The sequence below is a fragment of the Parashewanella hymeniacidonis genome, from assembly GCF_016900895.1.
GTDB classification, from domain to species: domain Bacteria; phylum Pseudomonadota; class Gammaproteobacteria; order Enterobacterales; family Shewanellaceae; genus Parashewanella; species Parashewanella hymeniacidonis.
Genome location: NZ_JAFEUN010000012.1, coordinates 1 through 57,671, shown reverse-complemented (window position 1 = coordinate 57,671; position 57,671 = coordinate 1). Strand labels below are relative to the sequence as shown.

Annotated in this window: 36 protein-coding genes and 3 pseudogenes (1 of these 39 running past the window's edge); 17 read left to right on the top strand and 22 right to left on the bottom strand. The window is 39.5% G+C overall.

Going from position 1 to position 57,671, the window contains the following annotated elements:
• From JQC92_RS04375 to dinG, 6 genes are all read right to left on the bottom strand, one after another.
• A protein-coding gene (locus JQC92_RS04375; RefSeq protein WP_204998504.1) for a DUF885 domain-containing protein crosses the window boundary here: on the bottom strand, positions 1-568 show its 5' portion. 1,265 nt of this gene lie to the left of the window's left edge; the window shows 568 of its 1,833 coding nt (coding positions 1-568); its start codon is at positions 566-568; the stop codon falls past the left edge of the window.
• Positions 569-667: 99 nt separating this feature from the next.
• On the bottom strand, positions 668-1,573 hold the full coding sequence (locus tag JQC92_RS04370) for a histone deacetylase family protein (protein WP_204998503.1): 906 nt from the start codon (positions 1,571-1,573) through the stop codon (positions 668-670).
• A complete protein-coding gene (locus JQC92_RS04365) occupies positions 1,570-2,238 on the bottom strand; it encodes a DUF2057 domain-containing protein (RefSeq protein ID WP_204998502.1) in 669 nt (222 codons plus the stop codon). Before JQC92_RS04365 ends, JQC92_RS04370 begins: the two co-directional genes overlap by 4 nt.
• A gap of 11 nt (positions 2,239-2,249) precedes the next feature.
• Positions 2,250-2,912 (bottom strand): primosomal replication protein PriC, encoded by a 663-nt coding sequence (locus JQC92_RS04360; protein WP_204998510.1) that lies wholly within the window; start codon positions 2,910-2,912, stop codon positions 2,250-2,252.
• Positions 2,913-2,917: 5 nt separating this feature from the next.
• On the bottom strand, positions 2,918-3,685 hold the full coding sequence (locus tag JQC92_RS04355; RefSeq protein ID WP_204998501.1) for a sulfite exporter TauE/SafE family protein: 768 nt from the start codon (positions 3,683-3,685) through the stop codon (positions 2,918-2,920).
• 7 nt (positions 3,686-3,692) lie between these two features.
• Entirely contained in the window at positions 3,693-5,765 is a 2,073-nt protein-coding gene (gene dinG / locus JQC92_RS04350) for an ATP-dependent DNA helicase DinG (RefSeq protein ID WP_204998500.1), read from the bottom strand.
• A 255-nt stretch (positions 5,766-6,020) separates the two neighbouring features.
• Between dinG and JQC92_RS04345 the strand changes: the two genes are divergently transcribed.
• From JQC92_RS04345 to JQC92_RS04290, 12 genes are all read left to right on the top strand, one after another.
• Positions 6,021-8,372: a DNA polymerase II gene (locus tag JQC92_RS04345; RefSeq protein ID WP_204998499.1), complete on the top strand. Its 2,352-nt coding sequence runs from the start codon at positions 6,021-6,023 to the stop codon at positions 8,370-8,372.
• 124 nt (positions 8,373-8,496) lie between these two features.
• Positions 8,497-9,675: a porin gene (locus JQC92_RS04340; protein ID WP_204998498.1), complete on the top strand. Its 1,179-nt coding sequence runs from the start codon at positions 8,497-8,499 to the stop codon at positions 9,673-9,675.
• A 405-nt stretch (positions 9,676-10,080) separates the two neighbouring features.
• Positions 10,081-12,930: a TonB-dependent receptor domain-containing protein gene (locus JQC92_RS04335; protein ID WP_204998497.1), complete on the top strand. Its 2,850-nt coding sequence runs from the start codon at positions 10,081-10,083 to the stop codon at positions 12,928-12,930.
• Positions 12,931-13,163: 233 nt separating this feature from the next.
• Positions 13,164-16,031 (top strand): TonB-dependent receptor plug domain-containing protein, encoded by a 2,868-nt coding sequence (locus JQC92_RS04330; protein WP_204998496.1) that lies wholly within the window; start codon positions 13,164-13,166, stop codon positions 16,029-16,031.
• 59 nt (positions 16,032-16,090) lie between these two features.
• On the top strand, positions 16,091-16,357 hold the full coding sequence (locus tag JQC92_RS04325; protein WP_204998495.1) for a hypothetical protein: 267 nt from the start codon (positions 16,091-16,093) through the stop codon (positions 16,355-16,357).
• Positions 16,358-16,645: 288 nt separating this feature from the next.
• Complete coding sequence (locus JQC92_RS04320; protein WP_204998494.1) at positions 16,646-17,428, top strand: DUF3450 domain-containing protein; 783 nt, start codon at positions 16,646-16,648, stop codon at positions 17,426-17,428.
• Positions 17,428-18,783 (top strand): MotA/TolQ/ExbB proton channel family protein, encoded by a 1,356-nt coding sequence (locus JQC92_RS04315; protein ID WP_204998493.1) that lies wholly within the window; start codon positions 17,428-17,430, stop codon positions 18,781-18,783. The genes JQC92_RS04320 and JQC92_RS04315 overlap by 1 nt, the downstream gene beginning before the upstream one ends.
• Positions 18,783-19,310 carry a MotA/TolQ/ExbB proton channel family protein gene (locus tag JQC92_RS04310; protein WP_204998492.1) on the top strand — a complete coding sequence of 176 codons (528 nt, stop codon included), beginning with the start codon at positions 18,783-18,785 and terminating at the stop codon, positions 19,308-19,310. The genes JQC92_RS04315 and JQC92_RS04310 overlap by 1 nt, the downstream gene beginning before the upstream one ends.
• 13 nt (positions 19,311-19,323) lie before the next feature.
• Positions 19,324-19,728 carry an ExbD/TolR family protein gene (locus JQC92_RS04305; RefSeq protein ID WP_204998491.1) on the top strand — a complete coding sequence of 135 codons (405 nt, stop codon included), beginning with the start codon at positions 19,324-19,326 and terminating at the stop codon, positions 19,726-19,728.
• 3 nt (positions 19,729-19,731) lie between these two features.
• Positions 19,732-20,349: an energy transducer TonB gene (locus JQC92_RS04300; protein WP_204998490.1), complete on the top strand. Its 618-nt coding sequence runs from the start codon at positions 19,732-19,734 to the stop codon at positions 20,347-20,349.
• A 5-nt stretch (positions 20,350-20,354) separates the two neighbouring features.
• A complete protein-coding gene (locus JQC92_RS04295; protein ID WP_204998489.1) occupies positions 20,355-21,596 on the top strand; it encodes a tetratricopeptide repeat protein in 1,242 nt (413 codons plus the stop codon).
• Positions 21,597-21,854: 258 nt separating this feature from the next.
• On the top strand, positions 21,855-23,252 hold the full coding sequence (locus tag JQC92_RS04290) for a hypothetical protein (protein WP_204998488.1): 1,398 nt from the start codon (positions 21,855-21,857) through the stop codon (positions 23,250-23,252).
• A 310-nt stretch (positions 23,253-23,562) separates the two neighbouring features.
• Here JQC92_RS04290 and JQC92_RS04285 read toward each other — a convergent pair whose 3' ends face one another.
• Complete coding sequence (locus JQC92_RS04285) at positions 23,563-23,853, bottom strand: hypothetical protein (protein ID WP_204998487.1); 291 nt, start codon at positions 23,851-23,853, stop codon at positions 23,563-23,565.
• Positions 23,850-24,347: a hypothetical protein gene (locus JQC92_RS04280; RefSeq protein ID WP_204998486.1), complete on the bottom strand. Its 498-nt coding sequence runs from the start codon at positions 24,345-24,347 to the stop codon at positions 23,850-23,852. The genes JQC92_RS04285 and JQC92_RS04280 overlap by 4 nt, the downstream gene beginning before the upstream one ends.
• 337 nt (positions 24,348-24,684) lie before the next feature.
• On the opposite strand from JQC92_RS04280, the gene JQC92_RS04275 reads away from it, so the two are divergent.
• Complete coding sequence (locus JQC92_RS04275) at positions 24,685-25,827, top strand: hypothetical protein (protein ID WP_204998485.1); 1,143 nt, start codon at positions 24,685-24,687, stop codon at positions 25,825-25,827.
• 5 nt (positions 25,828-25,832) lie between these two features.
• Here JQC92_RS04275 and JQC92_RS04270 read toward each other — a convergent pair whose 3' ends face one another.
• The 5 genes and pseudogenes from JQC92_RS04270 to JQC92_RS04250 form a co-directional block, all read right to left on the bottom strand.
• On the bottom strand, positions 25,833-27,458 hold the full coding sequence (locus JQC92_RS04270) for a PfaD family polyunsaturated fatty acid/polyketide biosynthesis protein (RefSeq protein WP_204998484.1): 1,626 nt from the start codon (positions 27,456-27,458) through the stop codon (positions 25,833-25,835).
• Between the two features lie 10 nt (positions 27,459-27,468).
• Positions 27,469-32,991 (bottom strand): annotated as a pseudogene (locus JQC92_RS04265) (hotdog fold thioesterase); the annotation flags it as partial.
• Positions 32,972-34,453 carry a PfaB family protein gene (locus JQC92_RS04260; RefSeq protein ID WP_239480360.1) on the bottom strand — a complete coding sequence of 494 codons (1,482 nt, stop codon included), beginning with the start codon at positions 34,451-34,453 and terminating at the stop codon, positions 32,972-32,974. The gene JQC92_RS04260 and the pseudogene JQC92_RS04265, both read right to left, overlap by 20 nt.
• 461 nt (positions 34,454-34,914) lie before the next feature.
• Complete coding sequence (locus JQC92_RS04255) at positions 34,915-42,060, bottom strand: type I polyketide synthase (protein WP_204998481.1); 7,146 nt, start codon at positions 42,058-42,060, stop codon at positions 34,915-34,917.
• Positions 42,057-42,902: a transcriptional regulator gene (locus JQC92_RS04250; RefSeq protein WP_239480354.1), complete on the bottom strand. Its 846-nt coding sequence runs from the start codon at positions 42,900-42,902 to the stop codon at positions 42,057-42,059. Before JQC92_RS04250 ends, JQC92_RS04255 begins: the two co-directional genes overlap by 4 nt.
• 156 nt (positions 42,903-43,058) lie before the next feature.
• Here JQC92_RS04250 and JQC92_RS04245 point away from each other — a divergent pair, with 156 nt between their 5' ends.
• Together JQC92_RS04245 and JQC92_RS04240 are read left to right on the top strand one after the other, a co-directional pair.
• Positions 43,059-43,814 (top strand): 4'-phosphopantetheinyl transferase family protein, encoded by a 756-nt coding sequence (locus JQC92_RS04245; protein WP_239480352.1) that lies wholly within the window; start codon positions 43,059-43,061, stop codon positions 43,812-43,814.
• A gap of 226 nt (positions 43,815-44,040) precedes the next feature.
• Positions 44,041-44,637: pseudogene (locus JQC92_RS04240) on the top strand (efflux RND transporter permease subunit); the annotation flags it as partial.
• A gap of 516 nt (positions 44,638-45,153) precedes the next feature.
• On the opposite strand, the gene JQC92_RS04235 reads toward JQC92_RS04240, so the two are convergent.
• From JQC92_RS04235 to JQC92_RS04220, 4 genes are all read right to left on the bottom strand, one after another.
• On the bottom strand, positions 45,154-46,017 hold the full coding sequence (locus JQC92_RS04235; protein WP_239480350.1) for a collagenase: 864 nt from the start codon (positions 46,015-46,017) through the stop codon (positions 45,154-45,156).
• 79 nt (positions 46,018-46,096) lie between these two features.
• The gene (locus JQC92_RS04230; RefSeq protein WP_204998479.1) at positions 46,097-46,582 is read right to left on the bottom strand and encodes a glutathione peroxidase; all 486 of its coding nucleotides are present in this window, start codon (positions 46,580-46,582) and stop codon (positions 46,097-46,099) included.
• Between the two features lie 59 nt (positions 46,583-46,641).
• Positions 46,642-47,979: an RsmB/NOP family class I SAM-dependent RNA methyltransferase gene (locus JQC92_RS04225; protein ID WP_204998478.1), complete on the bottom strand. Its 1,338-nt coding sequence runs from the start codon at positions 47,977-47,979 to the stop codon at positions 46,642-46,644.
• An 89-nt stretch (positions 47,980-48,068) separates the two neighbouring features.
• Entirely contained in the window at positions 48,069-48,737 is a 669-nt protein-coding gene (locus JQC92_RS04220; RefSeq protein WP_204998477.1) for a glutathione S-transferase family protein, read from the bottom strand.
• Between the two features lie 161 nt (positions 48,738-48,898).
• Here JQC92_RS04220 and dbpA point away from each other — a divergent pair, with 161 nt between their 5' ends.
• Complete coding sequence (gene dbpA / locus JQC92_RS04215) at positions 48,899-50,293, top strand: ATP-dependent RNA helicase DbpA (protein WP_204998508.1); 1,395 nt, start codon at positions 48,899-48,901, stop codon at positions 50,291-50,293.
• 177 nt (positions 50,294-50,470) lie between these two features.
• Here dbpA and JQC92_RS04210 read toward each other — a convergent pair whose 3' ends face one another.
• Together JQC92_RS04210 and JQC92_RS04205 are read right to left on the bottom strand one after the other, a co-directional pair.
• On the bottom strand, positions 50,471-50,767 hold the full coding sequence (locus JQC92_RS04210; RefSeq protein WP_204998476.1) for a hypothetical protein: 297 nt from the start codon (positions 50,765-50,767) through the stop codon (positions 50,471-50,473).
• Between the two features lie 249 nt (positions 50,768-51,016).
• Positions 51,017-51,196: pseudogene (locus JQC92_RS04205) on the bottom strand (IS110 family transposase); the annotation flags it as partial.
• A 73-nt stretch (positions 51,197-51,269) separates the two neighbouring features.
• Here JQC92_RS04205 and tnpA point away from each other — a divergent pair.
• A complete protein-coding gene (gene tnpA / locus JQC92_RS04200) occupies positions 51,270-51,713 on the top strand; it encodes an IS200/IS605 family transposase (RefSeq protein ID WP_204998475.1) in 444 nt (147 codons plus the stop codon).
• 118 nt (positions 51,714-51,831) lie between these two features.
• Here the strand turns inward: tnpA and JQC92_RS04195 are convergent, their stop codons facing one another.
• The 3 genes from JQC92_RS04195 to JQC92_RS04185 form a co-directional block, all read right to left on the bottom strand.
• Entirely contained in the window at positions 51,832-52,119 is a 288-nt protein-coding gene (locus JQC92_RS04195) for a hypothetical protein (RefSeq protein WP_204998474.1), read from the bottom strand.
• Positions 52,120-53,836: 1,717 nt separating this feature from the next.
• Complete coding sequence (locus JQC92_RS04190; RefSeq protein WP_204998473.1) at positions 53,837-56,410, bottom strand: PKD domain-containing protein; 2,574 nt, start codon at positions 56,408-56,410, stop codon at positions 53,837-53,839.
• Between the two features lie 161 nt (positions 56,411-56,571).
• Positions 56,572-57,225, bottom strand: a complete 654-nt coding sequence (locus JQC92_RS04185; protein ID WP_204998472.1) for an RluA family pseudouridine synthase — start codon at positions 57,223-57,225, stop codon at positions 56,572-56,574.
• Between the last annotated feature and the right edge of the window lie 446 nt (positions 57,226-57,671).

Below are 57,671 nucleotides of genomic sequence, written 5' to 3'. Positions count from 1 at the left end.
AAATTCCTTTGTCCTCTCGGATTTTTAACCCTTCGATATTTTGAGAAAACTTGACAGGTAACTTATTCAAACGAGAGATATAGTTTTCTGCATCTTCGATGCTGTTAACTTGATGTTGAGCTTGCATGAAGCTTGGGAAACCGTTTTGCAGACCGAAGAGTTGATTTACTGGATAATTATGATGACGGTATTCATATGAAGAATTCACAAAATCTAGAAGATAAAGTGAGATCTCTTTACTCAATTTATCTGATTCATTGAGATCGTTATTATCATAATTGTTGAGCAATGTTTGAATGCGGTTCGCAGTAACAAACATTTTTTCTAGCTGTTGAGGTCTGTCGTCATCAAGTTCTGCGTTATGATTTGTAATGCCAACTGACTCTAGAAAACCTAAAGAAGTCAGTGTTTCTGGGCTATCAAAAGCGATTTTCATCATCTCTCTGTCAAGCAGAGAGCGCATCATGAATGGTTTATCTGCGTACCATTCATGAGCAGCAAAGCTGCCACCCAGTGCAATTGTTACTGCAACTGCAATACCGGTACCTTTTAGAATTTTTTTAATCATTGTTATCTCCAATCATGTTAAGTAAAAGTTAACACTTGTTGGTTTGGAGAATCAATATTGAAAAAGTAACAGATAATTACAGCGGTACGTTATGACCAACTAGCTAAAAACGTGGTTAGCAGCTTTAAATAATTGATAGTGTCGATTTACTAACTCAGGTCGATTTCTACTGTAGCCGCCACCTATAACGGCAGCAACTGGGATATCATTGTGTTTTGCTATTGAAAAAATATTTGTATCGCGTTGATAAATGCCATCATCACAGATATTTAAATATCCAAGATCGTCATCTTTATGGACATCAACACCAGCGTCGTAAATAATGAGGTCAGGCTGGTGAAGTCGAATTAGATACTCAAAGGTTTGAGAAACTGTTTCTAAATAGGGGAGGTTAGGCGTCTCTTTTTCAAGTTCAATATCGTAGTCAGAGTGCATTTTTCGAGCTGGGAAGTTCTTACCACAATGCAGAGAACAGGTAACAATACCTTCATGGTTTTGACCTAATGATGCCGTACCGTCACCTTGATGAACATCGCAATCAAAAATGAGAACGGTTGCCAAACCATATTTTTTTTGCATCTCCGTAGCGGCAAAGATTAAATCGTTGAATAAACAAAACCCGCTACCGAAGTCGTAGTGAGAGTGGTGATAACCGCCACTCAAATGTAATGCACAACCGTGCTCAAGAGCAAGTGATGCCGTTAGTCGAGTACCTGCAATAGAATGTAGTGTTCGCCTAATTAATCCTTTCGACCATGGAAAACCAATATGCCTCATCATTTTTGAATCGAGCGTGCCATTAATAAGTTCTTTAACATAATTTGGATCGTGAATGGCAAATAACTCTTCAGAGCAAATGGGGTCTGGAAAATGAAACTGCTCAGCTTTGGCGAATTTGCTTTCGAGCAGGTATTCATAAAGATCTTGATACTTGGTTGTTGGAAAACGATGATTGGGGGGTAACGCAAGCTCTGAATAACTTGCGTGATAGACATATGGGATCATTTTTTATTTTGTGTTTGCAGCCAGATTAAAAAATTTTGCCTTGATTCGGTATCGGCTTTGTTCCACCAATATTTCAGCATTGCTTCATTATCAACCGTTGTTTCGTCTTGTGCTGCGTTTGCTGCTGTATCCTCATTTGTAATCGCTTGAGTTGAAGCTTGAACTTTATGAACCGTTGTTTGTTGTACAGCATAGGCTTTAACGTCTTTACGGGCTTCGCCACCTAACATTTCACCAAGGAGAGAACCTTCATTAAATTGGGTGTTTTTGACTGAGTAAACCACTTTGCCATTATCGACTCTGCGAATCGTAATTTTTGGATTTTTGGCGTATTTGTCTGGGTCATCATTAAATTGAGAGCCTAAACCCGCCAGTTGATATTGGTTTAATCCATCCACAAAAATTGAAACAATAAAAGGGTGAGATTTGATATAGCCATGACTGCCTGTGATGTCATCTTCATAGAGGTCGTTAAAGCGCATGGCAACTTTATGTTCACCTTTAGCAAGCTTGATAGAAGATTTACGATTGAGTAATGAAGAATTTATTGGGTAACCATCAACAGCTAAAAATTCAAATTCACTTGGAATAGATAGCTGGCTGGCAAAGGCATTAGCTGTAAGTGAAAGTAACAGTAGTGATGAAACTGAAATCCATTTTCTCATACTCATTCTCATTAAAAGTCTTTTTTGTAATTTGGTCGCTCAAATAGTTGTATTCTATCTTCAATATAAGAGATAGCTTGCCTGCATTTGCCTAGTCGTTTGTGCATATCAAGAATCTCATGTTGTAACTTGAGTTTATCTCGAGCTAAACAGTTATCCAATTTCTGATTAGATTCTTGGATTTTTTCTTCAATTCTACTTGCCCAGTTCAAATGTTTATTCAGCTCAGCATAAAGCTGGTGACTGTTCTGCATTACATTACTGGCTATCCACTCAAAACCCGAGTCATTATGCTTTTTTTGCTGTCGTTTCAAATAACTGCTTCGGGCAGTAGAGCGTTTATGCCTTTCTGATTTTAAATCAATAGCTGTAGTGTTGAGAGCACGTTTAACGGCAGAGAATTGGTCTTGAATATGAAGGCAACTTGTTTCAATTGCGTCTTTATTTATACCCGCTTGTAAGCGTTTATCGAGCATATTGATGCTGTGTTTTATCTGATGAACACAAGCAATAAGCTTACCCCCATTTTGATGGAATAAACCAGAGTTGAAGCGGCCATTATTTTGCAACAACTTTTGTTCATTTTGTGCAAGATTGCTGTCGTGCTTCAGTACCTCTTGCTCAAGTCTACCTAGCTGTTCACGAAGTTTTATGATCAACTGCTGTTGATTGATACTCATTATAGCCAAGCGCTCCATGCTAAATGCAGTGACATAAACAATACCACAGTAATAAAAATAGGTTTAATAAATGGAGAGCCGAAACGAATCGCCACTCTTGCACCGATAAATGACCCAATCATCATAAACAAGCCCAGTACAATGCCGACAAGATAGTTCACTTCATCTAAAGCAATAAAGACCATTAATGCGGTTAAGTTACTGACCAGAGTCATGGACCTTGCTAAACCGCAGCTATTAAGAAGTGGAAGCCCATAAAATTTAGACGTTGATATTGTCCAAAATGCCCCGGCGCCAGGACCTGCAAAACCGTCATAGCCCCCTAAAGCAAGACCCATTAGCCATTGATGTAGCTTGTTTGGGCTTTTTTTAATCATTTTAGAATTTTGGGAACCTATCGCATTAGGGTTGATAAGAGAATAAACAGCAACAGCAATAATAATGATGGGGAGGATCTTTATTAACCATTCATTATCAATGGCTAGGACTAATGCACTACCTAACACCCCACCGACAAAGCTTGCAATTGCGGTGTGGTACCATAGTTTTGGGCTAAACAACTCTTGTTTGAAATAGGTCAATGATGAAGTAAATGAGCTGAAGCAAGCCGCAACTTTATTGGTACCCAAGGTTAAGTGAGGTGGAAGCCCTAAAGAAAGCAATGCTGGAATAGACAATAGCCCACCTCCGCCAACTACGGCGTCAATGAAGCCTGCACTGATCCCAACCAGCGCAAGCATAAACCAATGTCCGACTTCTAACATCATAAATAAATTACTCTACTACTCTACGAAATGGAGGTAAGGCATCCAATAGCGATTTTCCATACCTTTTAGTGATTAATCTTCTATCTAAAATGGTCACTCTGCCATAATCTTGTTCTTTTCTGAGAAGACGTCCGCAACTCTGAATTAATTTGCGTGATGCATCCGGAACAGTTAACTGTATAAAAGGATTGCCCCCTTTCAATTTAATGTATTCGGCATGTGCCTGTTCAACTGGTGAAGTAGGGACCGCAAAAGGCAGTTTTGTGACGATAAGATTCGTTAAATAGTCACCAGGTAAATCTAAACCTTCTGAGAAACTGCCGGTTCCAAAAATGATACTTGGTAGGTTATCATCGCAGAGTTGGTAGTGCTGTTTGAGCAGTTCTTGTCTTGGTTTTGTGCCTTGAACCAGCAAAGGTATTTTTAATTTACCTTCGATTAGTTCGATAACCTTGTCCATTTGCCAATAAGAGGCAAATAGAACCAGTGTCGCCATTTCACCTTCTACTAATTTAAGAATTTGCTCTGCTAATTCCTCTGTGTAGTCGTCCGCAGTAGGTTCAGTACGCATTTGAGGTAAAAACAATGTGGCATTGTTTTCATAATCAAATGGTGATTGTAATGCTAGGTAACGACTGCCATCGTTAAGTGATAGACCGACCTGATGACAAAAATGTTCAAATTTATTTAAAGCGCGTAATGTTGCACTACATAAAACGACACCTGCGGCTTTTTTCCAAAGCATTGTTTCTAGCATAAAGCCAACTTCGATAGGCGAGGCTTGGAACAAGTAATCTGATTTTTTTCCAGAAATTAATTCAGCCCAACGAGCAGAGGGAGCACCCTTCGGACTGTCCTCTTTAGCTATGGCTTTCCAAAGCTTGGCAACCGACTCAAGGCGTTGCAACATAAAACCAGCTTCAGTGAGGAGTTGTTCTGCCAGGTGCTTAGGAATTTCCCCGTCTTTAATCGACTCACTTAAAATAGACTGAATTTTATTAAATTGTTTTAGAGCTTGATTTGACTCTGTTGCTAAATTTTCAGCAGGAATTTTAAGCGTTTCTGGTATTTGTCCATGCTCAAAGCGCCAGCGAGACTCGGGATTATTGAAAAACTTAAGTTGCGCATCACAAAAGTGGCCCACTTGGTTGAGCACTCTGACCATATCTGCAATATGATCTTGTAAATTCTGAGATGGCGAGATTACTTGGTCACTGCTAATTTGGCTCTGCAGTTTAGCCACCGTTTTATTAAATTTTTCTAGCCAGTCTACGGTGCTACGAATCGTTGATTGAGCACTTGAAAAATCTCTTGCAACATTAGGAAGGTGATGTGCTTCATCAATGACATAAAATACATCTTCAGGATCAGGCAGAATTACACCACCGCCCAGCTCTAAGTCGGCAAATAGCAGACTGTGATTAACGATGAGAACATCCCAAGAGTCGACTTCTTCTCTAGCACTGTGAAACGGACATAATCTATGAGCGGCTAACGTTCGATGGCAGCTGTGTTTGTCAGATGAAATTTGTTGCCACATATGATCAGGTAAATCGACAGTTAATGTATCAATTTCACCATTCCACTTGCCTTCATGGTAATCACGAAGCAGCCTTTGCAATATTTCAATTTGGTGTTGATCTGGCTTGGTCTGCCACATGGCCATTTGAGTACCATTATCTTCGCCAATCAGCATTTCTAACTTAGATAAACAAACGTAGCGTTGACGGCCTTTCACCAAACCAAATTTAAAGTTGAGCTCAGATTGTGCCAAAAAGAAAGGTAAATCTTTATGGAGTAGTTGCTCCTGAAGCGCCACCGTTGCCGTAGCAATACACACTTTTTTCTTTTGTGCTAAAGCCAGTGGGATCGTGCCGAGCAAATAAGATAATGATTTACCAATACCTGTTCCAGCTTCGACCACAATAATTCGACGATCCTTATCATATTCGCCCGCGAGTGTTTTCGAGATCTCTGCCACCATATAATTCTGCTCCCTGCGAGAGACAAAATTGGGAAGTGCAGCTGCAATACCTTTATAGATAGTGCGTATTTGTGTTTTGACCTTATCTGCGAGCATGATTATGTTTGTAGCTTCCTTATAAGTGTGCTGTATATAATAACAGTTTTATATAGCTGCATGGAATGACAATTAATTATAGATAATTGAATGTTTAGAGCTTTTAGTTAGGGAATAAAGCGAATTCAGTGGAATAGAGGTTAAGTTCATTTATTCAAGTTAATGTGGCATGGCATTCCATTAAGTAAGGTTTATCACCCCAGAATTGAGTTAATTATCTAACTGGTTGTATTGCATGTATTTAAAGGGGGTTAAATGTCTTCATCATTAACGACAGTTTCAGGACAAGTATTAACACGTAGAATTAATAAGCTTCGTGGGCAGCATTTTATTGAATACTTTGTTGCTACGTCTTCAGGTCCTGTTTTAGTTCGAGTTGATGATGCAAACTGGGTATGTTTCTGTAAGACAAATGACTTTTCTAAGTTATTCAATCTTGATATCGAAAATAGTTATGTATCCAAGTCTCTTCCATTGAAAGATTTTAATGGAGATGAAGTTACTGCTATTTATACTGAGACTCGGCAGGAACAAGCCAAAGTTAAAGATATTGCTGAAAGACTGAATATTCCGCTGTATGAAACGGGAATTAAGCCTGAACACCGTTACTTATGCGAGCGTGAAATTGCCTTTGATGCTGAGTTTTTAGGCCATGATATTCACTCACCAAGTACTGGCATTAAACAATTTCGAGCTCAAAGAGTGCGCCCAATCCAAGCCTCTAAAAATTATCCTCTTAAAAGCATCTCGTTAGACTTCGAGTGCAGTCCGCAGAGTGAGCTTTATTCTGTGGGGTTGTACGCCGAAGGCTATCAAAAAGTCATTATGGTAGGTAAAGCGCAAGTCAAGTCACCTGAATACGTTGAATGGGTGCTCGATGAACGAGAGCTCATAGTAAAACTGATTTCTTGGTTTCAAGACTATGACCCTGACATTGTTATCGGTTGGGCGGTGATCACATTTGATTTAGCATTACTTTACAAACGAGCACTGGTTCATAGCTTACCTTTAACCATCGGTAGAGCGTCTTCTAAGTTGAGCTGGAAAGTTGAGGGTAAATATAGACCTGAAACATTGTCATTGCCGGGGCGAGTTGTATTGGATGGTATTGATTGGTTAAAAGCCGCTTTTTATAAATTCGAAAGCTTCTCATTAGAAAACGTCTCAAGAGAATTACTGCATGAAGGTAAGGCTATCGATGATGTTAAAGGACGAGGGACCAAAATTGCAGATATGTTTGAACATGACAAATTATCTTTAGCTCATTATAACCTAACGGATTGTAGGCTCGTTTGGGACATTTTTGAAAAAACTGATTTATGGAACTTTGCTATCGCACGAAGCCAATTGACGGGTTTAGAGTTAGGTAGGACAGCAGCTTCGGTTGCGGCGTTTAACAACTTATATTTTCCAAAATTACATAAAGCGGGTTATGTCGCACCTCAATCAGCGGTTAGCGATGGCTTAGAGTCACCCGGCGGCTACGTAATGGATTCGATTCCTGGTTTGTATAACAACGTATTGGTGCTCGATTTCAAAAGTTTGTACCCCAATATTATCCGAACTTTTTTAATTGATCCAAAGGGGTTAGTTGAAGGGTTAAAGGAGGCAGACAATTCGGTTGCTGGATTTTTAGGGGCAAAATTCAGTAGGAAGAGGCCAATATTGCCGCAGTTAATTGCAAATCTATCAGAACAACGTGAAATTGCAAAACAAGAAAAAAATGCGCCTTTATCACATGCCATCAAAATTATAATGAATTCGATGTATGGCGTGTTAGGTACACCAAGCTGTGTGTTCCATGATGCAAAGCTCGCAAGCTCTATCACTATGCGTGGTCACGAGTTGATGAAGCAGACAAAGCAATGGATTGAAGAGTTAGGTCATACAGTGATTTATGGTGATACGGATTCTACATTTGTCTGGGCTGGTGATCATGAAAATCCAGATGCATTGGGGGGAGAGCTTGCTGAGCTAATTAATAAAAAATGGAAAAATAAGCTGTTAGAAGAATATGGCCTAGAGAGTTATTTAGAGCTTGAATTTGAAACTCATTTTGATCAGTTCCATATGCCAACATTGAGAGGCTCTGAACTCGGAAGTAAAAAACGGTACGTCGGCACAAAGAAAACAAAAGAAGAAATAGAAATTGTATTTAAGGGAATGGAAAACGTTAGAAATGATTGGAGTAAACTCGCAAAACGTATTCAGTTTGAGCTTTATCAACGCCTATTTCTAGGTCAAAAGTTAGGGCGGTATTTGAGCCAACAAATCGAAATGCTTAAATCTGGAAAATTAGATAATGAACTCGTGTTTAAGAGAAAGTTAAGCCGAAATGTTGAAGAATATACGGCTAAATCCTCACCACATGTCAGAGTCGCTAATCAATTGTTTAAACATACTTCTGATACTAAATTCTTAAAGCGTGGTGCAACCATAAAGTACGTGAACACTCTACAGGGGCCGCAGTCCATTTCGTATCGAAATGCTGAAATTGACTACGACTATTATATAGAAAAACAAATTATTCCGATTGCTGAATCATTGTTTGATATAACGGGTGAAAACCTCAATTCGGCGTCGACTGGACAATTGTCAATGTTTTAAAGCATTAACTATCTTTAATTCATTTTAGCTTGTACTAACCTACTGATTTAGGTTAATTAATAGTTGGCTGGAAGTACTTTAAAACAAAAAGGAGAAATATAACGAATCAAATAAGGTGAGAAGAATGAAGCAAGCCGCAATAATCGCGACAGCCGTTATGGCCATTTTACATCCAATTTCTGCATCCGCGGTATCCCTCTTAAAAGACAAGAATAATACAATTGATGGCAAAGGCATTTTTGGCGTTGCTGTCGTTAATACCAATAATGAAACCCATTTAGTCAGTGCTGGTTCAAGAGTGCATCTTGATGCAACACACAAATTAAAAGACGATTTAACTATATTTGGTACGTTCGAGTGGGGAGTGAATATTGTTGGTGATAACCAAATTGCATTCAATAACGATAGCTTAGTAGAAAAACAGAACAGTGACTTTTTCTATAACAGAGAAAGCTATGTTGGATTCAAGAGCCCCAAGTATGGCAGTTTGGCATTCGGTAAACTATATGGAGCCTGGTTTGATGTCGTACAAGATACTGACAACGGAGCCGTATGGGATGGTAACGCCGCAGGTTCGAATACTTACTTAAGCGATGGTAATGTTAATGGTGTTGGAAGAGCTGAACAAGCGATTCAATATCGCAATCAGTTTGGCGGCCTGAGTGTTGCATTACAAATGCAAGTTATGAACGACAAGTTTTCAATGGCTGACTTAAATCCATTTCCATTCTCACATAATATGAATTCACCAGTAGAAAAGTACTCTGTTGAATATGGGAATACTTATGGTGTCGGCTTACGGTACAAGTTGAACCCATTATTTACCATAACAGCAGGGTATAACCGTGGAGAGTTTGATCTAACGAATCAAAAAGGCGCATCAATAAATAAAGTTGATGATATCTATGGGGGAGGAGTGGTATTTGGTAATTGGCTTAAACCGGGATTTTTTGCAGCAGCCAACTACAGTATTGGCCACAATCACGATGTCGATAACATTGGCAGGCTCTTACCGGAAACTAAAGGGTTAGAATCTTCATTTTCATATCTTTTTGATAACAATTTCAGAGTCTATGTTCAATATGACGACTATAACGCTGGGCAAGAATATCAACGCGCTTACCACGGTGATAATTTTGAACGTAAAAATGTTATCACAAGTTTACAATATCAATATGATCAACAATTGTTGATTTATGTTGAGAACCGAACTGACTTAAGTGACTTCAAAGGCAAGCATGAACAAGCTATGTCTGTTTATGATGATGATGGTGTTGCAGCAGGGTTTAAATATATCTTTTAAATTAGTGGTTATAGCACAGATAATACTATTAATGACTCCTGCACAGTTAGGAGTCATCGTTACCGGAATTTACTAGCTCTATGAAAGCGCCTCCAATTCTATCAAACCAACAATTATTTCTTAAGCTCTGAAAAGCCTTTTGTGACTGAATTTTATAAACGAGAGCTTTGGATATTGTATTCATTTATCCCTGCGAATGTCGATAAATAAAACTCAAAAAACATTGTTTAGTTTAATAACCAAATATTTTGTTTGGTAATGTTGAATAAATGTTTCAAATGTGATTTTATTGCCATATTCAATGAAAACATATGTTAAATATGTGTTTTATGTTGAGATAGCAATCTAAGTATTTTCATTTAGATTGATTATAAAAAAGACATAAAATGTCCAGGGAGATAGACAATGCTTTATAAGAATTTACTAGCTAGATCAGTTAAATTCGCACTGATTGGTGGAGCAGCTACTGCTGCGCTTTCTGCACCAGTATTTGCTGCCGAAGAAGAGGGAAATGTTGAACGAGTTGAAGTCACTGGTTCACGAATTTATCGTGAAGGTGTTGAATCTCCAAGTCCTGTGACGGTAATTTCAGGAAAAGACTTAGTTAATTCAGGGGCTTTAAATATTGGAGAAGTATTGAATGAACTTCCAGCGCTAGCGACGACATATTCTCTGGCCAACTCTGGTCGATTCATCGGTACTGCAGGTTTAAATATTCTTGACCTAAGAAATATGGGCACAGACAGAACACTTGTCCTAGTTGATGGTAAGCGACATGTATCAAGTGCTGCGGGTTCAGCATCTGTTGATACAAATACAATTCCTAGTGTTTGGATTGACCGAGTCGAAATTATCACTGGTGGTGCTTCAGCTGTTTATGGTGCAGATGCTGTTACTGGTGTAGTTAACTTTATATTAAAAGACAATATTGAAGGGCTAGATGTTAGCTTTACGCGAGGTGACGCAGCTGATAACCCATATGCAAACGGTAAATATACTTTTTCTTATGGTACAAATTTTGACGAAGATAAAGGTAATATAGCTTTTGCTGTTGAATATGCAGAACAAGATCAACTATGGGCCTCTGATAGAGATATTACTAACGTATCTATCAGGAGCTTAGCAAATCCTGCACAAAATGCTGACAATAAAGATGACCCTAACTTCCCTGATAAAATTACATATGAAAATGCGGGATTATGGTCTATTACAAATGCTGGTACAGTGTACGGTGGTGCTGGAGTAGGTTATACATTTGACCCAGATGGTTCGTTCAGATCTCAAAATTTAGGAAGCCAAATCGATGGAATTTCTTGTCTTAATTGTGAGTATTTGAATTTAAGGGATTTTACAGAATTACAGCCTGAATTTGATAGAGTAAGCTTTAACCTAAAAGGACAACATGAATATGCAGAAGATCATGAAGTCTACTTTAGTGGGAAATATGTAAAAGTTGAAGCAAAAGACGAAGGACAAGCATCATTTTTCCATTTTGATGGTCGAAATTCGATAAAAAGAGATAACCCATTCGTTCATAGTACGCTCGCCGATTTTATGGATGAAAATGAGCTTTCCTCTATTAGAATCAATAGAATGAACACAGATTTTGGTGTTCGTATTGAAGAAGATGAACGTATAACAAAGCGTTTTGTTTTAGGCGCTAAGGGTTATATGAATGAAGATTGGGGTTATGATGTTTCTTATGTTTGGGGAGCAACAGATCACATTCGCACAAACTTAAATAACTTAGTTTACGAAAATTACTTTAATGCACTTGATGCAGTTCGCGATGCAAATGGAGATATCGTTTGTCGTGATGAAGATGCGCGTGCAGCAGGCTGTGTACCAATTAACATTATGGGCTATGGTGCTCCGTCTCAGGCAGCCGCCAATTATGTAAATACTACATCCGTAGGTTCTAGCCGAGTAGAACAAAATGTATTTAGTGCGTCAATTTCTAATAGTTCTTTATATGAACTTCCAGCAGGTGATATTGGATTAGCTGCTGGGGTTGAATACAGAGAGGAAAAAAGCGTAACTAAAGAACCTTCGAATGCTACTGAAGGTGCGACTTTCTTTAACTCATTAGGTGAGGATGAAGGTAGTTTTAATGTAAAAGAAGCTTTCGTGGAGATTTCTGTTCCTTTACTAGCTGATATGCCTGCTGTTGAGATGTTGAATTTAGATACCGCAGTTCGATTTGCAGATTATAGTTCTGTAGGAAATGCAACAAGTTGGAAAGTAGGGTTAGATTGGCAAGTTGGTTTCGGCCTTAAATTCCGCAGTACATATTCTGAAGCTTTGAGAGCTCCAAATATTGGTGAATTGTTTGGCGCAGAAAGTGAAACATTCTATAACATTGATGATGCCTGTAAAACTAGTGAATTAGATGATTTACAAAATGCAGAAACTCGTCGAGCGAATTGTGCTGCTTTAGGTGTACCAGTTGGATTTGATTCTGACTACGATGCAGCAAGTGTACGTGGTTTGCAAACAGGTAACTTAGAACTTAAAGAAGAAAAGAGTGAAAGTTTAACAATTGGTGCTGTTTACTCTCCTGAATTCATTGATGATGCTTCTATTACTATTGATTATTGGAAGATTGAGTTAACTGATGCAATTTCTGCAGTTGGTTCTCAAGATATTGTTGATCGCTGTGTAGATTCAGAAACTGGTATTGATAATATTTATTGTAGTCGAATCACTCGTGACTCAAGTGGTGAAATTACATTAATCCGCAATAGTGTGTTAAACCTTGCGGGTCAAGAAGCTTCTGGTATTGATTTTGAGATAGCTCATAGTTTTGACCTCATGGGTGGAGACTTTTCTGCGAATTTACTTGGTACTTATTTAATTGAAAGAAAGACGTATGCTTTCCAGGAAGATCCGTCAGACTTTACTGAAAATGCGGGTACGACAGGTGAGGCTAAATGGCAAGCAAATCTTTCTTTGGCTTATTCAAAAGACAGCTGGGTAGGAACTTGGAAAACTCGTTATATTGATCGTGTTAGTTTATACACTGAACAAGAGTTAGAGGATAACCCGAATCCAAATAACCTTCTCGAATTCCCTAGCTATTTCGTAACGGATGTCACAGCTGGCTATAACTTTGACAGCGGTGTTAGTTTCAGAGTTGGTATTGATAATTTGTTTGATAAAGATTTACCTTTTGGTACAACAGGTACAGGTGCTGGTTCAGCTTCATATGATGGAATCGGTCGCTTCTACTACGCAACTATTTCTTATTCAATGTAGTAATTACTTTCATTAAAAAAAACCAGCCGTATGGCTGGTTTTTTTTAGTTTTAAGTTCATTTATGATTGATTGATGTAAATTATATTATCAATATGTTGATAATATGTTTCATATGTGATTTTATTGCATTATTCATCACCTTTAAGTAACAAATGTTGCATTTAGGGTTGAAATAACTGCCAATAATAATGGCAGCACAACAAAAGACATAATATGTCCAGGGAGATAAAGAATGTTTAAAAATGAGAGACTAGTGAAGTCTATTCGTTTAGCTTTACTTAGCGGGGCTGCAACAGCAGCTATATCAATTCCTACTTCTTTTGCAGCGGAAAGTGAAGAAGAAGGTGTAGAGCGTATTTCAGTCACAGGTTCTCGAATTCAACGAGCTGAATTTGATTCTGCAAGTCCAATTTCAAGTTTTGATGCTTCTGATATTTCAAGAACAGGTGCTACAAGTGTTGATGAGTTTTTAAAATATATTCCGGCTACTTCTGGTTTTCAACTCGGTGCAACAACGAACAATGGTAACGATGGTGCTAAAAAAATTGACGTTCGTGGCCTTGGTTTTAATAGAACACTCGTTCTCGTTAATGGTAAAAGAACCATTGGAGATGTAAATGGTGATGGTGCTGTTGATTTAAACCAAATTCCTCTTGCGATGGTTAAGCGCATCGATGTTCTTAAAGATGGTGCTTCTACAATTTATGGTACGGATGCTATCGCTGGTGTAGTGAACATTATTCTTCAAGATGATTTTGAAGGAGTTAAGTTCAATGCTAGTTATGGCGCAGGAATGAATGAGTTTGACGCTAAACAGAAAACATTCTCAGTACTAATGGGCACTGCTAGCGAAAAAGGTAAGTTAAATGTTGCGATTGAATATAACTCCCAAGAAGAGTTAAAACAGGAGCAAAGGGCTTGGGCTCATGATGCACTTTTCTCTGGTCCAATAGAAGATGAGAATGGAAATATTGTTGGCTTCAAGGCTAACCCGAGCGGAAGCTCAAACTCAAGAACGATTAGATTAAATCGAGCTCAGCGAGATGCTATTGTAGCTGCCGGTGGCCCTGATACAGGTAACTGGATAGTAGATGCAACAACTGGAGAAGTACGTCCATTTGTTGCGGCAACAGATGTTTATAATTACGCCCCAGTTAACGCATTGATTACACCAAATGATCGTTATCAATTCGCTTTGAATGGCTCTTATGATATATCAGAGACAACAACAGTCTATATGGATGGCCTCTATACACATCGTACCTCTCATCAGCGATTGGCGCCTGACGCATCTTTCGGTAGAGGAGATGACCAGATAGTATGGGGTAATACGAATAACCCATTTAACTCTGCAGATTCCAATCCATGGGGAGTTGATTTTTCTTCAGGTAGCTTAGCTGACGCTCAAGCTAGTAGAGATGATTTGCAAGGTGTATGGATTAACCGTCGTTTTACTGAGTCAGGTGGACGATTATTTACGCAATCAGCCAACACTTACCGCATGCTGGCTGGTATAAAGGGCGAGTTGAGCGAAGGCGTTTTCTGGGATATCTCATATACTCATGCATATAATGAACAATTAGATAATACTAAAAACTATCACCGAAAAGATCGTTGGCAAACTATCGTTAATGCAGAGTCGTGTGCTGCAGACCCAGATTGTGCAGCAGTAGGTGAATTAGATCCATTTGCTGACTTTGGTGCAATTTCAGATGAGCAAATGGCGTACTTGAGTGCTAATTCAATCAAAGATTATAGTAAAGGGCAGATGCGTCATTTAATTGCGACGTTATCAGGTGACGAACTTCCAAATATGGAATTACCTGGCGGCTCTATTGGATGGGCTGTAGGTTATGAATATCGCAAAGAGAATGGTGAGTTTATTCCTGATGAGTTTGCAGCTGAAGGACTAACAACTGGCGGTGCAAGTGATCCTCAAATCGGCTCTTTTAATGTTTCTGAATTTTACGCTGAAACATACCTCCCTATCCATGATACATTCAGCATAGAAGCTGCTGTTCGTTATTCCGATTATAGGAATAATAAGGATGAGAATTACGACTCTACGAATTATAAGATTGGTTTAGATTGGCGTCCAATTGAAGAATTGAAAATTCGTGGTGGCTATTCAACAGGTTTCCGAGCTCCAAACATTTCAGAAATGAATCAAAGTGACTCAACTGGATTCCCTCAAGTTGATACTCTTTGTGAATTTGCTCAGTTAAGAAATGACTTGTCTACTAACCAGCGTGCTAATTGTGATACTGATGGTTACACGGGGGAATTAGGTTTCGCATGGCAGCCTGGTTATACAACAAAAGCTCCAGAGAAGCCTTTGGAACCTGAAGAGTCAGTAACAATTAACTTAGGTGTTGTTTACAATATTCCTACTTTTGAAAGCTTTAATGTAAGTTTAGATTACTGGAGTATTGAGATTGATAACTTGATTGGTGCTACACCTTATCAATTACTTTATAACAGTTGTATGGATTCAGAAGGATACACGGCAACTTCATGTTCAGCATTTGTAACTACTAATGGAAACCCTCTCGACGGCGGTCTTCCAGCAGATGCGACGTTTGCTTTTGGTAATGTAGGTGAACTAGATTCATCAGGGCTTGACTTTGAAGCTGACTTTTCTTCAGATGTAGATTGGGGCTTTGCCAATTCTTTCGGTGTACGTTTAAGTGGTACTTATTACATATCTCGTGAAGAGAATTGGGTAGAATTAGGCTTAAAGCGTGAGATGGTCGGTAATGCATATACATTTAATGTATATCCAGAATGGAAAGTCACTACTTCATTTAACATCTCAGGTGATGACTGGAATGCTAATTGGGATATTCGCTATATTAGTGAAACAACAGATGCTCTAAGACCTAATGAAATTAGCTATGACAATGTTGCTGATTCAGTTTTCTATCATGATATTAGTGGTAACTACTCATTTACTAATAATATTGATGTAAGTATTGGTATTAGTAATTTGTTCAATAAAGAAGCTCCCCTTTATCATAGTGGCTTTAATGCTAATACTGCACCAGGAACTTACGATACTATAGGTCGTAAATTATTCGCTAGTGTAAGTGTAAGTTTTTAATACTTAAATTAAAAAGCCAGCTATCTAGCTGGCTTTTTTTCATTAGAAAAGGAGTTAATATGGGTGTGACTAAAAGATTATCGATTTTAAGCATAGCTATGTTTCTCACTGCATGTAATTCTACGTCGAACGCTAAGAATGAACCAAGTGAGCAACAATTGTCTGTACTGAAATCGATGGGCTATAAATGTAAGAGAGAGAAGTCTGTTCATTCGAGAATTGCAAAAAAACGATGTACAACAAGTTTGCAAAGAGAAAAAGATCAAACTTCAGCTAATAAGTTGCTGAGAGAATATAAAGCTGGTGGCTCATCAGAAAACCAATAAAATTATCAATCGCTCTTTTTTGTTTGGAGCATTACTTCCCTTCAAATGCCTTGTTCAACCCAGCCACTACAACAAAAGTAGAATAGTCGAATACATATATTGACACCCGCCAACGTTTTGTGGAATCATGCCCTCGGGTCTATGCCAAAGAACGCATAGAAAAGGGAAAATAAAAACAATCACAAAAGAAAGATGTACTTACGTGATTGAAGGTTGCTTCTAGTTGAAGTAATGCTTCATTGACAGTAAGTTAACACTTTTTAATTCACTTCAAATTGGTTGGGAACTATGTCCAAGGTAAGCAATAGAACGAAAATCGCTACTGCTATGGTTGGTTTGTTTGCACTAGCAAGCAGCAACCTAGTAGCCGCTGATCCTCTTTCTGACGCTCAAAAAGCAGACGGAAAAATCTTTACTGAAGCAAAAGCTTCACAAGCAAAAGTAAATAAATATTTTGACCAAGCACAGGACATGCTAATTGAGTATGACCAAGTTGCAGGTGAGCGTGAGTCATTGAAAGCATACAATGACTACGTAGCAAAATTAGTTGCAGACCAAGAAACAACAATGCGCAGCATTCAAGCTGACATCGATGGTGTTGATACACTTCGTCAAGGTGTTGTACCGCTAATGTTTAAAATGGTTGATTCTCTAGATAACTTTATCAAGCTTGACCTTCCATTTAACATGAAAGTACGTACAGATCGTGTTAAAAATCTTAAAAACCTCCTTGATTCTGCTGAAGTTACTCTGGCTGAAAAATTCCGTCTTATTCTTGATGCGTACAGCATCGAGCGTGAATACGGTGTAAGTACTAATGCCTATGAAGCTAAACTAAACCTAGATGGAAAAGAAGTATTAGTTGATATGCTTCAGTTCGGTCGTATCGCTCTAGTAGCTGAAAGCTTAGATCAAAAGCAAGCATGGCGTTATAACAAAGAAACTAAGACGTGGGATGCGTTAGATGATGGTTATATCCGTCAAGTAACAAAAGCCATCCGTCAGGCACGTGGCCAAGCTGCACCTGATATGTTTGCTCTACCAATCCCTGCTGCGGAGGCTGCTCAATAATGAAAAAGTTAATTACATCTGCACTATTAGCAGCTACCTTTTCGCTATCAGCAGGCATGGCAATTGCTGCGGATGCACCAACTTCGGTTGATCAGCTGCTTAAGCAAGTTCAAACTGACCGTGCTGCAAAAGGCAAAGTAAATAAAAAGCGCGAAGCTGAATTCCGCGCAGAACGCGCTGATAAAACTTCACTTGTGAAGCGTGAGAAACGTGCTCTTGCAAATGAAAAGCAACGTGGTAAAGATTTAAACCAACGCTTTCTAGATAACGAGCGTAAAACTGCACAGTTAGAAGCTGACCTAATCACAGCTCAAGGTGACTTGGGTGAGATGTTTGGTGTTGTTAAAGGTGAAGCCGGTGATTTTGCTGGTAAACTTGGTTCTTCAAACATTACAGCTCAGTATCCTGGCCGCGAAAAGTTTATCGCAGAATTGGGTGCTCGTAAGCAGCTACCAAAAATCAACGAGCTAGAAAAGTTTTGGGAAGCACAGCTTTTCGAAATGGTTCAGCAAGGTAAAATTGTTAGCTTTAATGCCGACGTGACCAGCATCGATGGTAACGTTAAAAACACTAAAGTAACACGTGTTGGTCCATTTAACTTATTAGCTGACGATCAGTATGTTGTTTATAACGACTCTTTAGGTCTGATTCAGCAATTAGGTCAACAACCAGGTAGTGAGCAAGAGTCAAGTGTTAAAAACTTCTTAGGCACTACTTCTGGTTTTGCAAAATTATTTGTTGACCCTGCTCGTGGCACACTTTTGAATGTTTTCACTCAGAAAGCATCAATTGAAGACCGTATCGAAGCGGGTGGCCCAATTGGTTACATCATCATTGGTCTTCTTGTTGTTGGTGCGCTAATTTCACTATTCAAATTAGTAACACTGTATAGCACTGGCGCTAAAGTTAAGGCTCAACGTAAGAATCTTGAAAATCCAGGTAACAACCCATTAGGTCGCGTACTTAAGGCTTACCACGATAACAAGAATGCTGATGTTGAAACACTTGAGCTGAAACTTGATGAAGCAATTCTAAAAGAAACGCCGAGCTTAGAAAGTGGTATTTCAATCATCAAAGTATTCGCTGCTATCGCACCTATGATGGGTCTATTAGGTACAGTAACGGGTATGATTGCCACATTCCAAACAATTCAGTTATTTGGTACGAGTGACCCTAAACTGATGGCTGGTGGTATTTCAATGGCATTGATTACAACGGTACAAGGTTTGATTGCTGCACTACCTCTAATGCTTTTACATGCAATTGTTACTGCTAAGAGTAAATCTGTAGTTCAAATTATTGAAGAGCAGAGTGCAGGTCTTGTTGCCGAGCACGCTGAGAAGAGGGCTGACTAATGATGCTATTCCTGATGGACGTCTGGGATTCCGTCAGGGGCTTCATGGCCGCCGGAGGCGATGTCCTTTGGTTGGTTGCGGGCGTACTATTTCTAATGTGGGTGTTAATGCTTGAGCGCTACTGGTATCTAAATTGGGTATCACCAGCGAAACATAAAGCAGTAATCCAAGCTTGGGAAAAGAGAGAGGATTCTACCTCTTGGTACGCACATCGCATTCGTGAAGCTTGGGTATCCCAAGCCAAACAAGAACTACATGCGGGAATGCTTATCATCAAAACACTGGTCGCAGTATGTCCAATGATTGGTCTACTGGGTACAGTAACCGGGATGATTACAGTATTCGATGTGATGGCAGTACATGGTACGGGTAACGCTCGTATGATGGCAGCTGGTATTTCTATGGCAACCATGCCAACAATGGCAGGAATGGTTGCAGCGTTATCGGGTGTGTTCTTTAGCACACGTTTAGACGCAAAAATGAAAATCAGCATCGAGAAGCTAAAAGATAGCTTGCCACACCATTAGAGAGAGATTGAATATGGCACGTAAAAAGCATTCAAGCGTTGAGGATGAAGCGCAAATTGATATGACTCCGATGCTCGACATCGTATTTATCATGCTGATTTTCTTCATCGTGACAACATCATTTATCAAGCCTTCTGGTCTTGATTATGAAAAACCTGAAGCGAGTTCGGCTCCGAAACAACCTTCTTCTAACATCTTTATTGGTGTAAGCAAGACGGGCGTGGTTAAAATGGAAAACCGTAACGTCGATATCGAACGTGTGGCAGCAAACGTTGAGCGTATGCTGGCAGAAACACCTGATGCAGCTGTGATGATCGAGGCTGATAAAGCCGCAGAACATGGCATTGTTGTTAAGATTCTTGACAGTGTTAAGAAAGCGGGTGTTGACAAAGTGTTTGTATCAGCAGGGAAGGATTAATATATGTTCAGAGGAATAGTATCAGTCATAATTGGTGGTGCTGTTACCTTTGCCCTGTTTGTCTTCATGGCATTCTTAGTTGGTGGTGGCGCAGGCCGCCACACTGAGAAAGTGGAATCTCCACAGATTCAGATCAGCATGGAGCGTCAGGACGCATCGGTACAGGAAAAGCAAAGGGTTAAACCTAAGCCACCTACTCCGCCTGAGCAGCCACCTAAACCAGAGTTACCACCACCTGACACGTCGTCAAGCATTGACACGAGTTTAAACTTTAACCCAAATGGTGTGAATACTAGTGCATCACGTGGTGGCTTTAAACTTGGCAATATGATGACACGTGACGGTGATGTAACTCCGATTGTTCGTACAGCACTTGAATATCCGCCACAAGCGCAACGTGATGGTAAAGAAGGTTATGTAGTACTAAGCTTCTCTATTAACACATCTGGTGGTGTAGAGGACATAAAGGTTATCGAGGCGAAACCAAAGCGTATTTTTAACAAATCAGCTCGCCGTACTCTACGTAAGTGGAAGTACAAACCGCAAATTGTTGATGGTAAGCCTAAAAAGCGTACTGGTTTGAAAATTCGCTTAGACTTTACATTGAACCAAGGGAAATAACAGAAATGGCAAAATTAAATAAATTTGCAGCTGCTGTTATGCTTTCTTTTGGTGCGATGGCAGTGGCAACAACAACCGTTGCTGCTGAGAAATGTCCGATTGAAACGCGTAAAAACCAAGCAGTTGGTCAGTCAGCGGGTAAGAAGATTCAACGTTCTTATAAAGCTTATACTGAAGGTAATATTGATGAAGCCTTAGCGATACTTCTTGAAGTAGACGCTAAAAAGGATTTCGATAAAGCCTCAGTAGCTAGAATGTTGGGTAACTTTTACGCTGATAAAAATCAACTCGATAAAGCATATGTTCAATTAAAGCAAGCGGCAGATTTAGATGTCCTTGGCGGTACTGAACATGCGGATACCTTGAAACTTGTTGGTATTATTGCTGTTCAAACTGAAAAGTTTAAAGAAGGCATTAAGTACTTTAACAAATGGTTAGCTTTTAGCTGTAAAGAAGACGCTGATATTTATCGTTTATTGGCTGCTTCATATTCTCAAATTAAAGATTGGGATAATGCGCTAAAAACAGCTGATAAAGGGATTAAAGCTTCTGAAAAGCCAAATAAGAACTTTTATAACATAAAAGTTAACGCATACTACAACAAGAAACAGTTGAAGAATGCGGTAAAAGTACTGGAAACGGCTGTTCAGTTATTCCCTAGTGATCCTTCTTTTTGGAAACAGTTAGCTCAGTTTTATCTAGCAACTGAAAACTACAAGAAATCACTTCAGACTTATGATTTAGCTTATAAAGCTGGTTTTATTGAATCTAAATCTGATATCACTAAGCTTTCTCAGTTGATGTCTCAAGAAGCTCCGTATCATGCGGCTAAGCTTTTTGAGAAGCATATGAAATCTGGTGTGATTGAAAAAAATGAAGCTAATATAAAAATGTTAGCGGGTTTTTATCAAGGTGCAAAAGATTTTAGAACTGCTGCGAAGTACTTCGGTCAGGCTGCTGATATTACTAAAGATGCAAGTCTTTATATGAAGCAAGGTCAACTGTTGACTATTGTTCAGCGCTATTCAGATGCAATCAAAGCATTTAATACTGCGCTTAAATCAGGTTTAAAAGCAAAAGGCAAAGCTCACTTTGAACTTGCTAATGCTTACTTAGGTTTAAAGCAATATAAACGTGCTTATAACAATGCTAAGTTGGCCACAAGTGATAAACAAGTTGGTAAGCATGCTAAATCTTTGATTCCTTATATTAAAGAAAAAGCTAGAATCAACAACATCACTCTATAAGCTGATTTAAATAAAGCTCAGAGTTATCGAGTTACAAAAAGCCAGTCAAGTTAATGACTGGCTTTTTTTATGTGCATACAAAGCTTTTAAACATTTTTCATACCTCTCCTCAGTTTTATATTTCTAAATGTAGAATTATTTAAGTGTATTTATTTGTATATTTATTGTTTTTCAATGAGTTATTAGATAACTTAATGTCTTGTCGTGTATTTACATTTTAATTACCTAAATCTCAGGCAAAATTATAAGGATATAAGAATGCGCTTAACCTCTCTAATTGTATTAGTGTGTGTTTCCCTTAACGTTGAGGCATCGATCTCTCCCATTGTTTTGGATAATTATCCGTTGTGTTCTGATGAGCGAGCAGAAACTATCACGGTAAAAAAAGCTGTAAAAGCGACGGAAAATAGCGATGAAAACCGTGAAATTGCCAGTAAATTACAATCAGAACTCATTAAAAGTATAAAAGAAAAGGCTGCGAATTTAGGAAGTAATGCAATTGTACTAACTGATAAAAATAGTCTGCTGAGTTCTGTTCCTGTTAATGCATTGAAATCGACAAAATATGACTCTATCTTAAAGTTGAGTTATAAGGCTATGCTTTATAAAGATTGTGATTTATCTCTCGGTTTTAAAAATCAACCAACTCCTATTGCTAGTAATGGAAATAGACACATTGCAGCTTTGTCTAACTCAAAAAAACAGATATTTTCATATGAATTTATCCTAGATCAGGATAAGCAAACCCGCCCGAAGATAAAGAGCAACAGTGTCTCCATTGCTGAAGGGGTTTATGGTGTCAAATTGAATGATTCAATAGAAACACTTATCAATACTTTAGGTCTTCCTTCTATACAACTCCAGAATCAAAACTACAGTATTTTAGGTTTTGGAAGAGCACATTGGTTTTACTTTTTTGACAATAAACTTGTTAGATTCAGTACAAAAACGTCTGAACTGTCGTATGAGCTTTTGAATCAATTAGAGTTTTTACCTTTTTTCGATGACAAGCAGTGGAAAGTAAATAGCATTATCCCTTACAAAGGTGGGTATCAAGATTTCAAAAAGCACCTTAAGTCAGCTAAACGAATAAAAGATACATTTGAGTTCAGCCAATCAGAGCGTAAATTAACCGCTGAGTTTTTTGAATCTACTAACTTTCATGAGAATAAAAAAAATAAGTCTTTAGATGCAATTAGTTTATCGAATGGACATCACGACTTTACGATTTCAAGTTTGGAAGTTGGTTCAGGTCTTCATAAAATAAATGCGTTAGTGAAGAGTAATACGCATTCAGTATCAAATGTATTGAAGGCAATGAGTGAGCCAATTGCCAAAGCGTACACAGATGATCAGTCTGTTGCTTATTTATTTGATCAACACACTTTGTTGTCATTTAAGCATGGTAATTTAGCTAAGATTACTTTTTTAGATAATGCACTTCCAGATACTTCTATTTCGAAATTATATAAACCAACATGGAGTTTCGGCGAGATTAATGTATTGAAATCTTATAATGAACTTAAGCACTTATTTGATGAAACAGCCATAGAAATGGATAATCAAGTTGAATATGAAACTCAACTGTACAATGTTACGTTAATGTTTGATGAGGACAATCGTGAACTTTATAGCGCAAGTTTCGAAATTCTTTGAGTGATAAACAAGTTGGTAAGCATGCTAAATCTTTGATTCCTCATATTAAAGAGAAGGCAAGAATCAACAATATTGCTTTGTAATCTTGATTGAGCTCAAGTCATTTAAAAACCAGTCAATTTACTTGACTGGTTTTTTTATTGTCAACGATAAACAATCTTATGGGGAGTGACCGTTCAGAAGTTATTCACCGATTGAGTTAACTGATTCACGCTCACAAGCATTCTGAAACATCTGCTATATTCGTAGAACCTTTTGCAAATAGCAATGCAGTAACGACAGCTTGGTGTGTCAGCATCAACTACTTTCTTCAAGACTCGGTAACTGTAAACTGGCTGAAAGCTTCGGAAGCAGCTGTGCCTTTGTTATCTGAAGCTTCTTGTGCTTGACGATATTTAGCCCATTCATTTCCCCAAAATGGATATTTTTTATAAACATCATCATAGGTTGAATCTAAATTAAACTCTGACTCGTTTCTATCGAGAGCCAATTCTCTTTTAAAGTTAAAATGTTTTTGCGGAATAAGCCCCAGATAATGAATACCTACAGTTCTTAACCCCTTTGCATGACATGCTAATTGCATTGTAAGTATGTTAGTCATATTGTCATCAATGATATAAACGCAGTCATAGTCTTTATCACTGCTTTGCTATCGATATTCAATGGAGGATTCTTAACTAGAGTTTCATCTAAGTCCATTACCACCAGCGAATTTTCATTCTCAATCATTTTCCAAATTTCTGTAAATGATAAAGCACTCCTTAAATCTGGTTTGAGTGGCCTACTTTTTTGCGTCGCTTGAGCTTTGCTTGTCTTGCCATTTTTTTTCGATGATTTAGTGTAATTGCCTTGTTGAATTTGCGTCTCAAACTGCTGACGGTAATCTAATTGTGTTTCAAGTCTTAAAGGAAGATGTTTTGAATCATGAGTTTTTTGTTGAGCCTGCTCGACGTGATTAAAAAAAGTAATGGCGTATTTCTGCTCTGATTTACTAACTCTAGTAATCGTAAAAAGGTGGTTGTTTAAATCAATATCTTGAGCTCGACATGATTCATGAAATTCATCATCATTCCAATTAATGAGATGATTGTTCACATCATCCCATTTTACGATTATTTCTTTATATAATCCTGTAGATGCATACGTCATGGATTAGTAAGTTTATGAAAATACAATTTATATTCTCAAATATGCTATCAAATAACATTTCGATTCGATGAAAACTAGATGATATTTAGTTTAATTTGGCTGGACAAGTATTTATTAAGTATCAAGGCTTATTGCGCCTAGCCAGAAGGGTAAAAAACTAACTATCAACGTCTCTATTGTTCAACTTGTGGCGTATTATTAAAATAAATTAATTGCAATTAATTTAACACCTTTGTTTAATTCTGCTAGAACTGTTCTATTAAATTACTAATTGGAGTTTGTAATGGCGGTTGCACAAGGTGGGCATTCTATTGGAGGGAAAGTTGACTTTGAAACAAAAACTTTTACTTCAACCTCGAAAAGTGAGGCTACTCACAATCTTTTAGCTGAACTGGATAAAACTAATTGTGCTGTTGTGGATTTATCTGTGCAAAACCGTGCGGGAGACAAAGTAACGTTTAAAATAAATATGGTAGTAAAAGATGGAGAGTATGCTTATCAGCGTAGTCAAAAAGCAATAAAAAAAGGTCCTTTAAAGCCTGATACAGTAGTAGTTTATGATGCATTTGTTAGTTTTGCTCAAGGATATAAAAAAAGTTCATCAGGAGTTGAACCTACCAAAGCTAGACAGCCTAAAGATAGCTCAACTTTACAAGCATCAAAAGTCAAAAACAGCCCTCTTCAAGTCGAGCAAAAACTTCCCGATAAAACAGCTAAAGCTGCAACTCCAAATTATGCAATATCCTTGAAAAATCTACAGTGCCGATGTGATGTTTTTAAAGATATGGCAATAACAGAATACAAAGAGTTTGTTAAACAATATAAAACCAGTTTTAATCCAGAGTCAATAGAAACACTTTCAGACAATGACTTACAACAACTTGCTATTAGACGTTATGAATTTAAAACAAGCCAAAGAGTAATTAACTCAAAAGCTTCATTACAACCTCCTATAACATCATCTAGAGAAACTCAATTAAAACCAACCACAAAACCTGAAGAGCCGAATTGGCTTGATATGTTCAAGCATGCTCAAGGGTTATCATCAGCAATTCGTACCTACGAATTAGTTGATTTTAAAAACGCTTTACAGGATCAGCCTGAGTGGGTGTCAACGCTATCCAGTAAGTATCAATGTCAGTCTATAATGCCTGAAGTTACTGAGCGAGTAAAAGGACATGCAGCAGTAAGGGTATCAAAAGCTGGTACGGCAGATTATAAAAGTATTCATCAACATGCAATGGTATTGTATGGCTCTGATTTCAAAGAATGTAGTCTTGATTGTTTTGAAACTGTTTTAAAGAGCCGGCCAGATTGGTGTCAAAAATTTATACTCCAGAGAGGGGCGTTAAATATTAAACAAGAGGTTATTGAGGCAGTGCAAGTTGGAAAACAAAAAAGCAGACTGCCTCAAGCTTATTCGTAGCGAAATTAAAACTCAGGCTTCCATCTTTGCAGCGCCAAAGGAATCAATGTACCTTGAGACTGCAATAAATTGATTCTCGCTTGATAGGCTGCACCAACCATTATATGACGGGCCAAATCTGTCGCTTCACGTTTTGTATAATCATCTAAATATGAACCTTTTACCCAAGCGTTAAATGCGCCAAGTGCAGGGCCAGCCCATATTTGATAATCCATTTCACGGCCGGTTTCACCGATATTAGACCAGCGGCTTGAAAGCCCTAAATACCAGCGGAAAATGAGTGCCATCTTACGTTTAGGATTATCTAATGCACGCTCAATTTGTTTTGGGTCGCGCTCATTAAAATGTTCAATAGTACCTTGCCAAATATCTTCCAGCGATGAACGGAATACTTGCTGTTCAAGCTTTTGTTTTTCGTCTGCAGGAATGACTTCAATTGAATCATAACGAGTATAAATTTCATAAAGCTTATTAGCACGCATGGGGAATAAAGTACCACGTTTTACCACTTGCAGTTTTACGCCCATTTCAAACATGTCAGCCGCTGGTGCCATTGCAACGTCAGCCATTTGAGTAGTAGAAAGCAGTTTACGAGTATGCTCGCTTGCACCCGCTTCAATACAAGCTTGGTTGATGGAGCCTGTAACTATAAAGGCAGCGCCCATATTAAATGCTGCGAGTGCCGCATCAGGTGTACCAATGCCGCCGCCAGCACCAACACGAAGTGGTGTAGGGTAGTTATATTTAACCTGCATTTCATCTTTGAGTGCAAGCAAAGTTGGCAATAGCGTCACCAATGGGCGATTGTCAGTGTGACCGCCAGAGTCCGCTTCTGCGGTAATGTCATCCGCCATTGGCACTTCAAGCGCCAGTTGCATTTGTTCTGTTGAAATTAGGCCTTCGTCTACCAATTTTTGCAGAATTTTTTCAGGCGCAGGTGCCATAAATTTACTAGCCACTTCTGTACGGCTTACTTTGGCAATCACTTTATTAGCGATATGAATATTACCTTGCTGATCTTGGCTTAAACCAGCTGCACGATAATAAACGATTTGTGGCGTCAACTTTAGAAATGCTGAGGCTTCGACCGTTCGCACTTTATGTTTCACATACAGCTCAACACTTCCCCATTCAAGTGCAGGCTCACTTGGGCTATGGATTAAGTTAAAAGCATAAGGACCGTTTGGTAAGGCTTGTTGAATGCGCTTAATTGCTGATTCAACACGACTTGGAATTAATCCAGCTGCGCCAAATGAACATAAGATGCCAGCTTGACCTAAGGCTATTACCAGTTCTTCCGAGGCAATGCCGTTTGCCATTGCGCCAGCATAATAAGCGTATTTGACACCATGCACTCGGCGGAAGTTACTGTCACCTAAACTTTCAGTGCCTAACGCAGGTGCAAAAGCACTGACAGGGTATTGATTGTCGAGCACTTGGTATGAAGGGATCACAATATTGGCTTGATGCGATACACCTAAACCTTTTTCGCTGTGATTGACCAAGTAACAAGGCTGGTTTAAATCCTTTAATGCTTTGGCGAGTTCAGTTGTAGCAAACTGAAGCTCGGATTCATCAATTTGCCAAGGCCATGGACTGAGTTTGTTATTATTGTCGAGTTGTAATGTCATTATTGTTCCTTTATTTCTCAGTCTCTTCAATACAAATGGCGATATCTGTAATTTCATAAATTCGCAAGCCATCTTTACTTATATTCGCATCACCAACAATGATAAGTTTATCAGCTTGGCGCGTGATATCGGTAATATGAACATCGAGCGACATTTGTTTATTGTGCGGTGTAATTTGGCCGCGATATTTCCATTTTACTTCAGACAAGATTTGCCCAAATTTAGGGTTGATAAAGTCTTTACCTAAATCCATTTCAATGGCGTAGGTTTGCATCAATTCAATAATCGCTTCAACGCCCAATGAGCCAGGCATTACCGGATCTTGATGGAAGTGGAACTGGAAGAACCAATCGCTCGCATCAATCGTGCGCTCTGCATACAGATAACCTTTATCAGCTTTACCGCCTTTCTCAACAATTTCTACTTTGTCGATAAAATTAAGCTGCTCGCCAGCCAAACGGTAATGTGGCTGGTCTTGTGGCGCAATGAAGCTTCGATTTTGAGTATCTAACAGGTTGATAACTCTGTCAGCTGCAATGCCATTTTCGACATGCCATGCTTGCTGAGCTTTACCATTATCTAAACCGAGTTGGTGGATTAACGCTTGCTCTTTAAAATATCCAAATACTGCGCTGCCTTTAAAGAAAGACTTGCCATCTGTGCTTAGTTCGAAGGTGAAACTTTGGATAATATTACTACCTGAAATTACTGTTGATAACAGTCTTGAATCATTGGTAATGGTTTTACCTCGTAAATCGACTTCACGAAGTAAAGTACCTGAGCCGTCAAGGTTACGGAAGAACAGCTCATCCTTCGGGAATTTTAAGGTTGTGCCCATCCATGCTGAAATGAAACCATTTGGTTGCAGCGCAATTTCCATCAAAATAGAGTAAGGCATCTGGCTGGCAAAGCTGTTCTTTTTAAAATACCAAGCATCCTCAGGCACTTCATATTCAGCAATGCATGACGCTGGTTTTTTCAGATCACCACGCTTACCTTTGATGTCAATTACACGAGTTGTTAGTTGTAGATCACCGCAAGGCGTGCGTGGAGGAATTAGATTTCGATAAATATCAAAATCGCTACCAAAACATTTTTCAATGTCACCTGTAGCAAATTCAAACATGTGATATGGCGTGAATGGTAGCGTGTCTGGTGTTCGATTTGGGTAATCAGAACAAATTGGGGCTTCAATATGTTTAATCGGCACTACGCCTTTATTGGTTGGCGCTTGTGTATCGGCAATTTGAGCCATCAATGGTGCATTTGGTACGCTCCCAAAGTCGAGTGATTGCAGTGCAGACGAATTGTTATATCTTGTACAGCTCGGCTCTTCTTTGATCATTACACCTAGATTTTGGAAATCAACGACCACTTTTCCATTCAGTAAAATGTCGATATTAGCTTTGGCATACGGCTGAGGTAGCAGCCCAATTTCAGTGACTTCCATACGGTAGGTGAGGGTGCCATGCTGCGGCAGCACTTGGCCACGACAGCGTACTTTTTGCGAGGCATCTTTTAATGGTTGAAAGCGACCTTGTTTACTTTGGGTGTGCATGCCCAAGTGGAGCATAAAGAATTGCAGCAATTGACCACAGCCTTCAGCCATGAGTGAACCAGCCATTACTTGATCGTCTTTGAAGTGACAAGGGAAATACCAGTGATTTGGCGCTAATTGCTTTTCGCCTTCGACAAAGCCTAACCCCCAAGCACCACCATGTATTTCAAGCTGATTAATTTGCTCGATCATCAAAAATTTCTGTGAGGCAAAACTTAACGCAGTTTGTTCACCATGAGTGTTTTGGTGGTGATGGTGTTCTCCACCAAAACAAGTGGCAATATCACCATGGAGTAAGTGTTGGATCTGCTGATAATTAAACTGTGTCTGTGAGCAATGTAATAACGGCTCAAATTTTTGTTTATTTGAATTATTTAATGCCAGATGACGAGTTTTAATTTCATCTTCAGTTCGTATTACGCCTTTGCCGTCTGCCAATTCTTGATTTGTAAAGAAGCCAGCGCAACCACCGTCCATTTTCAAAATCATTTTATCGCCAACAAAGCACTCATAGCTGAAGAAAAACAGTAAAGTGTCGCCATTACGAGCAAAATGATTAATAGAAATATCATAGCGTAAGGTGTCACCGCCACGTGGTAAATCACCCAGGAAGGTGAGGGTGCAATCTAATAAGCGGTAGACTCGCTCACCTTGGTTTTCAAAATCAATCCCCAAATAACTGATCAACATTAAATCGCATTGACCGGATTCAACTGCAACAGCCCAAGGGATCTGACCATTCACTAAATACGGAGCATCGACAGGAATGTCGTATTCCGTAGTCATTTTGCTCGGTTTAAACTCGTTGACTGCGGCGTCTAGCTTAGTCACTCGCGATACCAGTAAGTAGTCCGAGGTTGGCAGACGTACTCGACGAGAATAGTTGTCGATAACAGCGTATTCATCGCCAAACACCTTGGCGATATCACCTTCGGCGTATTCCACTAAGTCGTGATAATTCCAGATGCACGGCTTTTGTTCAGGTATTGGAGGCGTGTAGCTTGGAATATTGCTCAGTGAATGTGGATGACTGTACTCTTGCTCGTCATACCTATGGAAATGGGTATCCAGTGCCTTTTCCTTTGATTCAGTCAAACGAGATTGTTGCTTCATCAACGTATCTGCAATTTTTAGTCCTTGCGCTCTGGTTTTCAAAAATGCAAGGTGAGCATTACGAGCTTGGGTTTGATTTTTCATAAGAGCTTGTAGGTCAGAGGCTGTGGTTTCAGGGCTGATTTCTCGCTCACTTTGTATTTGTTTTGGTGCTGTAATGGACTTCATTTTTAATGTGAGTTGTTCCATGTCAGTAAGATCGGTTTCCACAATATGTTTGATAATATCTCTGCCACCTAAGTTGACGGTCTTAATTAAATGTTTTTGGTCGCTCCAAGTAAGATCTTGTGACAAGCGAGACATGAGTTGGTCTTGTTGCTGAACGTTTTGATTCACCACAAATTCTGAAAATTGGTTTTCGGCTTCAGTGCGTATCCGTATTAAGTTTTGCGTTTGTTGTGGTAAATCCAATAAGCTGTTGAGTAATGATGTCATGCCGGATGCGGCAAACGTATGACCGAATAGCTGCTGAGCAGAATGGTGTTGCTGGTCGACGTTCATTCCGTGTTCAATGGCGTTATTGTGTTCGATGATGGATTCAGCCGTTTCATCTAAATGATCGTGCTGAGGAACAAAGCGTAAACTCGACACACTTCCGTAGCTGCTAGATTGGATATTAGAGGTTTGCAGAACTACTGCACCTGCAGCTTCACCAATGTTCCATTTATCTAAATCAGCATTTGGAACGATATTGATGTCATGGCACTGGTTATTAACAATGACTTGCTCTGCACTTCCTGTTAAATCTACGGACGCAATTACGATGGCATCGTAATGTTCTTGGCTCATCATGTTCTCTGCTACATCTAAGCAGCGAGCTACTGAGTGTTCAGCGGCTGAAATCGTAAAAGCTGGTCCGTTGAAGTCCCATAAAGATGAGATTCTACTGGCCATAATATTGCCGATGAAACTGGTGTATTGATTTAACTTGGCAGCATCTAACACGCTATCCATTGATAACGCTTCAAGTTGCAGGTATTCATCGTCTGACATTGAAATACCATGCTCAGTAAAGCTAGCCGCCAATTGAGTATGCAGGTTCACTCGACCACGGAATTGGTGTAATTCTGCTTCCGTTTCCATGGCGACTAACACGGCTACTTTACTGCCTGTTTCAAGCTTGGCATCACGAATGGCTTCATCCGCAACTTTGATCAAGAGTAATTGCTGTGCGATCAATCGGTCGTCTTCATTCGGTGGAACTTTGTAGCGTAAAAAATCAAAATCGAAATTTTCAATGTACCCACCAAGAGGCACTTGAGCTAAGCCGAAATCATTTAATAATCCGGTATGGTGCTGTAGGCCTTTCCAACGAAGCGGGGGCACATCAATGAAAGCCGACTGTTTATCTTTGATGGCCTGATGAATTTGGTTAACACTGCTAAATTTTCCGAAATGAGCACCAATACCAGTGATAGAAAACTCAATTTTTGGTTGAGTTATCGATGTATTGTTTTGCTCTCCAGCGACATAAGTTTCCAGCAGCATATGCGCATTACAGCCACCAAAACCAAACACTGAAACACCCGCATGGCGTCGGTCATTATTTACTTTTACCGGCCAATCTGTCGTTTCAGTCGGTATGTTGTTATGACTGAACAGTTGGTTTGGCGAGTGAATTGCTTCACTGAGATTAATACTGGCGGGCAGCGTTTGGGTTTCCATCGCGAAAATCATTTTCATGATCCCAGGCATACCCGCCGCAGTGAGTAAATGGCCTAAATTAGACTTAGCTGAACCGATCAACGGCGCTTTTTCACCTTGTAGCTTGTCTGTAAAAAACTGCTCCATTGAGGTGAGTTCTACTTTATCACCCAATGGTGTTCCAGTAGCGTGACACTCAATCACTTCGATATCTTTTGCTGGTGTTTGCGCAGATTCATATGCGCGTTCAAAAGCTTGTACTTGCCCTTTAGAGTTAGGGCTTAATACGAATTGACCTTTACCATCGTTTGATAGACCTATACCACTGATTACAGCGTAAATTTTATCACCGTCACGTTCAGCATCACTCAGACGTTTTAAAGCGATAACGCCGGCACCTTCGCCTGCAAATAACCCTTGGCTGTTTGCATCAAAAGGTGCTGATTGCCCGTTTTTTGGGTAAGCGTGAAAAATTGAAAACCCCATATTGATAAAGAAAGGGTCTGCACCAGATACTGCACCGGCTAGCATTAAATCCGCTTTGCCAGTATTGAGGTAGTCGCAAGCCAGCTTAACGGCATAAACCGAGCTGGCACAAGCGGCATCTAAACTGAGCTGACTGCCACCAAGGCCAAGTGCTTGATGAATAACGTGCGAAGCACTATGAGATATCGATAAGTGACTTTTGGCGTTTGAACTTCGGGTGTATACCGTTTGCTGCCCTTGAAAGTCTGTTAGCTTGAAATTGGCTTGTTCAAATTTTTGTTGTAATCCTTTTTCAACCGCTTTGTGGTATATCGGTAAGAAGGTTTCGTTGGATTTAGCGGTTGGGAAAGACAAACTGCCCATCACGATACCGCAACGAGCTAAGCTGGCATCCGCTAAATCGATGTTGGCATCCAGTAAGGCTTTTTTACTGCAATCTAACGCCCATAGAAAACTGTCATCAAGGGCATTCAATTTATTTGCTGGCAGTTGATAGCCTGAGTCGTCGAAATGGAAGTTCGAAATGTAGCCGCCCTGATCGCAATAAAAACGGTCTGATTCGCCTTGTATCCCCGAATAATCCGTAGGGTTAGCGGCCAGTTTTTCAGCCGTTAAGTGACTGCGCGCATCGGTTTTATTCAGCAAGTTTTGCCAAAACTGATTGGCATCTTTCGCTTGGGGGTAACGTGCGGAAAGTCCGACAATGGCAATTTTATTCATGGACTGAAACGCTTCCTTTTAATTCTTCGCAATGCATCAGCGGAGCTAACGAGATTGGCACTCGAAGGCTAATCAATTGTGCAATGCATTTTAATAAACTGGTGATGGTTGGCTGACCTTTACTGTTTATGGCAAGGCAGTGTATTTCAGTATCGTTTTTAGTGATTTTTTCGATGATACTGGCGGTTTGGCGATCAGCGCCAACTTCTAAGAATATATTACTTCCGTGCTGTTTCGCAGTTTCAATGGTCTGTGAAAAGTCTAGCGGTTCAGTAAAGGTTGTAGAGATGGATTTAGCGATTGCATGATTATCTCGACTGTTAATCACTTTATTTGATGATGCACTGATGAACTGAGTTTTGCTTGCTGTTGCTATTAATGGCAACGTATAAAACACAGTAAGTTGTGGTTTCACCCTTTTAGATGCAGGCGTGTGCATTGCCGTTACCATATTACTGGCAAGACCACGTTTACCAAGTTGTTGTAACAAGGCTTTGCATTGGTGTTCATCGCCCGCAATCACACTGGTTTCACCTTGGGTAATCACAAGGTAAACTTTTGGATAATCGTGAATCAGTGTTCCTATTTCAGCAGCAGATGCTCGGATCACAAAACTGTTCCAGTCAATGTGTTCATCGGCTTTGAGTTGCCACTCATCTCTGACCGCTTTAAGTTCACCAGAAATTAGTTCATTAAAAATGTCACTGGCGGCGGTTTTCTCAATTAATGTTTCAGGCTGTTTCCAAATATTTAAACTGGCCCACATGGCAGATTCACCCATGGAATAGCCAAGCGCAAAATCTGGGTTCACTTTAAATTCATTGATAAGCAGTCGAGTGAATAAGTAGCTGATACCGACACCGCTGATCGCTTGTTGGCTCAACGTTGGTTGTAAAACATCATCAGAATAGTAGCTTTTAGTCTGTAACATGGCAGCTAAATCAAGTTGTTTATCTAACTCTTGGTAGAGCGTAGGGAAGAACTCGTGCAACTCAGATAGCATATTTGAGTAAGTTGTTCCCACTCCAGGATAAACAAAAGTCAGCCCTGTTCTATTCAAGTGCTCACCCACAAAGAAGCAGCTGCCGTTAGGGGTTTGCCACTGCCAATTTTTTTGATTTCGATTATTTAATACAGCAGTGAAAAAGAGCTGAAGTTCTTGAACCAGCTGCGGTATATTTTTAGCTTGAAGAACAAGTGCAAGTTTGGCGTTTGGGTTGTACCGACTTAGGTTGCGATCATTTAAAATGACGTTGTCATTCTGCTCTTGGGATGAGGCTATTTCTATCTGGCACTGGTTTGCCTGTGCAACAACGTCATCAATTGAGTTTCCGCAAATAACAAAAAACAGTTGCTCTGAATTAAGTAACGGCTTGGCTTTTTCGCACTCAGTCCCTTGCACTAGGATCAGAGATGAATAACGACCTGATACTTCAAAGTCGAGTTGTAATACTCTTGGTTGATGTTGCGGCATAAACCAATAGTTATTTTTTCCTGATTGCGTTGTGAGAGTCCTTGAGGTCAATGCATTAATGCCATCAAGGAATCCTGAAAAGGGTACATCAGATTCGAATTTTACTACGTGCTCTGGTTTGCGTTTGGATTGCAATAAGGCTCTTGCTTGGGCTTCAACCTTCGACGTTGTTGTAGCAAACCCACACAAATAAGCATGTGGGTGCAGTTTTAATTTTGCACAAGCAATATCATCAACAAAATACAAATACTGTTGCTCATACTGAACCTTTATTGCTGATGTTGCGGTTACTTCAATAACTTGCTTAAACACGTTGTCGATGCCTATACCATTGGCGTTTAGACAAGTTTGGCATTGCAGTTTTGATTCAATATCATCTAACCGGTTACGGTCATTTCTATCAACAGGAATGACCGCAATTCTTAAACGTTGATTTTCACCGAGTTGTATTGGCTTCAACACTAGCTAACAGCTCCGCTCGTTTCTACATCAGCAAAAGGTTCGAAAACGAGTGTAGGGCTAAGACTGACTTTGGTTTGCTTCATGTAACAGCTTAAATCACCGTTTTGATGATATAACGCCACATCAGCAATAATGCCTGTTTTACTGTTTTGAACAATATTCAAAACCAGTCTGCCTACTTGATCATTTTTCAACGCTGAAACACAAACAAACTCTCCAATACTGACAGGCAAGCTGGCTTGATTATGCTGTAGTTTTGCCCATACCAACATAGCTTGTAATAAAGCGTCTGAAGCAACGGCATTGTATTTATCATTCGCAGAAAATGCTCCCCAATCACTTACCGACAATTGGGGTAATTGAATATCGGCGATTAACCCTGAACCATCAAAATGAGTCACTTGCTTGATGGCTTGTAGTTTTGGGCCATGGAATAAACTGCCGTTTTGATACAGCTTAGTGCCAGAAACTTGATGCTCTGCAATCGCTTTATCTAACAAACTAAAAGTTTCACTTGCCATGACGCTGATTAAGCGAGCCTTATATTGTGGCTTGTTATCACACCAAATGGTCGCTAAATATGCTTGGTCATGTTGCTCTAGTTTCAAACTCATTAACTTCACAGATTGAGAGTCGAACGCCACGCCTTTGAGTAATTGATAATCCAATATCTTTAGCGACCGATTGGTTTGAGCCTCAGCTTGCTGTTGTAACCATTGCAGTGCGCACACTGTCGGCAACACCAGGTTGCCATTGATTTTATGGTGTTCGATTAAACCAAGTTGCTGCGGATCTAACGCTAAGTCAAATTGTGCTAGATCCGCATTAAGCTTTTTTACTTCGGTTCCTGTATCCGCTGATGAGTTGCCTTGCATATCTGATCCAATTAACAATTGGCTTGCAGATTCACTCAGTATCTTTTCAGCAAATAGTGCTGCGCCTGCGTCTAAAGGAATGACGTAAACACCACGATCAATGAACATTTTTTTCAGTGCATCATTGACCATGCCACCGTCCCAAGGTCCCCAGTCAAAACTGATGACTTTAGTTTTAGGTAACTTTTGTGAGAGTTGTAATGCAGCTTTATTAAGAATCTCATTACTCATCGCATAGTCGCTTTGTCCTTCGTTACCGTAAAAACCAGCAGCAGAAGAGAACAGAGCAATAAGCTTAAGTGAATCAAGTTGCAGTGCAGATAAAACGTGTTTCAACCCAGACACTTTTGTGCCATAAACACGAGATAATTCATCAAGGGTTTTATCTTGAATGTGCTTGTCGGCCAATACGCCTGCACCATGAATTAATCCAGTAATGGGTGCGATAGCACTCAATGTCGACAAGGTAGTTTGCACATGCTTAGCACGACTGACATCTAAAGATATGTACTCAGCACTGGCGCCAACTTGTTCAAATTGTTGCAATGCATTAGCAATTTCTAGACTGCTGTTTACCGGCTTAATCAACTCGTTGACTAATTTTGGCGTAGGCTTTTTATTCTGGGCTTGTAGCTCCGCTATCGCAGCTGCTTTTAATTCAGATCCAACTTTGCTTTTTGCCCAATCAGGAAGTTGATTGTTTTCAAGGTAATCACTGCGCCCAGCCAAAATGAAATGCGCTTTGCTCTTTACTGCAAGTGCTAATGCACACTTTAAGGTGACACCTTTTGCACCACCCGTGACCAAGACTTTATCGGTAGCGGAAATATCCGCTGCTGTAGATTGTTGTTCCGCGGTTTCAGTGGCAACCAGTGTGAATCGTTGTTCTTTTGTTATCCCAACTTCGATCACATCATGTTGAGTCGCAAACTCAGCGATAATAGCATCGGCAAAAAAGTTAGATTCGAGTTCAGGCTCAATATCAAGTGCCTTACAACTTACTTTTTGCCATTCGTGGCTTAAGGTCTTGGTTAACCCTGCTAGTGCAGCTTGGTTAAGTTCAGACTGTGATGTTAATTCAGCATTGAAATATCCAAAGCCACCATCAATGCGACTTGTCGTGACAAAGCGAGTAACTGAGTTAGAAGCTAAAACAGGTTGTAAGTGTTTCGCCCATAAAAATGCACTTTCTACATGAGTCATAGCGGACTCAGATAACTTAACAGCGGTTGCTTGTGAGTTCAAACCTTTGGGTTGCAGATGAATAAATCCTGCAATATGCCCTAATGATTGGATTTGTGTTAATGCATCTTCAATGCTTTTATCTGAAATATTTTCAAGAGTGATTTGAGTAATATCACTGTTCACTGGAGATTGTTGCTCAAGTATGTCAACGGGAGCATGAATAACTGCGACGATTAAACCTTGAGCTGTTAACTTTTCTGCAAGTAACCCTGCATTCTGTCCGTCATCATTGATGATAACGACACTGCCTTTTGGAAAGTTTAACTCTGCATTAATCGCCGCTGGCAGCTTTTTTAATGCTACCTCGCTGTGTGGTGGAAGTTCGACGTCTGTTATCACTAACTCTGCATTGGCAGCTGGTTCTACGATGACTTGAGTTGGACTTAAAGGCGACGCACTCAATTGGCTGTTCATGTAGGCCACGATTTCACCGAGCGTTCTGCATTCGGCTAAGTCCTCAGCGTTCAATTCTGGGAGTTCAGGTAATTGCTCTTGCACTGTACCTAGAATCTCGACTCGTTTGATAGAGTCAATGCCTAAGTCGGCTTCCATATCCATCGCAAAATCAAGCATTTCAGCAGGGTAGCCCGTCTTGTCGGCGACCACATTAAGCATAGTTTGTTGAACCTGGTCACTGGTCAGATTACTGGTTGATGAAAAAGCGGGTTCAACTGTAGGCTCAACAGGAGATGAATCACCAAGCTGGCTGTTCATGTAAGTGACAATTTCTCCAAGTGTGCGGCACTCAGCTAAATCTTCTGCACTCAATTCTGGCAGTTCAGGTAACTGGTCTTGAACCGTACCCAAAATTTCCACTCGTTTGATTGAGTCAATGCCTAAGTCGGCTTCCATATCCATTGCCAGGTCTAGCATTTCTGCCGGGTAGCCCGTTTTGTCGGCTACAACATCAAGCATGGTTTGCTGTACTTGATTGCTCGTTAGGCTCTTTGTTGCAGCAATAATTGGCTCAACTTGGAGGGCGATCGCTGGAGAATGATCTAACTGGCTATTCATGTAAGCGACAATTTCACCTAACGTGCGACACTCAGCTAAATCTTCTGCACTCAGTTCTGGTAATTCGGGTAGTTGGTCTTGAACGGTACCTAAGATTTCAACACGTTTAATGGAATCGATGCCAAGGTCAGCTTCCATATCCATTGCTAAGTCGAGCATCTCGGTTGGGTAGCCCGTTTTATCGGCTACTACATCAAGCATGGTTTGCTGAACTTGATCGCCAGTAACGCTACTGGATACTGTAGCTGTTGTTTCTACATGATTAGTGTTAGCCGTCGATGAACTTCCCAACTGGCTATTCATGTAGCTGACAATCTCACCTAAGGTTCGGCATTCTGCTAAATCTTCTGCGCTCAGTTCAGGTAGCTCTGGTAATTGATCTTGAACGGTACCTAAGATTTCAACACGTTTGATGGAGTCGATACCTAAATCAGCTTCCATATCCATCGTTAAATCAAGCATTTCAGTTGGATAGCCAGTTTTATCTGCAACAACGTTAAGCATGGTCTGTTGGACTTGGTCTGCATTCAAGCTTGATTCTGAAATCTTAGGCGTTTCAATAACAGGTAGGGGCTGAGCTTTTGCTACTGGGGTAGCGATGGCTGGCTTTGTGGCTGTAACTTGTGGTTGAGCTGAATGTAACGGTGTATTCGCTTGAACCGAGGGTTTAGCGACATTCATTGCGATACGTTGAGCTTGTGATGCAACGCCATTGAGCAAAGAAAGAGCGGCTTGATTTTGTTCAGCTTGCAACTGCATGAATTGTTCATGGCTTTTCAATGTTTGGCTTTGGTGCTGGTGGAACATTTCCATTGAACGCGTTAACGCTTCTGGAATTGCTAAACCTTTACTGGCCATTTCAGCTTGTTCAGCCATTAACTCGCTAAAAGTATCGCCATATTGTTTTGGAATCGATAAAAATTGTTGATGCAGTTGTGCTACTTGATCTTGAGCACTAAAGAAAGCGCCTAATGTGTCCCCTGAAGCTACAGTTTGGTTGCCTGCTTGAGGTGATGTTTGTTCAATTTGAGGTGTCTTACTTGACGTCATTGGTGATTCCACCGTTTTTTCTATTATTTTTTCGACGACTTTTTCTACTTCACGGTCGACGTATTCAATTTGGGTACTGACTTCACCAGTTTTTAGAGAAGTTTGCATTTTTTGCTGAGTAGCAGGGCTGATATAGTTATTGCCGTTAAGCTTAAAAGACATGCCAGCTGCGGTTTCAGGGTGTGAGATTTCAGCTTTATATGGGTCGATGTTGCTTAATTCAATACCCGCAACAGCCAGTTGCATTGCAGCTTGACGATATTGCTTGTCACTGTCGCCTTTTGCATTTGGGTTTAAGCTGATGACCTTGATGTCTTCACTATGCTTTGTCAGGTTGGCTTTGACGAGCTTTTGCAGAATGTCTTTAGGGCCAAACTCAACAAAAATACGTGCACCAGCAGCATACATTTCTCGTACTTGTTGGCGGAAATGCACCGACTGGAGCATGTGCTCTGTAAACTGCTTTTGAATCTGTTTATTATCTGCAGGGTAAGCATTTGCGGTAGCGTTACTAAAAACTGTACCTAATGGAGAGTTAAACTCAACGTCATTAATCGCATTTGCAAAAGGTTGCTGAGCATGAGCAACAAGTGGTGTATGGAAAGCTCCTGATACAGGCAGAGCAATGACTTTATAACCAAGCTGTTCCTTAATTACTTTACTACATTGAGCGAGAGCATTTGAGCCTCCAGCGATAACTTGCTGGATATCAGAGTTATCATTGGCGATTTTTACGCCATCAAATTGCTCGATAATAGTATGCAACTTTTCAAGTGCATCGGACTCAGCAGGTAAAATAACAGCGGCCATGTTACCTGTATCTACACCTTCGGGAGCCGATGCCATTGCCTGTCCACGAGCAAAAGCGAGTGTGGTGTAATCTTGCTTATTCAGCACTCCTGAAGCATAAAGTGCTGAGAGTTCACCAAAACTATGACCACCAAAGAGTTCAGCTTTAAATCCTGCTTTGGTCAACAAATCAAACTGAGCAACAGAGAGAGCGCCAATCGCACTTTGTGCAAATGCCGTATTCGTTAGATCAGCAAGTTGTGATTTACGTTCTTGTTCACTGAATACAGGAATTGGGAATAGTTTACTGGATAAGCTTGGCTGATTATTCTCAATAAAAACTTTATCACTTAATGCCACTTGCTGGCGAAGCTCTGGGAAGTTACAAGCCAGTGTTTTACCCATATTCACAAATTGTGAACCTTGTCCTGCAAAGAGTGCTGCAACTTTTCCTTTTGTTGCTTGCGCTTGATAACTGGTGCCCGATGGTAATTGCCATTCAGATTCGTCACTGGCGAGTCGAATCATCGCATTTACAAGCTCTTTTTCCAGTTCAGTAACCGATGAAACAACAAAACCTATTCGGTGATTATTATCAGCAAGTTTACGATGAGAATATGACTTCGCAAGGGCGTTAATATCGACACCTGTTTGCTTGATCTGTTCAAGCTGAGAAATTAATTGAGATTTTGTTGGTGCATCAATCAATAAGCTCGTGGCCACATTACGTTGACGATAAGGATATTCTTCATGTTCTTGGGTGTATTCCTCCAGTACAACGTGGAAGTTAGTGCCACCAAACCCGAAAGAACTGATGCCCGCACGACGAGGTGTATCGTCGGCTTTAGCAATCCAAGGACGAGTTTCACTATTGATGTAAAAAGGTGAGTCTTCAACACCAAGCTTTGGATTTGGATTATTTACATTGATGGTCGGTGGCAACACTTTATGATGTAAAGACAGCGCAGCTTTAATCAGACCTGCTGTTCCTGCGGTTGCTTTTGTATGACCGATTTGTGATTTTATTGAACCTAGAGCGATGTGCTGTTTTTGGTTATTGTTTTCACTGAATACGGAGTTAAGGCCATTAAATTCAGCCACATCTCCGGCGGCAGTACCTGTACCGTGAGCTTCAATAAGGCCGACAGAATCTGGTGCAAAGCCCGCGTCATCATAAGCCCGGTATAACGCTTTGGCTTGCCCTTCAGGACGCGGTGCATAAATGCTTTTAAATTTGCCGTCAGATGAAGCACCGATACCTTTGATTACTGCATAGATTTTATCGCCATCACGCTCCGCATCTTCTAAACGCTTGATAGCAATCATGCCGATGCCTTCACCTATCATCATCCCGCTTGATGAATCATCAAATGGTGTGATGTTTTCTTTGTCAGTAAATGCAGGCGTTTTGGAGAAACTCATGTACATGTATGGTGAGTTGTCGGTATCGACACCACCGGTGATCATCATGTCTGAGCGATGTTCTGTTAGCTCGGTTAATGCCATACGAATTGCGGCCAATGAACCAGCACAAGCTGCGTCTACTACGCAGTTCATTCCACCTAAGTTAAAGCGATTAGCAACACGACCTGCAGTGACATTTCCTAAAGAACCTGGAAATGAGTTTTCTTCCCAAGGCACATATTGGTCTTGCACCTTTTGGATCAGCATTTCTGAATCTTCATCGCTGATGCCGCTATTTTTGAATACCTGACGCAAGACAGGATATTGCAGACGTGCATTCATGCTTTGACTGATCTGTTGTCCGCCACCAATGCCTAAAGTAATACCAATGCGATCACGATCATAATCTTCTGACAAATTAGCATCGGCTAAGACTTCTTTAGCAACGACTAAAGACAACAATTGCGAGGTATCGGTTAACTCAAGAATATTGGGCGGTAAGCCAAACTCCATCGGGTTAAAATCGACATCAGGTAAAAAACCACCACGTTTGCAGTAAATTTTATCTGGTGTTGATTTGTTACTGTCGTAGTAATCATCCGCTCGCCAGTGGCTTTCTGGTATATCCGTAATGGCATTGATTTCATCGCTGATCAAATCCCAAAACTCATTTAAATATCGAGAATTAGCGAAGATGCTTGCCATGCCGACAATCGCAATAGGGGTATCTTTTAAGCGCTTATTCAGGCGCTTATCTTGTTGACTCATACAGATTCTCCGGAGAAAAGCTTGGTTTGGCGAACGCTCAGATTTTTTGATTGTTTTAACTGTTGCGGTTTCGCTTGTGGCTCGTTTTTATTTTCCGTTGGATTGGAGGGGATATTAGTTTGGACTCCCGGGAAACGAGCTAAAAATGTGTGGTAATTTCGCACTAATAAACGACGTAGATGAAATGGCCCTTGCTGCAATACATAACCGATATAACGATTGGCCGCTTGAGTATCATTGTCTTGATAAATATCAACATAGACCCAATCAGAGTTTGGGTCGATACCAATAAAGACTGAACTGGGTTTTTTTTGCGGGATCTCGTCAGGGATGGCGAGAGAAACTACTTGTACGACAGAACCAGGGTCATCTTTAGGTAATTCAAGAGCTTTAGCTAAGGTTTCAGTGTTTAATGCATACGCACTGACCTCAGAGCCTTGTACAACGGGTAGCTGATTAAAATAATCACCTGGGACTTTAGTTGGTGTCTCATCATCAAGTTTAGACACGCCATACCGCTTTAAACAACGAGCAAGACCTGAGCGGGACACATTAGGGTTAATGAATTCTTGGGTGACTTTTAAGAGTTTATCTAACGACAGCTCAAGTTGAGAACGAAGCCCTACAACCACATATTCTTCAGTTGGTGTGAGCGTCGTATTTAAGTGTCTAGGTGTGTGGTCACCATCGGAAATATCTTTACGGTTACGCCACTTACGAACCGTAGCGGGGCTGATGTTCAAGATTTTAGAAAGTTCAGCCACGCTCATATCCGACGTTTGAATAAAGCGCCGCATTTCAGGTGTGGTAGTCGCATTCCCATGTCTTTGACGTGTTGTCATAATGTTTTATAGGCATCCGTTGCCAGTTTATTCGTTTAATTTTGCAAAATGAACAGTAAGATTACCTCAGTCTCACTCGGGTTACAATCAGGTGGGACAAAATAGATTTTACAAAACATTTCAGCATAAGGTTATAATGCAACTTTACGGATTAACTTGGCTTTTTATTTGTATTCGTCACAACAACCACTTATTGAAGTTACGACTTATCTTTATGAAATTCAGTCGATTAATGATAAAGAGACTGCATTTAAGTTATTGTCTGAATCAGAGCAGCAAAGAGTTAAGCGTTACAAGTCTGAGAGAATGAAAAATCAGGCTTTATTTTTTCGAACAACACTCCGAGAAACCTTGTCTCGTTATTGCGATGATAACGAATTAGAACCTATTCAATCTAACCAGTGGCAGTTTGAAATTGAAAGACACGGAAAACCTCGCTTAATTCAGTCTCAATTTGATGCAACTGGGATTCAATTTAATATTAGTCACAGTGGTGATTACTTATTGATTGGTGTCTTTCATTCGAAGCTACCTTATCGTGATATTTTGTTTGGTGTGGATATTGAAAGAGAAAGGCAAAATACAGACTTAGATGCGATTTTACATCGTTATTTCTCAGAGATTGAAGTTTCAAGTTTATTAGCGTTACCTAAAGATAAGCAGCGTAAGCGGTTTTTTGATTTATGGGCGCTAAAAGAATCTTACATTAAGGCAACAGGTAAAGGCTTAGCAACAAGGCTAGATTCCTTTTCTTTTACTTTCGATGATACGAATGGCTCGATAGAATTGATTGCCGAGAATGAACATAAGAATCTTCATTGGCAGTCATTCATAAAACAGAGTGCTGGTGGTTATCGATTAAGTGTTTCTGTTGCAACAAAAGATAAACTCGCATTAGTGATTAATTTCTAACTATGTAAATTGATAAACTACTTTCTGCCTTGAGTTTCAGAAGTTTCAATATTCTGGAAAAACGAATGATGTTTTAGATAGTCAAATTACAGAATACACGTACGCCTCTTCTTCCATACACTTATCAAAAGACTTTTTAACCAAGCTTCAAACTGCAGTTACAAAACTCCGTGATACAAGTTATTCGGGCAAAACCTGACATCGAGCATCAGAGGTGACGAATCCGATTATTGCGACCACAATGGTACCAGATGGAATGAATTATGAATGGACAGACATTACATATCAGTAGATTTTGGCAGGAAACACTGGTGGCCTCATATTCTTACTGGTGATTTGTTTAGTGTTTATGGTGTTAGCAGCACAGCATGAAAGTTTGAAATCTTCAATAGCAATTATTCTTATCATTCCTATGACAATGCTATCGGCATTAACTGGCGTTTGGATTTATGGCGGCAACAATAATATCTTTACTCAGATAGGCTTAATTGTGCTGGTGGCTTTAGCAACGAAAAATGCCATATTAATTGTCGAATTCGCTAAAGAATTACAAGCCGAAGGCAAAGAAATTAAAGAGGCTATAATTACGGCTTGTAAATTGTGCTTGCGCCCTATTTTAATGACTTCATTCGCATTTATTATGGGTGTTTTACCGCTTGTGTTTTCTATTGGAGCAGGCTCTGAAATGCGAAAAGAGATGGGTGTTGCTGTATTTTCTTGCATGCTAGGAGTAACCTCCTTTGGCTTGATTCTAACTCCAGTGTTTTATTATCTGTTGATGCGTCAACACTTCGGACAGTTTTTAAACTTTCGCCGTTTATAATAAAATAACTCATTGAATTTTAAGGAATCCATGTTTTTAGATTCAAATTTTTAAGCTCAGTAAATTCAATCAGTTATAAAAAGTGTCCTAACCATTGATGCGTAAGAAGAGCAAATAAAAAAGCGGCTTATCAATTGATAAGCCGTATAATTCCAATTCGGAAATAACATAGGGAGATGATGAACAAACAATACTTAATTAATCTGTTCGTCTAAATAGACCCACGAATAAATAAATTGATTACATAAAAAAAGAACAGATGATATTGCTAAAAGTTATGAAAGAATTTTTAACCTAGATAATATACTTTTGAATAGATAAGCACTGAAAAAAAGACAAAAAAAAGCGACCTATTCTTTAGATCGCTCACTTCCAATTTGGAATATCTATGATACAAAAATATCAATAAAGGGAGAATGATGATGAACAAACAATGCCTTTAACTAAGTTAAAATAATCTGTTCATAAAGTCAGACTCTGGAGTTTTAAGATAGTTCAATAAAAAATAAAAAAAGTTTATTTTTTTTCAATTTTTTTTAGCCAAGTCGAAAACTCTGCGTCATACCTTGTTCCCCATAGCGTTACAAGCTTTTGATATTTATCGTATTCTCCTTTTCTTGTGAACTTAAGCATTTCATCAACTTGAGCGCGATGATTTTCTAACATAAATCGTGTTGCAAGATATCCCCAACGGTAAATGCGCACACTTCCACCATCATTCTCATAACTGGTATTGAATAAGTCACTCAGTTTGTATTCCCCTGACTTTGCTGTTTCAAACGCTTTGGGGTTGTTGTCACCTTTACTAATGTATTCGGCTAAACCTTCGGCCCACCAAACTAAATGTGGTTTCACAGGGGCGGGCTTTGGGCAGTATTCAGGTGCACCATGAGAATCGTGTGGCCAAGAGCAAAAATCACCATGAAGATTAAAGCGACCATCTAAATAATGGATGTATTCATGAGCTAAATTCCAAATTTGACCATTTTTTTCGTAGGCAACGAATTCTGCTTGATTGCCTTTTTTATTTGGATACCCCTCTAAATACATACCACCGTTGTCACTTGGAACATCAAAATGATCAGTTACGTATTTCACATAGGAACCTCGATCAGCATAAATATTGGCTCGCATACTGGCATTGTTATCATCTTTAACTGGAGATGAAATCGTACCAAATAGCTCGTGAAATTTAGCTTCTTGTTTCGACAGTAGTGCACAAGCTTGTGTTATTTGAGTTTGAGACAACTTTTCAGAACGAATTTGAATTGTTGAGCTGCATTTATGTTCTTGCTTTAATATTGAAGAAATTGAAGGTTGATACGCAACGGCTGAACTAGAAGTTAGAGTAAGTAATAAAAAGGGGATTTTGTTATTCATTTTATCGTCCATGAGGTTTATTTGATAAATTGTATACAATCTATCATTCGAATCTCTCATGGACAATTATTATTCTAATTTACTCAGCCAATAACTTTTCAATATCCGATTTTATGTCTTCTGGCTTGGTCGTTGGTGCATAGCGTTTGATCACTTGACCTTGCTTATTTACTAGAAACTTAGTGAAATTCCATTTAACAGACTCTGAACCCAGTAGTCCTTTAGCCGATGATTTAAGGTAGTTATACAGAGGGTGAGCGTTATCACCATTAACATCTACTTTGGCAAAAAGAGGGAAGGAGACGCCGAAATTTACTTCACAGAATTGTGAAATTTCACTTTCCGAACCAGACTCTTGACTCGCAAATTGATTGCACGGGAAGCCCAAAACACTAAACCCTGAACCTTTTAATGATTGATACAGTGATTCAAGGCCTTTGTATTGTGGTGTAAACCCGCATTTACTCGCAGTATTCACAATTAATAATACATCCTCTTGATATTGGCTTAGGGCAACATCATCGCCCGTAATAGACTTAGCTGTGAATTCGTGAACTGAAGACATAAGTTATGCTCATCCTTAATAAATTGTTTTCAGTATATCGAGTATTAATGACAGTTGTTTTATTTTTTGATCATTTTCGCGACAAACATTCCGTCGCTATTTGCTTCGTAAGGCCAAATGGTTAAATACGACTTTGCTTCTCCTGTAAAAGGATGAATAAGCTTAACCAGTTCAAACTCTGGGTTATCTGCAAGAAAGCTCTCAACAACGTGTCGGTTTTCTTTATCTAACAGTGAGCAAGTGGCGTAAACTAATGTTCCAGCTGATTTAACTGCTTGGGCGCTTTGAGTCAAAATGTGCAATTGTAGGTTTGCTGTATCTCCCACATTTTCTAACGTGTCTGTCCAACGCATATCTGGATTACGGCGCCATGTTCCAGTACAAGTACACGGTGCATCAACCAGTACACCATCGAAATAGTTTTCTTTTACAGGTAACGATTCAGCTTTCCAATACTGAGTTTTTATCAGCTTTGTATTTGCACGTTTGGCTCTCTTTGATAATTCTTCTAACGCCGAACTACGAATATCAGAAGAGATAATCTTGCCTGCCGGTTTTGACGTCGCTTCACGGCTCATTAATGATGCCAATTGTAAGCTTTTACCGCCAGCACCTGCACAAGCATCCCACCACTGTTCATCCGGCTTTGGAGAGCAGACATTGCCGATCACTTGAGAAGCAAGATCCTGAATTTCAAGTTTACCTTGTTGATAAGCTTTTACTTGAGGCAAATTAATGCTTTTAGTTCCAAGGTGTAAAGCATCGTTGAAAAACTCACTACGAGAAATGTTAATATCATCAGATTCTAGTGAACTAATCACAGTTTCAGTTTTTTCAAATTGAGCTCGTGCCCATATCGGAGGCCGAGAAAGCATGCTATCGGCGAGTTTACTTTGCTGTTCTTCACTTAACTGTATGTGTGACCAAAAGGACTCAGGTAACAATTGCGTAAGCTCGAACTTATGTTGCGGGTATAATTTTGCAATTCTGTCTAGTTTGGAGTCTTGGGTTTGTATTTCAGTCAATAACTCAACATCTGTTTCACTAAGCTCGGCCCAAGCCTGAATGATAGCTTCCCATGAATGTTGTTCTAATAGGGCTGTTGCCAGTAATAGTTTTATGGTTTCAGCATCAACAGTAGCTGGATTATGAGAACTCGAAAGGTTTTGTTTAAGCCAACCCCACCAACGAAAAAGCCCAAACAGAGTTTCACGGATAATACGGCGATCTTTAGAACCATGTTTTTTATGTTCACGAAAGTAATTAGCCAGAATCCTATCTGCAGGTTTTTGGGTCGACATCACCTCAGAAAATAAATTTAAGATAGTATTTGCATAACTCAACGCACGTTTTTGAGTTGGAGTCGAAGCAATAAGTTCTGAATTTGAATGGGTCATACCGCCACCAAGATAGTGTATCTAATCATAAAGGCGGGGATTTTAGCACATACATTAATTAGGTATGCGCTAAATAATTACGGTCTGATTTATTTAGTGACCATTTGCTGGATGCGCTTAATTTTTTCTTCATCTGATAAATTAGAAGGTTCTGGCATCATAATACCTTTTTGAACAGCTGGTCTTTCTGCGATTTTGTCTAGCCAACGTTGCAAATGGGTTAGGCCTTCAATATCAACACCACTCCAATCATAAATTCTCACCCATGGCCAAGTCGCCATATCGGCGATAGTGTACTCATCTCCAGCGAGGTACTCTGTTTGTTCAAGTTGAGTGTTCATTACTTCAAAAAGACGACGGCCTTCTTTTTGGTAGCGCTCGATGGCAGTTGGGATCTTTTCTGGAAAGTAGCGATTGAACACATTAGCTTGTCCCATCATTGGGCCCACACCACCCATTTGAAACATTAGCCACTGCATAACGCGTGAACGAGCCTTTTCATCTTTTGGTAAAAACTTACCTGTCTTTTCGGCTAGATAAACTAAGATTGCGCCAGATTCAAACACATTAAAGTCATCATTATCTTTGTCAATGATTGCTGGAATACGGCCATTTGGGTTGATGACCAGAAACTCAGGCTTTTTTTGCTCATTAGTAGAAAGATGAAGTTCATGAAGTTTGTATTCAATGCCCATCTCTTCAAGTGCAATGGAAACTTTATAGCCATTTGGTGTCGCTGCAGAATATAAATCAATCATTAGGAATCTCTTTTTGTGAATATGATAATGAGATTGTGCCTCAATAGATTAGTTTCAAGTTTAGTTTGTTTATTTGATAGTTGGATAGGTTATAAGCGATTAAAAACACTTTTTCTGTTAAACTGCCGCACTGAGTAGTCCTCCTTTCTTATAGAGATTTTATTTTGAGCCAATCCAAAACATCATCGGCATTTTCGTCACTGCCGTTAAAAAGTGAGCTAACTTCAAACCTTGAGACAATGGGGTACGAAAAGATGACGCTAATTCAAGAGCAAAGTCTACCTTTGATCTTGAAAGGAGAGGATGTTATTGGCCAAGCAAAAACAGGCTCTGGAAAAACAGCAGCATTTGGATTAGGGCTGCTTAATAAGTTAGATGTAAAACGGTTCAGAATTCAATCTCTTGTACTTTGCCCAACCAGAGAACTTGCCGACCAAGTTGCTAAAGAGATCCGAACGTTAGCACGTGGAATTCATAATATTAAAGTGCTTACACTTTGTGGTGGTGTTCCAATGGGGCCACAAATTGGTTCTTTAGAGCATGGTGCACATATTATTGTCGGAACACCTGGAAGGCTTACGGATCACTTAAGTCGTGGACGGTTAGATCTAAGTAACGTGAACCTTTTGATTCTAGATGAAGCCGATAGAATGTTGGAAATGGGCTTTCAAGATGCGTTAGATCAAATTTTGGGTGAGACGCCTCATCAACGTCAAACGCTATTATTTAGTGCGACGTTTCCAAAACAAATTAAGTCAATGACTGAGAGCATTATGTATGCTCCTAAGCGTGTTGAAGTTAAAGAGACACACGATAACTCAAGCATTGAACAGCATTTTTATTGTTTAAAAAATAATGACCAGCGCATGCAAGCGTTACGGTTGTTATTGCTAGATAAACGCCCAGAAAGTGCAGTTGTGTTTTGTAATACTAAGCGTGAAACTCAACAGGTTGCAGATGAACTTGCTAATCTAGGGTTCAGTGCTTTGGCGATACACGGTGATCTAGAACAACGTGATCGTGACCGTGTTTTGCTTCAATTTGCGAATAAAAGCTTGAATGTTTTAGTGGCGACAGATGTTGCTGCACGTGGTCTGGATATTGATGCACTCGATGCTGTATTCAACTACCATTTGCCTTTTGACTTTGAAGTTCATACACACAGGGTTGGACGTACAGGCCGTGCGGGCAGTAAAGGAAGTGCGTACACTTTCTATACTGAGAAAGGTTATATTACGGAATTGATTGGTGAGTCTATTGGCCGCCAAATTACCAGTGAAGCATTGCCTTCTGACAATATCCTTGCCGATATTCCACCGGTACCTGAGATGAAAACAATTCAAATTGACGGTGGGAAAAAACAAAAGTTACGACCTGGTGATATTCTAGGTGCATTAACAAATGGTAAAGAAATTAGTGGTGATGAAATTGGTAAAATTCAGATTTCAGACATCAGGGCTTTTGTAGCAGTTAATCGCCGAATCGCCAAAAGAGCCTTAAATAAGTTAAAAGACGGTAAAATTAAAGGCAGAAACTTTAGAGCCTGGTTGGTGTAGGTTTGATTGCTCCAGTGAAAGCTGGAGCGATTTTGGAGTAAACCATGCTTCGTTCTGTAAATGGCTTCTGGACAATTCCTTGTTCGGAATATTACTTTTTATCAACGAAAAGTCATTACTATTAATTAATGAAACTTTAATATTAACTCAAGTTTCGGAGTTCGTTTTCACTAAAAATCATGGATACTTTCCACTAGAAATGGCCTCTTGGCGTAAGGTAAACGTATCCATTTGCATAACTTGAATAAAGAAAGAAGTGACCTCCTCGTTGATTTTACCCAATATTTTTTCGCCATCTTCAGCTGGTAACGTAGCAATATTTGAGATGGCATCACTGATCAATGCCTGAAATAATCCCCATAATTTACAAGCAAAATCTAAATTCCGTAAACTGTCACTAAACAGATTTCTTGAGTCACAGATCTTGCTGTTTTCACCGTTCTGCTTGGCATGAAGAAGTAAACAAAATCTCAATCCTGTCAGGTGAATTGAAGCGATGTAAGCACTTATGTGGACTCCCCACGTGTCAACAACAAACTGTTATTAATCGATGAATAAATGCGTACTTATGTACGAGCTCAATGTTGAGTAGCGAACTCAGGCTCTCTGATATTTACTCGAACCAGTAAACAAACCTGTACTACGAGCTCAAAGCTCTTAGTGCTTAACTGTTTTTACTGGCTGATTTTCATCTTCGATTGAGCATTTTGTTGTTTAAACTCATTACTTGGCTGGGATTAATTCAGCCTTATATTCAGTTCCCTGGGTTAACATGGCAAAAGCTGTCCTTACGGTTTTACTGGCTAATGCCACTGCAGCACATTTCTTCCCGCGTCGTTCAACGAGCCCTTGTATCCATTTTTCTTTTGTAGTTCGGGCTTCTCTTTTTACGATTTGTTTTACGCAAAAGACCAGCTATCAAACCTTGAAGCTCTGAGGGTTTTATTCCCCGCCGCTTGCGGCGTAATATGATGTAATGAGCGAATTCATTCACAAGAGCCATAACGTAACTATTTTACTATATCACTTAGTTTTTCCAGCCAAATACAGAAGAGCGGTATTTGACGACACAGTCGATAAGGAAATCAAGAATATATGCCTTGATATAGAAAGTCGTTACCAAATAAAATTTTTAGAAATAGGAACAGACAAAGACCAGGTTCACTTTCTCGTTCAGTCAGTGCCGACGTATTCGGTGACAAAGCTCGTAACGATGATAAAAAGTTTAACGGCAAGAGAAGTATTCAGCCGTTGTCCATCAGTCAAGAAACAGTTGTGGGGTGGTGAACTTTGTACAGATGGATATTTAGCTAGCACAGTTGGTAAACATGGAGATGAACAAATGATTGCCAATTATGTTAAGAATCAAGGGAATGAATATAAGAAGCTCCATAATGTTCATCAGTTAGAGATGTTCTAGATTGATACCCCGCTGCTTGCGGCGGGGTAGTTCATTATCTACTTCTAACTCCCTGCTGCTTTAAGCTGGGAATATCGAACTTGTTAAGAAGTTGGAGTTTAAGTCTGAAAAATTTATGTTACCGCTGTTGTGCAAACCAGCGTGTTACAGCAGATACACCAGCAATGACCACAGATGCTCCTATAATGCCATGGTAACTAATATATCTTTGGCAGTCGGGGTTACTTCCCCATTTTTGTTGTGTATCGCAATGATTTTCATGAAAATTATTTAAAGCAATCATAGCCCCGCAAGCAACTAGACCTGAAGTGAATATAGTATATTCAAAGAAGGTTGTTAATGTATTTCGCTCTTGAGCTGCGGGTTGTTGATTAGCCAAAAGTGGCTGTGTTCTTTGTATGGCCATCGGAATCTCCTGTCTATTAATCACCTAATCAATGGAGTTGAGAAGAGGTTCTTAAAGTCGTAGCAAGGCTATGTTGGTATTAAGCAGTTAATAGTTTGAAACAAATTGTTTTCACAGCTACTTCTTTCTTGTTCAAGTGGCCGCCCCCAAGATAATAATCCGATTTTTTTGTCGTAAACCATGACATGAACCCCCAGCGTGTCGCAATTATTATCTGAACCGGGTGTAATACAACTCCTATGACTTAGCTATGTTTAAATTATCAGCAAGTGCTAGAGTAACACGGCTAGCGCATTAAATTTCCGGGCAGAGCGAGAGTCATCATCGAGTGCGGCGATCTTCTTTTTCCGGGCTAAATTAACCGTTTTATTGTATCTTGTTTCAAGTAAATGTGTTATAACTTATCGAGCTAAATTTATATTCAAGTACGCCACCATATTGACCCCCTATCCCAATAGTATTTTTTGTTTCGGCGTTTTTCAATACTGACAGGTGTCACTTTGCGCTCAAAACTTAAGCTACATTATTTGTAGCTTTTTCTGCTGTATTTTCTCTCTGGATTTGACATTACATCACCAACGGGATCGAAATTTCTGATTTCACCTGACCACCTCAAAATTAGAATATCAAACACCTTCTAGAGCAAACAATCTAACCTGATGTTTTGGTGCATAAGTTGGTTAAGAAAGTGCTTCGCACTTTAAAACATCGTGGGCTTTCCACCCACACCCGAGCAAAAAGGGGTTCTCCAGCAAATCCCTTCTTGCATCATCTCTTGCCGCCCAAACGAAGCTGAACGTTTCAGGTATGATTGAATAAATGCCTAACGCCTCAGATGGTACATCCTTGTACCTCTGAGTCTAGCCCGACATCCATGTCGGTCTCACGTCATTTTGCATTCAATCATATCTTCAACAGCTTCAATGGGAACCGTCAGCCCTTAAGCTGTATTTGAATATTTTAATGTTATCACTTGTACTGATTTTAAAACAACCAATACCCCTGGCGTTTACAACAGTTTCCCATGGCAAAGTTGTATTTCTTAGTTGTTGAAAAATAGCGTAAGCGCAGCATGGACGCTGCGCTAGATTCTGGGGTGCATGGTCGTTCTCGCACATCCATGTGCTTCACGACATTCGGGCGTCCTGCCTATCAGATGCACCATCAGAAGCGTTAGTTATTGTTTGCCATAAGAGGTATTACGTTTAACTTTGCGGGGCGGCTCTGGGGATTCAAAAGGGGAAACAGCTGGAGGCTTCCCCTTTTGGCGGTGTGGTGTGCAGCCCCACGACTTTTAAACTTCGCAGAAGTTTTGATATCTGGTTATAAAAAATGATGCTACGCATTAAAACGTCACTGGACACTCGCCTTAGCAAGTGTGACGGTAATGGTTTGAATTTAGCTTATTGAAACCTATAAAGGTTTGGGCCAAAAGTTGGTTAGAAAAATGCAATGCGGTTTAGGGGCTGATATTCCCCATCGAATCTATTTCAGATATTGCGGAGTGTAAAATATATGACTCAAAAAAGGATGCTTATTTACGAAGGACATCCATTCTTTAGTCATAGGATGAGTAAAAGATAGCTTTTGAGCATTCACTGTTCAGTGTTGTGACCAGTCTACTTAGAAGACTAAGCTTCACTGCTCACACCTTGAATAGGTAAACGCTCAAATAGCACGAAATTTAACTCTGAAAGATAAACCGTACCTAGTCCTTTTAAAAGCTATAAACGGAAATCGGGCGTTCTGTTAACTTTTTCCAGTTTACAATGTTTGTTAACCCGACAGACAATTGGTAGTTAAAACCATCATTAAATTCTTGTAATCCTCTCCATGGAGGAATGAAAAATTTATGCTCTTGCTTCATATAAATACGCCCATGATGAATGCTAGATAAATACCATTTACGGTGGTGATACTCGACACACTCAGAGGTTTCTAGTGGTGAGAACTCCTCAGAGATGCAGTAACCTGAGTTCTGTGAATCAGGATAATACTCGTTGTAATAATAGCGTTTGATAGATAACGAGTTGTCACTATTTAATTGCCATTTGAGAGGATGCAAACGTGCCTCGCTTTCATCAAGCTTGCCGGAGTCATCTCTGTCAATACCACTGACGAAATGACCAGAGCCATCTTGATTTAATTCTAGCCACCAGTAGTTTCTAGTTTTTCCAAAACGGCCGTCTAAGCTATAAATTCCAGGTATGTTTTCAGTCGACCATTCATTTGAATGATCGAGCATTTCATGTGTTTGAGTGAACTTTTGTTGATCTGATATTTTTACGTCTGTATTAACTAAAGTAGGTGTAGAGTTTTTTATAGGTTTAATTGAAACTTCGAAGTCATGCTCATTGTCCTCAGAAAGGGCAAAGCTTAATGTATTGTCGGTTGAGGTAGTGTATGGCACTTCAAGGGTTTTACTCACCAAAGTGCCATCATTCAAAAAGTTACCATATTTAACTTGTACTGATTGCTCATCGAGAAGAGTTACATCAAAGACTTGACGTGATTGAGAGTCATAATTGTTCTCTATTGAGTTTGTTCCCCATAGGCTAGAGCCTATTGGGATTGGGATTGAGTAATTGGTATTTAGTTTAAACGGGTTTTGGGGAACGTTATCCAACTGGTATAACACTGAAGCTTCTAATTGCTGTGCAATAGGTTCACTATCCGGTAAAGCGTTTGATGAGTCATATTTATTATAATTATAGTGCCGAGCAACCAATAATGAACTATATGGATTTCTTAACAGTTTTAAATGTGACTTGGAACGATGGGTAGTCCAAGTATAATAACCATCTCTTCCTGGAACAGTTCCATTGCCAACACTGTTAATTGGTCCACTCCCATCGTAAGTTATAACAAGTTCAGAAGATGTTGTTTCCCAAGAGAAAGTGTAAGCACCTGTTGCAGTTATTAATTCACCAGTATTGTCATCTTTTAATTCTAGTTTTCCACCGTCTGCATTTTCAAAGTTATTGTTTAAAAAGTATGTACCAGCAATTCTTTGGTCTTTACCAATAACAAATGTGAGTTCATTATTTGATGAATATAGTTCTTCGAGCTCATCTTGCATATACTCTTCGATGAGTAAAACAATTTCATTAGCATGATCATAATCTGAAAGAAGATCTAATGAAGTTATGTCACTGCCTGTTATTTCTAATAAAGTTTTGTCAGCAACAAGCTTGCTGAGTGTTGCAAGTGGGAGTATCGCACTAAAATCAAAATTATCAGGTAATTTGTCTAGCTCTGCTGATGTCTGAGGGTATTCATTTCCATTTTCGTTAAAAATTAATGCAGTATAGGCATTTGCGAAGTGTGAAATGTTTAAAGACGGTAGTGTTGAATTCGTCAATAATCCATCTGCTCCACCTAACTTCGTCATGGTTTTAATATCAGATACTAGTGATGTGACTTCAAATGTAGTTGATTCTTCGGCGCCAATGGCGCGCATTCGCAAAATATGTTCTGAATATACGTCATCAAGCTCAAAGCTGATTTGATATTCACCATGCTGATCAGTTTTGGTTTCAAATAGCTGTTCACCGACGAAAAAGCTGATATCTGAGGCCGTTGAATGTCCGTATACTCTGCCTGATAAGTTGAAGCTTAAGATATTCGCTGTAACATTCACCTCGACAGTTTGAGTTGTTGACTCATTGTCGTCGTCCGTTACCGTAATAGAAAAACTCAGTGTAGTGTCTTGAGATATTTCAGGTGCAATGAATATAAGGTTGCTATTTGTAACTTCGTTTAGCTCTACATCAGGCCCTGACGATTGCTCCCATAAATATGAAACGACAGTACCATCTTGATCACTTGCCTCAGCTTGGAGGTTTACTTCTTTCTTTTCTTCTATCGTGATCGGTGAGATTGAGACTAAAGGAGTAATATTATTAATCACTTTTATGTCTGCGCTTTGAGAGACCGAACCACCATTATTATCTGTAGCGGTTAAAGAAAGGATTATAATTTCATCTTCTGCTACTTCTGGGGCGAGAAATGTAGCTGAGCTTGTGGTTGCGTTGTTAAGTGTCACTGTTGGGCCTGAAATTTGTGACCATTGATAACTTACAATCGTGCCATCAACATCAGAGGCTTGTCCTGTTATAGTCAGCTCCTCTTTTTCATTAACTTCTGAATCACTGACAGTTACACTTGGTAGAATATTTGTTTTTGAAACTTCATCTGGCTTTTTGGATTTTTCACCACCACCACATCCGGTTAGGGTACATAAAATTAATGTAACAGGCAGATATAAATATACAATCTTTAAGTAGCGCATAAATCCAATCCTTTGATTTTATATTCTTATTAGTTTTAATATTTGCTTTTCAGCATCTTACAAAAAAAAGTTTTTGGGGTAAAGGAATGGTAACTACTCAACAGTTAGGCATGATAGGAAAATCATGTATTTTTTCTCACAACAAGCGTCTAACTGGCGTCTTAAAAAGAATGCTTACTTACAAAGGACATCCATTCTTTAGTCATAGGATGAGTAAATGATAGCTTTCTAGCATGCAAGCTCAAACGCTGTCGTTTGGCAATAACTGATTTGTTTGCATAAAATTCATCACCTAAAATCGGATGACCTAATGCTAACATATGGACTCTGAGCTGGTGGGTTCTCCCCGTTTCTGGTAGTAATTTTATGAGGGTATTATCGTTACGCTCTTCAAGAACTTGGTAGTGAGTTACAGCTTTTCTTCCGTCTTTCTTTGGTTTTTGCAGAGGCACTCTTTTTTCATCTTTTCCTAAACTTAAATCAATGGTGCCTGATTCCTTCATCAAATGACCTTCAATTTCTGCAATATATTCTTTTTGTGTTTCTTTATTTTGAAACTGGGTTTTTAAATTGGATTCAGCTTGCTTAGTACGAGCAAACACCATGATCCCTGATGTATCGCAATCCAAACGATGCACGAGAATGGTTTCAGGATAAAGTTCTTGTAGGCGAGTTACAGCACTATCAAAAGTGTGCTCAGCCATTCCGGGATTTGATAATAAGCCTGATGGTTTATTGATAATAATAATATCTTCATCAATATAACGAAGATCTAACCAAGGCACTGAGGGTGGAGTATAGATAAAAACTTGCATTGCATTTCCTGAAAAATTCGGCAGAGAATTCTAACCTGTTTATCCGATTTTAGAAATGCGATAACTTCGGTTTGTATATTGAAAAAAGGAAAGTAGAGCGCTTTCCTTTTTTCAATGATGATTGTTAATTATCATTAGGATTAATAAATTAAGCAGGCATCACAACAGGTCTTTGCTCAAGCTTTTCCCATGATACATTGTTTTTCCAATCAGCAATAAGTTCATACTTTTACATTAACTCAACATTAAATGTGGTCGCAAATTGAACAGGTGAGCGCTAAAGTAGCACAAAATTCAACCTCCAAAGGTCAGCGCTACCAAATTTCATTAGTCCCACAACTGGGTTGAACCCCCCGTCTTTCAGACGGGTAGCTTTTAGCTAGCAGTTGGCCTTATGATGTTTGTATGAGATACAGGCATGGTTCTCACACAAAATATAAAATTGA

What these genes read in the sequence shown, in the direction of transcription:
- JQC92_RS04370 (WP_204998503.1), bottom strand. Translation starts at nt 1,573, where the DNA reads ATGATCCCATATGTCTATCACGCAAGTTATTCAGAGCTTGCGTTACCC.
- JQC92_RS04365 (WP_204998502.1), bottom strand. Translation starts at nt 2,238, where the DNA reads ATGAGAAAATGGATTTCAGTTTCATCACTACTGTTACTTTCACTTACA.
- JQC92_RS04355 (WP_204998501.1), bottom strand. Translation starts at nt 3,685, where the DNA reads ATGATGTTAGAAGTCGGACATTGGTTTATGCTTGCGCTGGTTGGGATC.
- dinG (WP_204998500.1), bottom strand. Translation starts at nt 5,765, where the DNA reads ATGCTCGCAGATAAGGTCAAAACACAAATACGCACTATCTATAAAGGT.
- JQC92_RS04345 (WP_204998499.1), top strand. Translation starts at nt 6,021, where the DNA reads ATGTCTTCATCATTAACGACAGTTTCAGGACAAGTATTAACACGTAGA.
- JQC92_RS04340 (WP_204998498.1), top strand. Translation starts at nt 8,497, where the DNA reads ATGAAGCAAGCCGCAATAATCGCGACAGCCGTTATGGCCATTTTACAT.
- JQC92_RS04335 (WP_204998497.1), top strand. Translation starts at nt 10,081, where the DNA reads ATGCTTTATAAGAATTTACTAGCTAGATCAGTTAAATTCGCACTGATT.
- JQC92_RS04330 (WP_204998496.1), top strand. Translation starts at nt 13,164, where the DNA reads ATGTTTAAAAATGAGAGACTAGTGAAGTCTATTCGTTTAGCTTTACTT.
- JQC92_RS04325 (WP_204998495.1), top strand. Translation starts at nt 16,091, where the DNA reads ATGGGTGTGACTAAAAGATTATCGATTTTAAGCATAGCTATGTTTCTC.
- JQC92_RS04320 (WP_204998494.1), top strand. Translation starts at nt 16,646, where the DNA reads ATGTCCAAGGTAAGCAATAGAACGAAAATCGCTACTGCTATGGTTGGT.
- JQC92_RS04315 (WP_204998493.1), top strand. Translation starts at nt 17,428, where the DNA reads ATGAAAAAGTTAATTACATCTGCACTATTAGCAGCTACCTTTTCGCTA.
- JQC92_RS04310 (WP_204998492.1), top strand. Translation starts at nt 18,783, where the DNA reads ATGATGCTATTCCTGATGGACGTCTGGGATTCCGTCAGGGGCTTCATG.
- JQC92_RS04305 (WP_204998491.1), top strand. Translation starts at nt 19,324, where the DNA reads ATGGCACGTAAAAAGCATTCAAGCGTTGAGGATGAAGCGCAAATTGAT.
- JQC92_RS04300 (WP_204998490.1), top strand. Translation starts at nt 19,732, where the DNA reads ATGTTCAGAGGAATAGTATCAGTCATAATTGGTGGTGCTGTTACCTTT.
- JQC92_RS04295 (WP_204998489.1), top strand. Translation starts at nt 20,355, where the DNA reads ATGGCAAAATTAAATAAATTTGCAGCTGCTGTTATGCTTTCTTTTGGT.
- JQC92_RS04290 (WP_204998488.1), top strand. Translation starts at nt 21,855, where the DNA reads ATGCGCTTAACCTCTCTAATTGTATTAGTGTGTGTTTCCCTTAACGTT.
- JQC92_RS04285 (WP_204998487.1), bottom strand. Translation starts at nt 23,853, where the DNA reads ATGACTAACATACTTACAATGCAATTAGCATGTCATGCAAAGGGGTTA.
- JQC92_RS04275 (WP_204998485.1), top strand. Translation starts at nt 24,685, where the DNA reads ATGGCGGTTGCACAAGGTGGGCATTCTATTGGAGGGAAAGTTGACTTT.
- JQC92_RS04270 (WP_204998484.1), bottom strand. Translation starts at nt 27,458, where the DNA reads ATGACATTACAACTCGACAATAATAACAAACTCAGTCCATGGCCTTGG.
- JQC92_RS04260 (WP_239480360.1), bottom strand. Translation starts at nt 34,453, where the DNA reads ATGCCGCAACATCAACCAAGAGTATTACAACTCGACTTTGAAGTATCA.
- JQC92_RS04255 (WP_204998481.1), bottom strand. Translation starts at nt 42,060, where the DNA reads ATGAGTCAACAAGATAAGCGCCTGAATAAGCGCTTAAAAGATACCCCT.
- JQC92_RS04250 (WP_239480354.1), bottom strand. Translation starts at nt 42,902, where the DNA reads ATGACAACACGTCAAAGACATGGGAATGCGACTACCACACCTGAAATG.
- JQC92_RS04235 (WP_239480350.1), bottom strand. Translation starts at nt 46,017, where the DNA reads ATGAATAACAAAATCCCCTTTTTATTACTTACTCTAACTTCTAGTTCA.
- JQC92_RS04230 (WP_204998479.1), bottom strand. Translation starts at nt 46,582, where the DNA reads ATGTCTTCAGTTCACGAATTCACAGCTAAGTCTATTACGGGCGATGAT.
- JQC92_RS04225 (WP_204998478.1), bottom strand. Translation starts at nt 47,979, where the DNA reads ATGACCCATTCAAATTCAGAACTTATTGCTTCGACTCCAACTCAAAAA.
- JQC92_RS04220 (WP_204998477.1), bottom strand. Translation starts at nt 48,737, where the DNA reads ATGATTGATTTATATTCTGCAGCGACACCAAATGGCTATAAAGTTTCC.
- tnpA (WP_204998475.1), top strand. Translation starts at nt 51,270, where the DNA reads ATGAGCGAATTCATTCACAAGAGCCATAACGTAACTATTTTACTATAT.
- JQC92_RS04195 (WP_204998474.1), bottom strand. Translation starts at nt 52,119, where the DNA reads ATGGCCATACAAAGAACACAGCCACTTTTGGCTAATCAACAACCCGCA.
- JQC92_RS04190 (WP_204998473.1), bottom strand. Translation starts at nt 56,410, where the DNA reads ATGCGCTACTTAAAGATTGTATATTTATATCTGCCTGTTACATTAATT.
- JQC92_RS04185 (WP_204998472.1), bottom strand. Translation starts at nt 57,225, where the DNA reads ATGCAAGTTTTTATCTATACTCCACCCTCAGTGCCTTGGTTAGATCTT.